Annotated in this window: 56 protein-coding genes and 1 pseudogene (2 of these 57 cut by a window edge); 16 read left to right on the top strand and 41 right to left on the bottom strand. The window is 70.6% G+C overall.

All coding sequences use genetic code 11. The annotated features are described in order from the left end of the window. The 3 genes from OG247_RS23665 to OG247_RS23655 all read right to left on the bottom strand — a co-directional run. Window positions 1–1460, bottom strand: the 5' portion of a protein-coding gene (locus OG247_RS23665; protein WP_327254139.1) for a glycosyltransferase family 2 protein. Its footprint begins 1090 nt before the window's first position; the window shows 1460 of its 2550 coding nt (coding positions 1–1460); its start codon is at window positions 1458–1460; its stop codon lies off the left edge, out of view. After that, window positions 1457–2137 (bottom strand): GntR family transcriptional regulator, encoded by a 681-nt coding sequence (locus OG247_RS23660; RefSeq protein WP_327254138.1) that lies wholly within the window; start codon window positions 2135–2137, stop codon window positions 1457–1459. The genes OG247_RS23665 and OG247_RS23660 overlap by 4 nt, the downstream gene beginning before the upstream one ends. A gap of 297 nt (window positions 2138–2434) precedes the next feature. Continuing rightward, on the bottom strand, window positions 2435–3787 hold the full coding sequence (locus OG247_RS23655; RefSeq protein WP_327254137.1) for an aspartate aminotransferase family protein: 1353 nt from the start codon (window positions 3785–3787) through the stop codon (window positions 2435–2437). A gap of 165 nt (window positions 3788–3952) precedes the next feature. Between OG247_RS23655 and OG247_RS23650 the strand changes: the two genes are divergently transcribed. The 10 genes from OG247_RS23650 to OG247_RS23605 all read left to right on the top strand — a co-directional run bounded on the left by OG247_RS23650 (window position 3953) and on the right by OG247_RS23605 (window position 14753). Next, a complete protein-coding gene (locus tag OG247_RS23650) occupies window positions 3953–4660 on the top strand; it encodes a type 1 glutamine amidotransferase family protein (protein WP_327254136.1) in 708 nt (235 codons plus the stop codon). Window positions 4661–4862: 202 nt separating this feature from the next. Beyond that, window positions 4863–5300 carry a MarR family winged helix-turn-helix transcriptional regulator gene (locus OG247_RS23645; RefSeq protein WP_327257588.1) on the top strand — a complete coding sequence of 146 codons (438 nt, stop codon included), beginning with the start codon at window positions 4863–4865 and terminating at the stop codon, window positions 5298–5300. A 576-nt stretch (window positions 5301–5876) separates the two neighbouring features. Then, window positions 5877–7628, top strand: a complete 1752-nt coding sequence (locus OG247_RS23640; RefSeq protein ID WP_327254135.1) for a protein kinase domain-containing protein — start codon at window positions 5877–5879, stop codon at window positions 7626–7628. 70 nt (window positions 7629–7698) lie between these two features. Continuing rightward, on the top strand, window positions 7699–8136 hold the full coding sequence (locus tag OG247_RS23635; protein WP_327254134.1) for a nuclear transport factor 2 family protein: 438 nt from the start codon (window positions 7699–7701) through the stop codon (window positions 8134–8136). 183 nt (window positions 8137–8319) lie between these two features. After that, window positions 8320–9318 (top strand): alpha/beta hydrolase, encoded by a 999-nt coding sequence (locus OG247_RS23630; protein WP_327254133.1) that lies wholly within the window; start codon window positions 8320–8322, stop codon window positions 9316–9318. Beyond that, window positions 9311–10651, top strand: coding sequence for an acyltransferase family protein (locus tag OG247_RS23625; protein WP_327254132.1), 1341 nt, complete (start codon window positions 9311–9313; stop codon window positions 10649–10651). Before OG247_RS23630 ends, OG247_RS23625 begins: the two co-directional genes overlap by 8 nt. Next, window positions 10644–12002, top strand: coding sequence for a sensor histidine kinase (locus OG247_RS23620; RefSeq protein WP_327254131.1), 1359 nt, complete (start codon window positions 10644–10646; stop codon window positions 12000–12002). Before OG247_RS23625 ends, OG247_RS23620 begins: the two co-directional genes overlap by 8 nt. Beyond that, complete coding sequence (locus tag OG247_RS23615) at window positions 11999–12673, top strand: response regulator transcription factor (protein ID WP_327254130.1); 675 nt, start codon at window positions 11999–12001, stop codon at window positions 12671–12673. The genes OG247_RS23620 and OG247_RS23615 overlap by 4 nt, the downstream gene beginning before the upstream one ends. Before the next feature lie 89 nt (window positions 12674–12762). Beyond that, the gene (locus tag OG247_RS23610) at window positions 12763–14088 is read left to right on the top strand and encodes a sensor histidine kinase (RefSeq protein ID WP_327254129.1); all 1326 of its coding nucleotides are present in this window, start codon (window positions 12763–12765) and stop codon (window positions 14086–14088) included. Next, the gene (locus OG247_RS23605) at window positions 14085–14753 is read left to right on the top strand and encodes a response regulator transcription factor (RefSeq protein ID WP_327254128.1); all 669 of its coding nucleotides are present in this window, start codon (window positions 14085–14087) and stop codon (window positions 14751–14753) included. Before OG247_RS23610 ends, OG247_RS23605 begins: the two co-directional genes overlap by 4 nt. 70 nt (window positions 14754–14823) lie before the next feature. Here the strand turns inward: OG247_RS23605 and OG247_RS23600 are convergent, their stop codons facing one another. Together OG247_RS23600 and OG247_RS23595 are read right to left on the bottom strand one after the other, a co-directional pair. Beyond that, complete coding sequence (locus OG247_RS23600; RefSeq protein WP_327254127.1) at window positions 14824–16410, bottom strand: ABC transporter permease; 1587 nt, start codon at window positions 16408–16410, stop codon at window positions 14824–14826. Next, complete coding sequence (locus OG247_RS23595) at window positions 16407–17321, bottom strand: ABC transporter ATP-binding protein (protein ID WP_327254126.1); 915 nt, start codon at window positions 17319–17321, stop codon at window positions 16407–16409. The genes OG247_RS23600 and OG247_RS23595 overlap by 4 nt, the downstream gene beginning before the upstream one ends. A gap of 63 nt (window positions 17322–17384) precedes the next feature. Here OG247_RS23595 and OG247_RS23590 point away from each other — a divergent pair, with 63 nt between their 5' ends. Continuing rightward, entirely contained in the window at window positions 17385–17912 is a 528-nt protein-coding gene (locus OG247_RS23590; RefSeq protein ID WP_327254125.1) for a GbsR/MarR family transcriptional regulator, read from the top strand. A gap of 106 nt (window positions 17913–18018) precedes the next feature. Here OG247_RS23590 and OG247_RS23585 read toward each other — a convergent pair whose 3' ends face one another. Both OG247_RS23585 and OG247_RS23580 read right to left on the bottom strand, forming a co-directional pair. After that, window positions 18019–18720, bottom strand: coding sequence for a hypothetical protein (locus OG247_RS23585; RefSeq protein WP_327254124.1), 702 nt, complete (start codon window positions 18718–18720; stop codon window positions 18019–18021). Window positions 18721–18743: 23 nt separating this feature from the next. Beyond that, window positions 18744–19745, bottom strand: coding sequence for a diacylglycerol kinase (locus tag OG247_RS23580; protein WP_327257587.1), 1002 nt, complete (start codon window positions 19743–19745; stop codon window positions 18744–18746). Window positions 19746–19929: 184 nt separating this feature from the next. Here OG247_RS23580 and OG247_RS23575 point away from each other — a divergent pair, with 184 nt between their 5' ends. After that, window positions 19930–21213, top strand: coding sequence for an adenylosuccinate synthase (locus OG247_RS23575; RefSeq protein WP_327254123.1), 1284 nt, complete (start codon window positions 19930–19932; stop codon window positions 21211–21213). A gap of 65 nt (window positions 21214–21278) precedes the next feature. On the opposite strand, the gene OG247_RS23570 is transcribed toward OG247_RS23575, so the two are convergent. The 11 genes from OG247_RS23570 to OG247_RS23520 all read right to left on the bottom strand — a co-directional run bounded on the left by OG247_RS23570 (window position 21279) and on the right by OG247_RS23520 (window position 32068). Continuing rightward, window positions 21279–22190 (bottom strand): alpha/beta hydrolase, encoded by a 912-nt coding sequence (locus OG247_RS23570; protein WP_327254122.1) that lies wholly within the window; start codon window positions 22188–22190, stop codon window positions 21279–21281. Window positions 22191–22360: 170 nt separating this feature from the next. Further along, the gene (kynU, locus tag OG247_RS23565; protein ID WP_327254121.1) at window positions 22361–23584 is read right to left on the bottom strand and encodes a kynureninase; all 1224 of its coding nucleotides are present in this window, start codon (window positions 23582–23584) and stop codon (window positions 22361–22363) included. Next, complete coding sequence (locus OG247_RS23560; RefSeq protein WP_327254120.1) at window positions 23577–24425, bottom strand: tryptophan 2,3-dioxygenase family protein; 849 nt, start codon at window positions 24423–24425, stop codon at window positions 23577–23579. The genes kynU and OG247_RS23560 overlap by 8 nt, the downstream gene beginning before the upstream one ends. 266 nt (window positions 24426–24691) lie before the next feature. Further along, entirely contained in the window at window positions 24692–25105 is a 414-nt protein-coding gene (locus OG247_RS23555) for a DUF3151 domain-containing protein (RefSeq protein ID WP_327254119.1), read from the bottom strand. A gap of 105 nt (window positions 25106–25210) precedes the next feature. Then, complete coding sequence (gene fbaA, locus OG247_RS23550; RefSeq protein ID WP_243330679.1) at window positions 25211–26233, bottom strand: class II fructose-bisphosphate aldolase; 1023 nt, start codon at window positions 26231–26233, stop codon at window positions 25211–25213. A 254-nt stretch (window positions 26234–26487) separates the two neighbouring features. Continuing rightward, a complete protein-coding gene (pyrE, locus tag OG247_RS23545) occupies window positions 26488–27027 on the bottom strand; it encodes an orotate phosphoribosyltransferase (protein ID WP_327254118.1) in 540 nt (179 codons plus the stop codon). Window positions 27028–27048: 21 nt separating this feature from the next. Further along, the gene (locus OG247_RS23540; protein WP_327254117.1) at window positions 27049–27837 is read right to left on the bottom strand and encodes an aldose epimerase family protein; all 789 of its coding nucleotides are present in this window, start codon (window positions 27835–27837) and stop codon (window positions 27049–27051) included. A gap of 66 nt (window positions 27838–27903) precedes the next feature. Then, complete coding sequence (locus OG247_RS23535) at window positions 27904–28821, bottom strand: CoxG family protein (protein WP_327254116.1); 918 nt, start codon at window positions 28819–28821, stop codon at window positions 27904–27906. A gap of 87 nt (window positions 28822–28908) precedes the next feature. Next, window positions 28909–30582 carry a polyamine aminopropyltransferase gene (locus OG247_RS23530; protein WP_327254115.1) on the bottom strand — a complete coding sequence of 558 codons (1674 nt, stop codon included), beginning with the start codon at window positions 30580–30582 and terminating at the stop codon, window positions 28909–28911. A gap of 275 nt (window positions 30583–30857) precedes the next feature. Continuing rightward, entirely contained in the window at window positions 30858–31439 is a 582-nt protein-coding gene (locus OG247_RS23525) for a DUF2617 family protein (protein ID WP_327254114.1), read from the bottom strand. A 377-nt stretch (window positions 31440–31816) separates the two neighbouring features. After that, window positions 31817–32068, bottom strand: coding sequence for a hypothetical protein (locus OG247_RS23520; protein WP_327254113.1), 252 nt, complete (start codon window positions 32066–32068; stop codon window positions 31817–31819). A gap of 138 nt (window positions 32069–32206) precedes the next feature. Here OG247_RS23520 and OG247_RS23515 point away from each other — a divergent pair, with 138 nt between their 5' ends. Beyond that, window positions 32207–33397: a pyridoxal phosphate-dependent aminotransferase gene (locus OG247_RS23515; RefSeq protein ID WP_327254112.1), complete on the top strand. Its 1191-nt coding sequence runs from the start codon at window positions 32207–32209 to the stop codon at window positions 33395–33397. A gap of 802 nt (window positions 33398–34199) precedes the next feature. Then, window positions 34200–34463, top strand: coding sequence for a winged helix-turn-helix domain-containing protein (locus tag OG247_RS23510; protein ID WP_327254111.1), 264 nt, complete (start codon window positions 34200–34202; stop codon window positions 34461–34463). A gap of 234 nt (window positions 34464–34697) precedes the next feature. Here OG247_RS23510 and OG247_RS23505 read toward each other — a convergent pair whose 3' ends face one another. Further along, window positions 34698–34907, bottom strand: coding sequence for a DUF397 domain-containing protein (locus tag OG247_RS23505; RefSeq protein ID WP_327254110.1), 210 nt, complete (start codon window positions 34905–34907; stop codon window positions 34698–34700). A gap of 218 nt (window positions 34908–35125) precedes the next feature. Here OG247_RS23505 and OG247_RS23500 point away from each other — a divergent pair, with 218 nt between their 5' ends. After that, complete coding sequence (locus OG247_RS23500; RefSeq protein ID WP_327254109.1) at window positions 35126–35530, top strand: hypothetical protein; 405 nt, start codon at window positions 35126–35128, stop codon at window positions 35528–35530. 3 nt (window positions 35531–35533) lie between these two features. Here the strand turns inward: OG247_RS23500 and OG247_RS23495 are convergent, their stop codons facing one another. The 4 genes from OG247_RS23495 to OG247_RS23480 all read right to left on the bottom strand — a co-directional run bounded on the left by OG247_RS23495 (window position 35534) and on the right by OG247_RS23480 (window position 37388). Further along, window positions 35534–36115 (bottom strand): hypothetical protein, encoded by a 582-nt coding sequence (locus tag OG247_RS23495; RefSeq protein WP_327254108.1) that lies wholly within the window; start codon window positions 36113–36115, stop codon window positions 35534–35536. 187 nt (window positions 36116–36302) lie between these two features. Next, window positions 36303–36593 carry a hypothetical protein gene (locus OG247_RS23490; protein WP_327254107.1) on the bottom strand — a complete coding sequence of 97 codons (291 nt, stop codon included), beginning with the start codon at window positions 36591–36593 and terminating at the stop codon, window positions 36303–36305. 122 nt (window positions 36594–36715) lie between these two features. Then, window positions 36716–37000, bottom strand: coding sequence for a DUF7848 domain-containing protein (locus OG247_RS23485; protein WP_327254106.1), 285 nt, complete (start codon window positions 36998–37000; stop codon window positions 36716–36718). Window positions 37001–37217: 217 nt separating this feature from the next. Continuing rightward, window positions 37218–37388, bottom strand: coding sequence for a hypothetical protein (locus OG247_RS23480; RefSeq protein WP_327254105.1), 171 nt, complete (start codon window positions 37386–37388; stop codon window positions 37218–37220). 136 nt (window positions 37389–37524) lie between these two features. Here OG247_RS23480 and OG247_RS23475 point away from each other — a divergent pair, with 136 nt between their 5' ends. Next, window positions 37525–38865, top strand: a complete 1341-nt coding sequence (locus tag OG247_RS23475) for a tetratricopeptide repeat protein (protein WP_327254104.1) — start codon at window positions 37525–37527, stop codon at window positions 38863–38865. 711 nt (window positions 38866–39576) lie between these two features. On the opposite strand, the gene OG247_RS23470 is transcribed toward OG247_RS23475, so the two are convergent. The 18 genes and pseudogenes from OG247_RS23470 to OG247_RS23385 form a co-directional block, all read right to left on the bottom strand. Next, the gene (locus tag OG247_RS23470; RefSeq protein ID WP_327254103.1) at window positions 39577–39843 is read right to left on the bottom strand and encodes a hypothetical protein; all 267 of its coding nucleotides are present in this window, start codon (window positions 39841–39843) and stop codon (window positions 39577–39579) included. 50 nt (window positions 39844–39893) lie between these two features. Next, window positions 39894–40778 (bottom strand): hypothetical protein, encoded by an 885-nt coding sequence (locus OG247_RS23465; RefSeq protein WP_327254102.1) that lies wholly within the window; start codon window positions 40776–40778, stop codon window positions 39894–39896. Between the two features lie 452 nt (window positions 40779–41230). Continuing rightward, window positions 41231–43078, bottom strand: coding sequence for a DNA polymerase (locus tag OG247_RS23460; RefSeq protein WP_327254101.1), 1848 nt, complete (start codon window positions 43076–43078; stop codon window positions 41231–41233). 72 nt (window positions 43079–43150) lie between these two features. After that, a complete protein-coding gene (locus OG247_RS23455; protein ID WP_327257830.1) occupies window positions 43151–43279 on the bottom strand; it encodes a hypothetical protein in 129 nt (42 codons plus the stop codon). 324 nt (window positions 43280–43603) lie between these two features. Beyond that, a pseudogene (locus OG247_RS23450) lies at window positions 43604–44077 on the bottom strand (DNA cytosine methyltransferase); the annotation flags it as partial. 29 nt (window positions 44078–44106) lie between these two features. Further along, window positions 44107–46581 (bottom strand): phage/plasmid primase, P4 family, encoded by a 2475-nt coding sequence (locus OG247_RS23445; RefSeq protein ID WP_327254100.1) that lies wholly within the window; start codon window positions 46579–46581, stop codon window positions 44107–44109. A 48-nt stretch (window positions 46582–46629) separates the two neighbouring features. Continuing rightward, entirely contained in the window at window positions 46630–47133 is a 504-nt protein-coding gene (locus OG247_RS23440) for a hypothetical protein (protein ID WP_327254099.1), read from the bottom strand. A 174-nt stretch (window positions 47134–47307) separates the two neighbouring features. Then, window positions 47308–47592, bottom strand: a complete 285-nt coding sequence (locus OG247_RS23435; RefSeq protein WP_327254098.1) for a hypothetical protein — start codon at window positions 47590–47592, stop codon at window positions 47308–47310. Window positions 47593–47775: 183 nt separating this feature from the next. Next, a complete protein-coding gene (locus OG247_RS23430) occupies window positions 47776–48480 on the bottom strand; it encodes a hypothetical protein (protein WP_327254097.1) in 705 nt (234 codons plus the stop codon). Window positions 48481–48644: 164 nt separating this feature from the next. Next, window positions 48645–49487 carry a hypothetical protein gene (locus OG247_RS23425; protein WP_327254096.1) on the bottom strand — a complete coding sequence of 281 codons (843 nt, stop codon included), beginning with the start codon at window positions 49485–49487 and terminating at the stop codon, window positions 48645–48647. 249 nt (window positions 49488–49736) lie between these two features. Further along, the gene (locus OG247_RS23420; RefSeq protein ID WP_327254095.1) at window positions 49737–50534 is read right to left on the bottom strand and encodes a hypothetical protein; all 798 of its coding nucleotides are present in this window, start codon (window positions 50532–50534) and stop codon (window positions 49737–49739) included. Between the two features lie 180 nt (window positions 50535–50714). Next, complete coding sequence (locus OG247_RS23415; protein WP_327254094.1) at window positions 50715–51293, bottom strand: deoxynucleotide monophosphate kinase family protein; 579 nt, start codon at window positions 51291–51293, stop codon at window positions 50715–50717. A gap of 52 nt (window positions 51294–51345) precedes the next feature. Next, window positions 51346–51546, bottom strand: coding sequence for a hypothetical protein (locus OG247_RS23410; protein ID WP_327254093.1), 201 nt, complete (start codon window positions 51544–51546; stop codon window positions 51346–51348). Between the two features lie 96 nt (window positions 51547–51642). Continuing rightward, a complete protein-coding gene (locus tag OG247_RS23405) occupies window positions 51643–52413 on the bottom strand; it encodes a peptidoglycan-binding protein (protein WP_327254092.1) in 771 nt (256 codons plus the stop codon). 86 nt (window positions 52414–52499) lie between these two features. Beyond that, a complete protein-coding gene (locus tag OG247_RS23400) occupies window positions 52500–54530 on the bottom strand; it encodes a hypothetical protein (RefSeq protein ID WP_327254091.1) in 2031 nt (676 codons plus the stop codon). A 71-nt stretch (window positions 54531–54601) separates the two neighbouring features. Further along, on the bottom strand, window positions 54602–54847 hold the full coding sequence (locus OG247_RS23395) for a hypothetical protein (RefSeq protein ID WP_327254090.1): 246 nt from the start codon (window positions 54845–54847) through the stop codon (window positions 54602–54604). Window positions 54848–54856: 9 nt separating this feature from the next. Further along, window positions 54857–55645, bottom strand: a complete 789-nt coding sequence (locus tag OG247_RS23390) for a hypothetical protein (RefSeq protein ID WP_327254089.1) — start codon at window positions 55643–55645, stop codon at window positions 54857–54859. Window positions 55646–55664: 19 nt separating this feature from the next. Continuing rightward, on the bottom strand, window positions 55665–55987 hold the final stretch of the coding sequence (locus OG247_RS23385) for a hypothetical protein (RefSeq protein WP_327254088.1). The gene runs 766 nt beyond the window's last position; 323 of the gene's 1089 nt are visible here — the last part of the coding sequence; its start codon lies off the right edge, out of view — the gene reads right to left on this strand; its stop codon occupies window positions 55665–55667.

Below are 55987 nucleotides of genomic sequence, written 5' to 3'. Positions count from 1 at the left end.
AAGACCAGCATGCCGAGCGCGGCGATGAGCAGCGGTTCCTCGCCGATGAAGATCTGGTACGTCGCGAAGAGCCCGAGCAGTACCCCGTCACGCGTCACACCGCGACCTTCACGGGGTCCCTCGCACAGGCGCAGGGCCCGGTCGATGATCAGCGGGATCATGAAGAGGACGACGAAGTTCGGATGGCCGTTGGCGTGCGAGACCATCGGCGGCGCGAAGGCGGCGAGCGCCCCGCCCGCGGCGGCCGCCCAGCGGCTGCGCACGAACCGGCGGCGGATCAGCCAGTACCAGGTCCAGGCGCTGGCGGCCATGCCGAGCGTGAGGACCAGCGCGAAGGTGACCGTCTCGCCGAAGAGCAGCGTGACCGGGATCAGCGGCACGTTCAGGCCGAGCATCGTCGCGTTGGCCATCAGGTTCACGCCGTCGGGCATGCCCTGGGAGAGGGTGAAGAGCGGGTTGCGGAGGTGGGTGATGTTGTCGGTGGTGACGCCGACGAACCACTCCCACTGGTTCTGGTCCTGGAGCGCGTCCGCGAGATAGGCGCCGTCGAGGTCCGTCCACAGGCCCTGGAAGACGTAGAGGGAGAGCGCGATGAAGGCGGCGGCCACGGCGAGGCCGCCGGCGTTGAGGCGGAACAGGTCGCCGAGGGCGCGGCGGCGGTCGGGGCGCGGGGCGCTCGCGCCGGCCGTCCCGGTGTGGCCGCGGCGCACGGGGAGCTCGACCTCCGCCACGTGCCAGCCCTGGCGGCGGACCCAGCGCAGGACCTCGGCGTCGATGGCCGGTCCGTCGAGGGTGGAGGCGCCGAAGGCCGCGCGGGCGCGGTCGCCGTCGAAGAGCGCGAAGGCGCACGTGTCGGCGCGGAATCCCGGTATGCCGGGGATGCCGAGGGTGCGGACCAGGCGGTTCCGGGATCGGCCGAGGACCACGGCGGGGGGTGCGGCGTCCGTGCCCGGGTCGCCGTCCGTGCCCGGGTCCAGGACTTCCTCGAGGCGGGCCAGCTCGTCGAGCGGGGTGCCGAGCGCGGCATCGGTGAGCAGCACCCGGTCGCCCGTGGAGGCGAGCACTCCGGCGCGGAGGGCGGCGCCCTTGCCGCTGGCGGCCCGGCTGTCGCGGGCGCTGTCGCCGCTGTCGTTGGCGTCGTTGTCGTCGCTGTCGCGGTCGTCGGCGTCGCCGTCGCCGAGGCGGATCAGCCGGATCCGGGGTTCCGCGGCGGCTGCCGCGGTCGCGGCCGGGGCGGCCGCGTCGCCGGTGACCACGATGAGTTCCCAGGCGCCGGGGCCCGTGCCGCAGTGGGCGTCGAGGTGTTCGCGCAGGGTGGTGAGGGTCTGCTCCGGGACGGGAGCGGGGATGACGACGGACAGCCCGACGGCGCCGAGCCACCGCGTACCGGCGGGGACCCGCTTGTCCTGGTCGGCGCTCAGGTTCTCCTGGTCGGCGCTCACGGCGCTCTCGCCGCTCACGCGCCCGTCGCCTTCAGGCCCGCGGCCCAGTCGAGACCGTGCTGGTTGTACGCGTGCACGAGGCGTCGTACCTCCTCGGCGTCCGCGCGGGTCACCGCGTCCATCAGTTCGTTGTGGCCGGCCCACAGGTCGGAGCGCAGGTCCGGCTCCGCTTTCAGGTAGGGCACGGCGAAAACCCAGCACTGGACCCGGATCCGGTGCAGGAACTCGGAGATGTAGATGTTGCCGACCAGCCCGCTCAGCTCCCTCCAGAAGCGCAGGTCGTAGCCGATCAGCACGTCGAGCGAGCCGTTCAGCGCCGCCCGCTGCGCCTCCTCCGCCCGGCGGCGCACCGAGACCAGCCGTTCCCCGGAGCCGGGGGCGGTGCCGCGTTCCACGAGCCTGCGGAAGATGCCTTCCACGATCAACGTACGAGCCTCGATCATGCCCCGGAAATCATCCACGGAGAAGACTCGGACGCGGAAGCCGCGGTGCTGGACGGAGTCGAGCAGGCCCTGCGCGGAGAGATCGACGAGGGCCTCGCGGACGGGGGTCGCGGAGACTTCGTACTGCTCCGCGATCTGTTTGACGGTGAATTCGCTCCCTGCCGCCAGACGCCCCGCGAGCACCTCGTCACGCAGCGCGTCCGCGATCTGCTGGCGAAGTGTGTTGCGGGTGACAGGGCCGCTGCCTGGCATAGGGGTCCGTCTCCATCTGTGGGCTTCGGACACCTTAGGCCAGGCGGCACGGCCGAAACCGATCGGTTTGTGGCCGCTATGTGGATTTAGTGCCCGTTATCCGGACGGACCGCGCTTCTCGTCTTGATCATTCACCCCTGCGCGGGGCCCGCTCGGGGCACCCGCGCAGGGTCGCCCTCGCTGCTCCCAGCCTGTTCGGAGGCTGTGCGCGGCCCGTCCGGGCCTCACCCCCGGCCTCGGTCCCGGGGGTGCGCGGCAGGCTCGCTCGCGCCCCGCCGGGCGTCGGCGAGACCTCGGTCAGGCCGAAACGTGCCGGTCGGCGACGGTCAGCGCGTCGTCCAGCAGGGCCAGGCCTTCCTTCGCGTCCGCTTCCGTGATGTTGCACGGCGGGACGACGTGGGTGCGGTTCATGTTGACGAACGGCCACAGCCCGGACGCCTTGCAGGCCGCGGCGAACTCGGCCATCGGCGCGTTGTCGGCGCCCGCGGCGTTGTAGGGAACGAGCGGCTCGCGCGTCTCCTTGTCCCGTACGAGTTCCAGGGCCCAGAAGGTGCCCAGACCCCGCACCTCCCCGACCGAGGGGTGGCGCTCGGCGAGCTCGGCGAGGGCCGGGCCGATCACGTTCTCGCCGAGGTGGGCGGAGTGCTCGACGATGCCCTCCTCCTCCATGGCGTTCATCGTCGCGACGGCGGCGGCGCAGGCGAGGGGGTGACCGGAGTAGGTCAGCCCGCCGGGGTAGGGGCGCGTGGCGAAGGTCTCGGCGATCGCGCCGGAGATCGCGACGCCGCCGAGCGGGACGTAGCCGCTGTTGACGCCCTTGGCGAAGGTGATCAGGTCGGGGGTGACGTCGAAGTGCTCGGCGGCGAACCACTTGCCGGTCCGGCCGAATCCCGACATGACCTCGTCCAGGATGAAGACGATCCCGTAGCGGTCGCAGAGCTCGCGCACGCCGGCCAGGTAGCCGGGGGGCGGGGTCATGATCCCGGCCGTGCCGGGGACCGACTCCAGGATGATCGCGGCGATCGTCGCCGGGCCCTCGAAGGCGATGGTGTCGGCGAGGTGTGTCAGGGCGCGCGCGCACTCCTCGGCCTCGGTGGTCGCGTGGAAGGGCGAGCGGTAGAGGAACGGTCCCCAGAAGTGCACGACGCCGGCGGCGGCCGTGTCCGAGGGCCAGCGGCGCGGGTCGCCGGTCAGGTTGATCGCGGCGGAGGTGGCGCCGTGGTACGAGCGGTAGGTGGACATCACCTTCTGCCGGCCGGTGTGCAGCCGGGCCATGCGGACGGCGTTCTCCACGGCCTCGGCGCCGCCGTTGGTGAAGAAGATCTTGTCGAGGTCGCCGGGGGTCCGCTGCGCGATGAGGCGTGCGGCCTCGGAGCGGACGTCGACGGCGAAGCCCGGGGCCAGGGTGCAGAGCCTGGCGGCCTGCTCCTGGATCGCGGCGACGACCTTGGGGTGCTGGTGGCCGATGTTGGTGTTGACCAGCTGGGAGGAGAAGTCGAGGTAGCGCTTGCCGTCGTAGTCCCAGAAGTGCGACCCCTCGGCTTTGGCCACGGCGAGCGGGTCGATCAGGGCCTGGGCGGACCAGGAGTGGAAGACGTGAGCGCGGTCGGCGGCCTTGACGGTGGCGCCCGGGGTGACGTGAGGGGTCATGGCCGCAACCGTAGAAGTGTGCAGGTGGGGAGGGATATCGGCGGTCTGTATGCGGGTGGGGGGCGGGTCTCGGCAGTCTGTCTGGGGAGGGATTGACAGCAAGCTGTCATGATGGCAGCCTACTGTCATAGGCGCACGGCGACGGCGACACCGGAGGCGAGCACGATGAGCGAGACCCAGGCGCAGACGCACGCGAAGGCGCAGGCGGAGACGCAGGCGGAGAACCGGGCTCAGACAGAGGACCGGACGCGGGCGGAGCCCCGCCCCACGGTCCACGTGGCGGTGTACGACACCTACGCCGACTGGGAGACGGGCCACACCACCGCGCACCTGACCCAGCACGGCTACGAGGTCCGCACGGTCGGCGCCACCGCCGGACGGCCCGTCACCACGATGGGCGGCCTCCGCATCCAGCCCGACCTGGCCCTGGCGGACCTGCGCCCCGAGGAGTCCGCCCTCCTCGTCCTGACCGGCGCCGGACTGTGGGACACGGGCGACGAGCTGGCTCCCTTCGCGGCGAAGGCCGAGGAGTTCCTGGCGGCGGGCGTCCCGGTCGCCGCGATCTGCGGAGCCACGGCGGGCCTGGCCCGCGCCGGAGTCCTGGACGGACGTACGCACACCAGCGCGGCCCCCTTCTACCTCGGCGGCCAGCCCGGCTACGGGGGCGCCGAGCGCTACGTCGAGGCCGACGCGGTCACCGACGGCGACCTGATCACGGCGGGCCCCACGGAGCCGGTGGCGTTCGCCCGCGAGGTCTTCGCCCGCCTCGGGGTGTACGAGCCGCACGTGCTCGACGCCTGGTACCGCCTGTTCCACGACTCGGACGCGAGCGCGTACCCGGTCCTGATGGCGGCGGACCCCGGCAATGCCTGACCACCAGCCCCCGCCCCGCCCCCGGGGTACGGAGCGGCCGGAGCCGCCCACCGAAGAACGGCCGCGAGCCGCCGGGGAACGGCCGCAGGCCGCCGGGGAACATCCGCGAGCCGCCGGAGAACGGCCGCGGGCCGCCGGCGCGGCTCCGGCGGCGCGCGGCAGAGGGCCGCGGGAGAACCCCGTCCGCACCCGGCAGGACCTCCTGAGCCGCACCGCCCTCGGCGTGTTCCGGCTCAACGGCCAGTTCCTCTCCGTATCGGAGGAGCTGGCCCGCCCGGCCGGGCTGACCGCGGCCTCGTGGCAGGTGCTCGGGGCCGTGCTCCGCGAGCCCCTCCCCGTCGCCGGCATCGCCCGGGCCATGGGCATCACCCGGCAGAGCGTGCAGCGCATCGCCGACCTGCTGGCCGCCAAGGGCCTCGCCGAGTACGTGCCGAACCCGGCCCACCGCCGGGCGAAGCTGCTGCGCCCCACGGACGCCGGCCGCGCCGCCGTCGCCAGGATCGGCCCGGGGCACGCGTCCCTGGCCACCCGTCTCGCGGAGGCCCTCGGCGAAGACGGCTTCGCCGAAACGGTGCGGGTCCTGGAACGCCTGTCGGCCGCCCTGGACACCCTGCCACCCGCACCCGGCACCCCGGCGTAGGCGGGATCTTTCGGGTCTCGCCGGTGAGACCCCGCCGGGGGCAGGCCCGGCGGGGGCGGTCCCGGCGGGCGCAGCCCCGGCAGGGGCAGCCCTGCGAACGCAGTTCCACCGGACGCAGCCCCGCCGGGGGCAGTGCTGGCGGGCGCAGTCTTGGCGAGCACGGCCCCGGCAGGCGCAGTCTTGGCGAGCACACCCCCGGCAGGGACAGTCCCTCCGGGCGCAGCCCCGGCGGCGCAGCCTTGCGAACGCAGTTCCGCCGGGCGCCGTTGCCCGGCGCGGGAGACGCGTGCGCGAGCCCCCCACGGCCCTCGCCCCGCGCCTGTGCGAGCAGGATGCGGACGGCCCGATCGGCCGGGTCCGCACCCCTGGTGTTCGGGCAGGACCGTCCAGCCGATCTCCGGCATGCCAACGCACCCCGCCCGTAGGCCTGGTGGAATCCCCGTACCGGGTGGGTCCTGGATTCCGGCAGCTCCGCCCCCACGGCCGGCCCGCGGCAACCCCGCCCCCGCAACCGGCATCGTGCCCGGCCCCACTATGGTCGGGCTCCGGCGAGTCCCAGGGGGAGGACCACCTGTCATGGAACAACTGCACTCGCGCGATGCCGAACACATCGGTCCGTACCGCCTGCTCGCCCGCCTCGGAACCGGCGGAATGGGCCAGGTCTACCTCGGCCGCGCCGCGGAACACGACCCTGGCACCAGCACGGGCACGGGCACCGGCACCCGGACCCGCCCCCGCGCAGGCACCCGTACCGCCGCCGTGAAGCTGATCCACCCCCACCTCGCCGCCCACCCCGACTTCCGCACCCGCTTCCGCCGCGAGGCCGACGCCGCCCGACTCGTCGGCGGGGACTGGACCGTCGCCGTCCTCGACGCCGACCCCGACGCGGAGATCCCCTGGCTGGCCACCGCCTACATCGCCGGGCCGAGCCTGCGCCAAGCCGTGGACCGCGACTTCGGCCCGTTGCCGGCCGGCTCCGTACGGGTCCTGGGCGAGGGGCTCTCGTACGCCCTCCAGGACATCCACCGGGCCGGACTCGTCCACCGGGACCTGAAGCCCGGCAACATCCTGCTCACCGCCGACGGCCCCCGCGTCATCGACTTCGGCATCGCCCGGGCCCTGGGGGCCACCGCCGACCCCGCCCTCACGCAGACCGGCGAACTCCTCGGCTCCCCCGGCTTCCTCGCCCCCGAACAGATCAACGGCACCCCCGTGACCCCGGCCTGCGATGTGTTCGGCCTCGGCTCGGTCCTCGCCTACGCCGCCACCGGCCGGCTGCCCTTCGGGGACCCGGACCAGCCCGGAGGCATCGCCGCGCTCCTGATGCGCGTCACCGAAGCGGAACCGGACCTGGCCGGCGTACCGGCCGACCTCCGGGACGTCGTACGCGATTGCCTGCACAAGGACCCGGCCGCCCGGCCCGCCCCCGCCGAAATCCTCGACCGGCTCGCCGCGGACCGGAAGGACACCCCGGCGTCCTGGCTGCCCGCACCCCTCGTCGCACGGCTCGGGCAGCACGCCATAGCCCTGCTGGACCGCGTGGACGCAGGCCCGGACCGGCCCGAGCGCGCGGCCGTCCCCGCCCAGCGCACCACGGGGGAACCGGGCCGGTCCACGCCGAGCCCCGCGCCCGCCCCGACGCTCACCCCGGTGCCCGGCACGAACCCGGGCTCGGGCACCGACCCCTTCGCCGGCCCCGGGGCCTCCTCCGAACCCGGCCGCAGCACCGGCCCCGGCCCCGGCCTCGCCGCCGGCGCCCGCTCCCGGCCCGCGGCCTTCTCCACGGCCCTGCTCGTCGCCGTCGCCGCGGTCGTCGCCGTCGCGGCGGGCGGCACGGTCTACACCGTCATGAGCGGATCCGGCGACGGTTCGACCCACTCCCGCCCCGGCGGCGCCCCGGCCGGCTCCTCCGGCCCGCGGGGCACGGGGGACGCGACCGGTGCCGGCATCGGCGCCGGCACCGGCGCCGGCACCGGCACCACTCCACCCCCCTCCGTCACTCCGGCCACGCTCCCCGAGGCCTACGCCGGCACCTGGCGGACCACCTACGGCGACCAGAGCTGGCAGCTCACACTCGCCCCCGGAACGACCGGCTCCCCCGTGATGTCCCTGACCCTCCGGGCCCCAGGACTCAGCTGCGCCTGGACCGCGCCGCTGCGCTCCGCCACCACCGACAGCGTCGGGCTCGACCCGTCCACGGTGATCTCCGGTGCGCCGCCGTCGTGTTCGCCGGGCGGGCGGAGCACCCTGCGGCTGCTTCCCAACGGGAACCTGGTGCGGGAGCTCGACGGCAGCACCTCCCTCCCGCTCACGTACCGACGGCGCTGATTATGTCGATGTCAATAAGCCTGTAAGCAAAGCTTGTTGCATTCCGCGGCGCCCCCGCACACTGCGGCACATGGAGCCGTTGAAGGTAGTGGCACGACTGTGGGAGCGGATCGAGGCACGCGACTGGGACGGAGTGGCCCTGCTGATCGCCGAGGACGCGGTGATCGAATGGCCCGTGAGCAGCGAACGCATCGTCGGTCGCGCCAATTTCATCGCCGTCATCAGCGAGGACGACTACGCGGACGAGAGATCCGTCGACGTGCTCCGGATCCTCGCGGACGGCGATCTCGTCGTGACCGAGGTGGAGATACCCCAGGACCACGTCGTCTACCGCGCCGTCTCCCTGTGGACCGTACGGAACGGGCAGGTGGCCGGCGCCCGGGAGTACTGGACCAGCCCCGGCCAGGACCCGGCACCACGCTGGCGCGCCGGTTTCGTCGAACCGCTCGTGGAACCGCTCGCCGAGCCCCTCGCCGAGCCGCTCGCCGCTTTCCTGGCGGTGGACTGAGCGAGCCGCGTCCAACGGGCGGGGCCTGCCTGACCCCTGAGTAAGCCCTGTCATACCTGAGAGCTACTTGGGAAGTGGGCTCTCCAGTGGGACGCCGACGAGGGCTCCCGATTCCTAACTTCGTGACCAGAGAACAACGCGACGCACCAACGCCCCCTCTGGCACGAGTGAAGGACCGGATCCATGAGCCGCCGACCCCGACCCACCGCACGTCCCGACGGCCGCAGCAGCGGCCGTCTGCGCCGCACGCTGCTGGCCGGACTCGTCGCCGCGGCCGTGGTGTTGCCCGTTTCCGCCGCCGCGTCCCCGGACGTCCCCGCGCCTGCCCCGGCGGTCCTCGGCGCGAGCGCCAACCTCCCCGACCGGTACGCAGCCCACCTCGCCAACCTCGCCGAGGCGGCCAGTACCGCGGAGAACGCCGGCCGCGCCGGCCGTGCGGCGAAGCTCCGGGCGATGGAGGCGGGCGGCGATGCCCGGTTCCTCGCCTTCGACGGGCGCGGCAAGGGCCGGGCCATAGAGGTGTTCGGCGATCTGGCGACCGCCGACCGGGTCGCGGTCCTGGTCCCCGGGTCGGACACGACGCTGGACACCTACCAGAGGTTCCGCGCCGGAGCCGTCGCCCTTCAGCAGCGCCTCCGCGCCGAGCACCCCCGTTCCGCCGTGGTCGCCTGGCTCGGGTACGACACCCCCGGTACGGTCAGCCCGGTCGTCCTGACCACCGGCCGCGCCGACGAGGCCGCCGCCGAACTGAGCTCCTTCCTTCCCCGGTTGGCCCGGCTGGCCGCCCCGGAGGCCCGCCTCTCGCTCCTGTGCCACTCCTACGGGTCCGTCGTCTGTGCCCGTACGGGGACGGGCCCCGAGGTCACCGACATCGCGCTGTTCGGCAGTCCGGGCACGGGAGCCGGCTCCGCCGCGGACCTGCCGACCCGGGCCCGGGTCTGGGCCGGCCGGGGCGGCGACGACTGGATCTCGGGTGTCCCGCACGTCCGCGTCGGCGGGATCGGCTTCGGCGCCGATCCCGTGGACCCGGCCTTCGGAGCCCTGCCCTTCGCGGCCGGTTCCGGCGGCCACAGCGACTACCTCAAGCCGGGCAGCGAGTCCCTGAACGGCCTGGCCGGGATCGTGCTCGGCTCCTCCCCGTCCGCCCTCGCTGCTCCGGAGGTCTCCCGTGCGCGTGCGTGAACCACAGACCCGCTGGTCCGTTCTCGCGGACCGCATCGACGCCGGAACCCCCGCCCACCGGGACCGGGCCGTGGACGCGCTCCGGGCCTTCGCCATCCTCGGCGTGGTGCTGGGCCACTGGCTGGTCACCGCACTGACCAGCGCCGACGGCGCCCTCAGCACCACCAGCCCGCTGGCCCACATGAGCGGACTGGCCCCGGTCTCCTGGGTGTTCCAGACCCTGGCCGTCTTCTTCCTGGTCGGCGGCCATGTCGCGGCCCAGGGGTACGAGTCGGCGCGCGGTCGCGGAGTCCCGTACGGGCCGTGGGTCCGCCGGCGTCTCGGCAGGCTGTTCCGGCCGGTCGCCGCCGTCCTGGTCCTCTGGAGCGTCGCCGCCGGTGGCATGCTGCTCGGCGGTGTCGGGACGGACACCGTCCGGACCCTGCTCAAGCTCGTCCTGTCGCCCCTGTGGTTCCTCCTCGTCTTCGCCGCGCTCACCGCCGCGACCCCGCTCGTCGCCCGGCTGAGCCCGCTGTGGCCGCTGGCCGTGGTGGCCTCGGTCGACGTCTGGCGCTTCGGGTTCGGCGGACCCGAATGGATCGGCTGGGTCAATGTGGCCGCCGGCTGGCTGGTGCCCTACACCCTGGGCGCCGCCTGGTCCCGGGGCGCCTTCGCCCGGCGCACCCCGGCCGCCCTCCTGCTGGGCGGCGGGATCGCCGCCACGGCCGCACTGATCCTCTGGGGCGGGTACCCCGCCTCGATGGTCGGTGTCCCGGGAGCCGCGATCTCGAACCTGAACCCGCCGACGCTGGCCGCCGTGGCGTTCGGCCTGGCCCAGTGCGGGCTGGCACTGCTGCTCCGGGGGCCGCTGGCCCGGGTGATGAGCCGGCCGCGGGCCTGGGCGAAGGTGGCGCTGGTGAACCTGTCCGCCATGACGATCTTCCTGTGGCACCAGACCGCGATGATGGCCGTCACCGCGCTGGGACTGCTGGTCTCCACCGATCTGCCCGGCCTGCACACCGTGCCCGCCTCCGCGCAGTGGATAGCCGTCCGGCTGCTGTGGCTCCCCGTGTTCGCGGCCGCGCTGGCGGTCTGCTGGGCCGCCTTCCACACCTACGAGCAGGTCGGCGGCCGCCCCCGTGGCCGGACCCGGCGCGGATCCTCCGGGACTCCGGCCACCCCCTCCCGGATCGTCGCCTCGTCCGCTGCCCGGACCCCGACCCCGGCCCCGGCCCCGGCCCCGGCCCCGGCCCCGGGGAACGCATCCCCCACCGCCCTCACCGACTCAACTCCGGCCGGTGAAAGCACAGTCACCGGCCCGGTGGCTCCCGCCAAGGAGACCCTCCATGCCTAGGCTGGACGACGTGAACGAGCAGAGCGAGCCCCCGGCCCCGGCCCCGGCCCAGAACTCGGCCGCAGCGGTCGTGGCGGGCGTGGCCCGGGGGCTCCTGGACCTGAAGGCCGACCCCCTGCCGAGGATGTCGAAACCGCGCTGGCTGGCCTGGCTCCCGCACGTGGTGCTCCTCTATCTGGCGGCGGCCTTCTTCTCCGTCACCACGGAGCAGCTCAGCAACCACTACGAGGTCCACGGCTCCGTCCGGTCCCTGCTGGCGACCATGGTCGGCGGGGCCATCGTGATCGCGATGCGGTGGCCGATGGCCGGGTACTGGCTCGGCCTGACCGCGGCGGGACTGGTCGCCGGGCAGATCCACGGGCACGTCGGGCAGGGCCAGAGCTGGCCGTGGATGCCCGCCGGGATGTTCGCCTTCGCCCCGGTGCTGCTGCTGGTGTCCCTGCGGGTGCCGCCCCGGGTGACCGTCGGGGCGGTCACCGTCGTCGTCGGCTGCACCGGGCTGGCCGAGGCCTTCCTCAGGCCGGAGAACAGCGGCACCGGCACCCCCGGGGCCGTCCTCCTCTTCGCCTTCACCGGGCTCCTCGGCTACGCCCTGCGCGCGACCCGGCTGGCCCGCACACAGCTCGTCCGGCAGGAGACGCTCACCGAGGAGGAGCGCGCCCGGCGCACCCTGCTGGAGGAGCGCAGCCGGATCGCCCGCGAGCTGCACGACGTCGTCGCCCACCACATGTCGGTGATCTCCATCCAGGCACAGGTGGCCCCCTTTCTCGTGGAGAACCCGTCGGAGGAGCTCAAGGAGAACCTGGCCGGGATCCGTGCGAATGCCGTGGAAGCCCTGACGGAGTTGCGCCGCGTCCTGGGGGTGCTGCGTTCCGAGCACCCCGACGAGGCCGGCGGCCCGCACCATCCGCAGCCCACCCTGGCCGAGTTGGACGGCCTCGTGGACAACGTGCGGGCCGCCGGGCTCGATGTCACCACCGAGATCGCGGGCATCCGCCGCCCGTTGTCCCCGGGGGTGGAGCTCACCGCTTACCGGATCGTTCAGGAGGCCCTGAGCAACTGCCTGCGCCACGCGCCGGGCTCCCGTGTGGAGGTCGGCATCGCCTACGGACCCCGCGATGTGCACCTGTGCGTCGCCAACAGCGTGCCCACCCGCCCGGCCCCGCCGACCATGGGAGCGGGGCACGGGCTGCTGGGGATGCGGGAGCGAGCGGGCATGCTGGGGGGCGAGCTGGCCGCCGGCCCCCGCCCCGACGGAGGGTACGAGGTGAGCGCCGTGCTGCCGATGGATCCCGTGTCCCCGGGCGGCGGGCCTTCCCCCGCCCCCGAGACGATGAAGAAGGACTCATGACTGCTGCCCCGATCAAGGTGATGATCGCCGACGACCAGATGATGGTCCGCCAGGGCTTCACCGTGCTCCTCGACGCCCAGCCCGACATCGAGGTCGTCGGTCAGGCCGTCGACGGCGCCGAGGCCGTGGCCAAGGTCGCCGAACTGGCCCCGGACGTGGTGCTGATGGACATCCGGATGCCCGGCATGGGCGGTATCGAGGCCACCTCCCTCATCACCGCCGCCCCGGGCTCCGCGGTGAAGGTGCTCGTGCTGACCACCTTCGACCTCGACGAGTACGTGTACGAGGCGCTGCGCGCCGGCGCCTCGGGGTTCCTCCTCAAGGACGCATCCGCCGATCAGCTGGCGGAGGCGGTCCGCGTGATCGCGGCCGGGGAGGCGCTCCTCGCGCCGAACATCACGAAGCGGCTGATCACCGAGTTCTCCCGGCTGGGGGCTCCGAGGGCGCCCTCGAAGGCGCGCATCGACGAGCTGACGGAGCGGGAGACGGAGGTCCTGTCGCTGGTCGCCCAGGGCATGTCGAACGCGGAGATCGCCGAACACCTGATCCTGGCCGAGCAGACGGTGAAAACGCACGTGGGCCGGATCCTGGTGAAGCTGGGCCTGCGGGACCGCACACAGGCGGCGGTGTTCGCGTACGAGACGGGCCTGATCCGTCCGACGGGCTACTGAGGCAGCCCCGGTAGTACTTGAGGGGGACCCCGGGAAATCCCCTTCAGCGGCGACGCGGACCAGGCCAGGGCCCACCTACCGTGGGGAGCATGACCGAGACGACCCCCGGGGCGAACCCCCGGACACCAGAGATCCGGCTGGCTTCGGGCTTCATCCAGAGCCTTCGCCAGGCTCTGATCACCGACGCCTTCGCCTACCGCCCACTGCCCCCGATGCGCACGGACGGGCCGCTGACCCGGCGACTCCCGCAGCGGATACGGGTGGAGGCCGCACAGCTGCCGCACGCGGTCGTCTGCCTGATCGCGTTCCTCGTGGTGGTCTTCACCTCGATCACCACCGGTCTGCCCCAGGCCGCTTCCCTGGTGATGGGACTGCTCGCGGCAACCCCGATCGCGATGACCCTGGTGCGGCCGCTGGGAGCGTTCTGGGTCGCCGTGGCGGTCACCATGGTCTTCTCGGTCGTCAACGGCTCCGATCCCAACTGGCCCTGGACCCCCGCCACCTTCTTCTCCTACCTCGTGACGGTGACTCTGGTGGCGATGCGGACCAGTCCCCGCACGGCCGGCTGGATGTGGGTGGTCACGCTGACGATCGGCATCGGGACATCGATCCTGCTCGGCCAAGGCCAGAACATCAACGTCGGGCCGATGGCCTTCGCCTCGGCGATCGCGCTGCTGGCCGTGAGCATCCGCACGATTCGCAAGCAGGCGGAGCAGGAGGTCACCGCGCAGCAGGAGGTCACCGCCGTCGAGCGGGACCGGCGGACCCTGCTGGAGGAGCGGACCACGATCGCGCGGGAGCTCCACGACGTGGTGGCCCACCACATGTCGGTGGTGGCCATCCAGGCGGAGGCCGCGCCCTACCGGGTGAAGAATCCGCCGCCGGAGCTGGAGGCCGCGTTCGTCACCATCCGGGAGAACGCGGTGGCGGCCCTGACCGAGCTGCGCCGGGTACTGGGCGTCGTGCGCTCCGCGGACTACGAGGCACCGGACGCCCCGCAGCCGACGCTGGCCTCGCTCGACGGTCTGCTGGCCAACGTGCGGGAGGCCGGGCTGAGCGTGGACAAGACGGTGACGGGCGCGGTGCGCGAACTGCCTCCGGGGGTGGAGCTTTCGGCCTACCGGATCATCCAGGAGGCCCTGAGCAACACCCTGCGGCACGCGCCGGGTGCCTCCGCCGGGGTCGAGATCTCGTACGTGCTGGGCGGGCTGGGCCTGCGCATCGTCAACGAGGCCGGCACCGGAGACGTGCGGCCCTCGCCGGGGGCCGGGCAGGGGATCACCGGGATGCGCGAGCGGGTGGCCATGCTGGAAGGGGAGATGACCGCCGGGGAGCGGGCCTCCGGAGGGTTCGAGGTGGCGGTGTTCATACCCGTGGCCGGCAGCCGCCCGGAAACGGCGAAGGATCCGGCATGACGATCCGGGTGCTCATCGTCGACGACCAGATGATGGTCCGTGAGGGATTCTCCGTCCTGCTGAACGCGATGGACGGCATCGAAGTGGCCGGGGAGGCGGTGAACGGGCGGGAGGCCATCGCCCAAGTGGCGGCGCTGAAGCCGGATGTGGTGCTGATGGACATCCGGATGCCGGAGATGAACGGCCTGGAGGCGACCCGGGAGATCGTGGCCGCCGACACGGACGCGAAGGTGCTGGTCCTGACGACCTTCGACCTCGACGAGTACGTGTACCAGGCGCTGCGGGCCGGCGCCTCCGGGTTCCTCCTCAAGGACGCCTCCGCCCGTCAACTGGCCGACGGGGTGAGGGTGGTGGCCGCCGGGGAGGCCTTGCTGGCCCCTTCCGTGACCAAGCGGTTGATCACGGAGTTCTCGAAGCTGTCGGACACCCGGCCGCAGGTGGGGTCCGCGGGGGGCACGGAACTGACGGAGCTGACGGAGCGGGAGACCGAGGTGCTGGTGCTGATCGCACAGGGGCTGTCCAACGCGGAGATAGCGGATCGCCTGATCATCGCCGAGTCCACCATCAAGACGCACGTGAGCCGGATCCTGGTGAAGCTGGGACTGCGGGACCGCACACAGGCGGCGGTGTTCGCGTACGAGGCGCGGCTGGTGACCCCCGCTTAGGCTGCTCCGAAAAGTTGTCCACAGCTGTGGACAACTTTTCGGAAGAGAGTGGATCAAGGGGTATCGGGGCTCAGGCCGCCAGGTCCCGGCGACGCAGGGCGGTCAGGGCAGCGGCCAGGAGAGCCGCCGCCAGCGCGGTCAGCATCAGTGGAGGAGCCCAGGTCAGGGCCTCGGAGCCGGGGATCCGGGGCAGGTGGGCGAAGGGGGACAGGTCGAGGACCGCCCGGGGGAGGTTCAGCGCGGGGCCGATCCAGCCGAGGGCCAGCACCGCCCCGGCCACCGCCCAAGCGGCCGACGCGTGGCCGGGGGCCGCGCCGTACAGGAGGGCCGCGACGGCGCCGATCACCCACACCGCGGGGAGCTGCACGAGAGCGCCCCCGACGGTCTGCGCGAGGTCCGCGCCATGGCCGAGGCCCAGGCCGAGCCCACCCAGCACCAGGATCAGCGCCGCGCCGCCGAAGGCCACGGCCAGATGGCCGGCGGCCCAGCGCAGGCGGCCGACGGCGTTCGCGAGCACGGGTTCCGCGCGCTGCCCCGACTCCTCGGCACCCAGGCGCAGTACCGACGACACGATGAAGAGGGCGGCCACCAGTCCGAGCATCCCGGCCATCGTCGCCAGGAAGGCGTCGGTGAGGCCGACCCGGCCGCCCGCGCCGCCCATCCGCTCGATGATCTCCCGGGTCCTGGCGTTGTCGCCGACCAGCTCGATGGCCCCGTCCGCCATTGCCCCGAACACCGCGCCGGCCACCAGGAATCCGAGGCTCCAGCCGAGCAGCCCGCCCCGCTGCAGCCGCCACGCCAGCGCCCCCGCGCCGGCGAGCCGTCCCTCGGCCGGGCCCGGGCGGACCGTCAGGAAGCTCATGCCGAGGTCGCGTCGGCCGGCGAGCGCGTAGGCCGCTGCCGTCTGGAGGGCGAAGGCCGCCGCGAACAGGGCGAGCACCGACCAGCGTTCGGCCGCGAAGGCCCGTAGGTGCTCCAGCCAGCCCAGCGGTGAGATCCAGGTCAGCGCCGACGAACCGTCCGCGGAGCCCGCGTCCCCCGCGGCGCGCAGGACGAAGGCCGCGCCGAGCAGCGCCCCGGCGAGGCCCTTGGCGAGCCGCGCGCTCTCGGTGAGCTGCGCCGTGACGGCGGCCGCCGACGCGAACAGCATCCCGGTGGCGCCGATCCCGAGCCCGAGGGCGAGCGCTCCGCCCGCACCCCGGCCGGCGAGCCCGGCCGTGACGAGGAGAGCGACCAGCGCGTTGGCGGTGAGGGCCGCCAGCAAGGCTGCCGTCAGCGGAGCCCTGCGCCCCACCATCGCTGCCGACAACAGCTCCTGACGGCCCGTCTCCTCCTCCTCTCGGGTGTGCCGGATCACGATGATCAGGCTCATGACCCCCGCGAGCAGCCCGGCGAAGACCCCGCCGCGCCAGGCGGTCAGCGCGCCGACCGAATCGCCGAAGGCGGGGCCGTAGAGGGCGCGGAGCGAGCCGTTCGTGCTCAGGGTGGAGAGCAGCCGGGTCCGTTCGGCCGGGGTCCCGTACACCGATTCGAGTGAGGCGGGCAGGCTGAGCAGCAGGGCGGCCACGGCCAGGATCCAGACCGGCATCATGACGCGGTCGCGGCGCAGGGCGAGGCGCAGCAGGGTGCCGGTCCCGGCCAGTCGGCGGCGATTCATCGCAGCTCTCCCGCCTCGTCGTCCCGGGCGTAGTGGCGCAGGAAGAGCTCTTCGAGGGTCGGCGGGGTCGCGGTCAGGGACCGTACCCCCGAGGCGGCCAGCGACCGCAGTACGGCGTCCAGCTTGTCCGTGTCGGCCTGGAGGCGGATCTTCCGCCCCCGTACTTCCACGTCGTGGACGCCGGGCAGGTGCGCGAGCCCGTTGGGTGGTCCGGCGAGCTCGGCGCTGATCGACGTACGGGTGAGGTGGCGCAGTTCGGCGAGGCTGCCGGTCTCGACCGTCCGGCCCTTGCGGATGATGCTGACCCGGTCGCAGAGGGTCTCGACCTCGCTGAGGATGTGCGAGCTGAGCAGGATGGTGCGGCCGGCGGCCCGGGCCTCGGCGACACAGCTGCGGAAGACCTCCTCCATCAGCGGGTCGAGGCCGGAGGTGGGCTCGTCGAGGATGAGCAGTTCCACGTCGGCGGCGAAGGCGGCGACGAGGGCGACCTTCTGCCGGTTGCCCTTGGAGTACGTACGGCCCTTCTTGGTCGGGTCGAGTTCGAACCGCTCGATCAGCTCGGCTCGGCGCGCCCGGTCGAGGCCTGCGCGGCCGCCGCGCAGGCGCCCGTAGAGGTCGATGACCTCGCAGCCGGAGAGGTTGCGCCAGAGGGTGACGTCGCCGGGTACGTAGGCGATGCGGCGGTGCAGTTCGACGGCGTCGGCCCACGGGTCGCCGCCGAGCAGCCGGGCGAGGCCGGAGTCGGCGCGCAGCAGGCCGAGCAGCACCCGGATCGCGGTGGATTTGCCGGCGCCGTTGGGGCCGAGGAATCCGTGCACCTCTCCGGTGGCGACCGCGAGATCGAGGCCGTCCAGTGCGTGGGTGCGACCGAACTCCTTGTGGAGTCCGGCGACGCTGATTGCCTTCGCCATGACTCCGAACGTACGCTTCTTTCACAATTTTGTGAAGGTCGGAAATCACGTAAAGTCGGGAGGGTGGCTGAAGACGTGAACGACAACGTGAACGACGACGTACAGAGCGATGCGGACACCCGGGACGAGGAAGCGGTCTCCCGCTTCGTCGAGCGGTTCGCCGCGCAGCTGACCGAGGCGGGGATGCAGCGGATGGCGGCGCGCGTCTTCGCCCGGCTGCTCGCGAGCGACGGCGGCGCGATGACCTCGGCGGAACTGGGCGAGGCGCTGCGGATCAGCCCCGCGGCGGTATCGGGAGCCGTCTCCTACCTGTCCCAGGTCAACATGGTCAGCCGTGAGCGCGAGCCGGGCTCACGACGCGACCGCTACGTGCTGCACAACGAGCTCTGGTACGAGACCTTCACCCGCCGGGACCAGATCCTGACCCTCTGGGAGAAGACCCTCCGCGACGGCGCGGCCAGCCTCGGCCCCGACTCCCCCGCGGGCACCCGGATCGCCGAGACGGCGGCGTTCTTCGAGTTCATGCAGGCGGAACTCCTGGGCCTGATGGACCGCTGGCGCACGCACCGCGCGACCCTGAACCTGCCGTGACCCGGACGGGTGTCGGCAGCGGCGCCATGGCGGCAGGCAGACCGTCGAGCTCGACGCGAGCCACGCCTCCCTGGCCTCCCGGCCCGGCCCGGCCCGGTCTGCGACCTCATCGAGGCGGCCGCCTCCGCCTGAGCACACCCGTCCGCCACGGCCTCCGCGCCCGGCCCAGCCCCCGGGCGCACGGCGCCCACACCACGGCCCCGGGCCCCGGATCCCCGGCCAGCCACACGAACCGCTCCGCCGGCGGGCCGGAGGTGTCCGGCTCCGCGCCCGGGGGCGGGACGGCGTCCGGGTCGCTGCGGCGCCAGGCCTGGGGCCCCTGGGGCGCCAGCACCCGCCGCCCCAGGGGCCCCAGGGTCAGCACCCGGCCCGCTCCGTCGCCGCCCAGGGCGAGCAGCGGCGGCAGCCCGCGTCCGCGCAGCACCCGCACCTCGTACGGGGCCCAGCGCAGCCCCGGGGCTCGCAGGAGGCCCCGCACGCGCCGGACCACGTACAGCTCCCGGAGTCCGACGAGCAGCGGCAGGCCCAGCAGCCCGAGCAGCACCACCCGCAACGGCGCGGGGCGGGTGACGAGGGCCCCGACCAGTGCGGGCCAGCAGAGCACCGGCAGCAGACAGATCAGCAGGGCGTCCTGCCGCCAGTCACCGAGCGCATCCCGGACGGCCGCCTCCCCGGGCGGCCCGGCACCGCCCGGATCATCCGCCGAACCCGGGCCGGGCATGGCTACGGTTACGGCTACCGGCTCGGGTACGGGCCCGGGTGCCTCACCCACGCCCACGCCCTCACCCACGCCCACGGTCTCCGCCATGGCCCCGCCCTCCCTCCCCCTCGTCAGCGCTGCAGCGGCAGTGTCAGCCCCCACGCCCCCGGGTGCAAGGTCCACGTACGGCGGCGGACCGGACCGGTGATGCCGACGTCCGACCGGTAGCGGAAATCCTCCCCGGACACCGTCACGGCCGACGCCCGCGCCCGCACCACCCGGCCGGACCCGGACCCGGAACCGTAGCCAGCGCCGAAACCGGCACCGGAGTCCGAGCCGGAACCGGCCCCGGGACCGGAGCCAGGGCCAGAGCCGGAGCCGGAGCCAGAACCGGAGCCGGGGCCCAGCGCCGTGACCGCCCCCATCCGGACCAGTACGTCCGCCAGCCCGTCGCCCTCCCGGGCCGACACGGTGACGTCCTCCACCATCCGGTCCACATCCGCCAGGACCACCCCGTCGGCCTCCACCCGCAGCCGGTGGCCCCCGCCGGATCCGCCCGCGGAGGACGCACCGGCCGGCGGGCGGACGAACGTACGGACCAGCGAGCGGTACGCGTTCCACACCGACGGCCCGGCCGGCCGCGGCACGCCACCGGACCCCGACCGGGACCTGGCCGCGGCCCCCGCGGGCGGCGGTGGGATGCCGATCCCGCCCAGCACCACCCCGTCGCTGTCGTCGACCAGCAGGTCCCGCATGCCGACGGCCCCGTCCAGGACCGCCCGCGCGGCCGACACGGCCGACAGCGGCACGCCGAGCTGCAGCGCCAGTACCAGCGACCCCGCGGGCCCCACCGGAATCAGCGAAACGGCCCCCTCGGACAGCGCCCGCTCCCGGTGCAGCAGCCCGACGGCCCGTACGAGCGCGCGGTCGTCGCCCACGATCACCGGCTGCCGATGACCCCGGCGGGCGAGGGCCCGCGCAAACTCCTCCTGCGAGTCCGGGAGACAAATTTTCGCTGCCGCTCCCGCTGACAACACATCTTTCGCGATTCGCACGGACTCGCCGTCAAGACGGCGGGCGACCGGGTCGACGAGCACGAGCAGGCCGCCTACCGGCGCGCCCGCATGGCTCATGGTGGGCTCTGGAGCCGACACCTCGGTCCTTCCTCGGGTAGCATCTTTGTGCAAGAGGCCCTTGCGCTATTGCGCCAGGGCCTTCGTCTATTCCGGGGTACCGGTCCGACGGCTCAGCCTGCGGTGTACATCGTCGTACGCCCCCTGACCTTGGACATGCCCCATCCGGAAGAGGTGTACGCCTGTGCCCGCTCTTGTGCTGCTCGGAGCTCAGTGGGGTGACGAGGGCAAGGGAAAGGCCACCGACCTGCTCGGTGGATCCGTTGACTATGTAGTGCGTTACCAGGGCGGCAACAACGCCGGCCACACGGTCGTCGTAGGCGACCAGAAGTACGCACTGCACCTTCTCCCTTCCGGCATCCTCTCCCCCGGATGCACCCCGGTCATCGGCAACGGTGTCGTCGTCGACCCGGCCGTCCTGCTCTCCGAGCTGCGCGGCCTGAACGAGCGCGGCATCGACACCTCAAAGCTGCTGCTCAGCGGCAACGCGCACCTGATCACGCCGTACAACGTCACCCTCGACAAGGTCGGCGAGCGCTTCCTCGGCAAGCGCAAGATCGGTACGACCGGCCGCGGCATCGGCCCGACCTACGCGGACAAGATCAACCGCATCGGCATCCGCGTGCAGGACCTCTACGACGAGTCGATCCTCACCCAGAAGGTCGAAGCGGCGCTGGAGGGCAAGAACCAGCTCCTCGCGAAGCTGTACAACCGCCGCGCGATCGACCCGGCCCAGATCGTCGAAGAGATGCTCCAGTACGCGGAGCAGATCAAGCCGTACGTCGCCGACACCACCCTGATCATCAACAACGCGCTCGACGAGGACAAGGTCGTGCTCTTCGAGGGCGGCCAGGGCACGCTGCTCGACGTCGACCACGGCACGTACCCCTTCGTCACCTCCTCGAACCCGACCGCCGGTGGCGCCTGCACCGGTGCGGGCGTCGGCCCGACGAAGATCAGCCGCGTCATCGGCATCCTGAAGGCGTACACGACCCGCGTCGGCTCCGGCCCGTTCCCGACCGAGCTGTTCGACGCGGACGGCGAGGCCCTGCGCCGCATCGGCGGCGAGCGCGGCGTGACCACCGGCCGCGACCGCCGCTGCGGCTGGTTCGACGCCCCGATCGCCCGCTACGCGACCCGCGTCAACGGCCTGACGGACTTCTTCCTCACCAAGCTGGACGTGCTGACCGGCTGGGAAGAGATCCCGGTCTGCGTCGCGTACGAGATCGACGGCAAGCGCGTCGAGGAGCTCCCGTACTCGCAGTCGGACTTCCACCACGCGAAGCCGATCTACGAAAACCTCCCCGGCTGGTCCGAGGACATCACCAAGGCCAAGACCTTCGCGGACCTCCCGAAGAACGCCCAGGCGTACGTCAAGGCCCTCGAGGAGATGTCGGGCGCCCCGATCTCCGCGATCGGCGTCGGCCCCGGCCGCACCGAGACCATCGAGATCAACTCGTTCCTGTAGGCGGTACCCGCACCAAGCCCGAAGGGGCGGCCCGAAGGGGCCGCCCCTTCGGCGTGCCCGAGGACCTACCAGGCCAGCTGCGAGATCTCCTCCGCCACCACCGCGCACGCGTCCGCGGCCGGATCGATGAGCGGGAAGTGGCCGACCGCGTCCAGCAGGGTCAGCCCCACCATCTCCCCCGCCAGCGCGGCCGCCGCCACGTAGGCCTCGGACACCGCCTCCGGGACCACGATGTCGCTCCGCCCCTGGACCACGGCCGTGGCGATGCCCGTCGGGAGCAGCGCCGCCGGGTCGGCGTACGGGCGGCGTGCGGCGAAGCCGGACGCCCCGCCCAGGAGTTGCGCCGAGGCGCCCCCGCACACCCCGAGCTCCTCCGCGACCGTGAAGTCCGCGATCGGGGCCAGCGCCACCACGCCGCGCAGCTGCGGCGCCGAGGGCAGCCGCCAGCCGGCCGGGGCGTCGTACGGGAGCACGTGGCGGGCCGCCGCCCACAGCGCGAGGTGGCCTCCGGCCGAGTGGCCGGTCAGCACCGTGCGGCGCGGGTCCGCCTCCGGCAGGCTGCCGGCGGCCAGGCCGGGCAGGGCGTCCAGGGCGGCGGCCACGTCGTCGAAGGTCTCGGGCCAGCGGCCTGCCACGGGGCCCTCGGCGTCCTGGTGCGGCAGGGGCTGCGATGCCCGGAACTGGCCGCGCCGATACTCGACGTTGGCCACGGCGAAACCCCGGCGGGCCAGGAAGTCCGCGAAGGGGGTGATGTGCTGACGGTCGTACGGGCCGCGCCAGGCCCCGCCGTGCAGGACGACGACCAGCGGCGCGGAACGCGCGACGCCCGGCTGCGCCCGTTCCCCGCGCGGGGCGTAGAAGTCGATGATCTGGTCGGGGTGTTCACCGTAGGCGGCCGTCGCGTCGGGGGCTACGGGCGGATGGGAGAAGGCCGAGGCGGCCTCGGCGGCGTCCCGTTCGACTGCGGGGTCCGTCATCGGCTCAACCTCCGGTAACGCATGGGACAAGGGGGACTGGTGTTCCGGTGTTCCGGCAGAGCGGGACCGTATCAGGCCGGAACGGTCCCCTCCGTGGCGGACGGGGCGGATACCGGCGCGGGCGGGGCCGTAGCCCCGCCCGCGCGGTGATGTGACGTTTCGCTACCGGTTCACCCGAAAATGTGACCCAGTGCGCGCGCCGCACGCTCCGCGTCCGCGAAGCCGACGTACAGCGGGGTGAATCCGAAGCGCAGGACATCGGGGGCGCGGAAGTCCCCGATCACCCCCCGCGAGATGAGCTCGCGCATGACCCCGTCCGCGTTCTCGGTGCGCAGCGACACCTGGCTGGCGCGCTGTTCGTGCCCGGTGGGGGTGACCAGCTCGACCTTGCCCGCCGGGACGTACGCCGCCACGCAGTCGAGGAAGAAGTCGGTCAGCGCGAGGGACTTCGCGCGGACGTCCTCGACCGCGACCCCGTCCCAGGCGTCCAGGGCGGCCTCCAGCGCCAGCATGGACAGGATGTCCGGAGTGCCGACGCGGGCCCGCGCCACGCCCTGCGCGGCCTCGTAGGAGGGGGTCATCGCGAACGGGTCCGCGTGACCGTTCCACCCCGGCAGCGGGGAGTCGAAGGCGGACTGGTGGCGGGCGGCGACGTACAGGTACGCGGGGGCTCCGGGGCCGCCGTTGAGGTACTTGTACGTACAGCCGACCGCGAGGTCCACCGCGTGCGCGTCGAGGCCGACGGGCAGCGCCCCGGCCGTGTGGCACAGGTCCCAGACGACGAGCGCCCCGGCGGCGTGCGCGGCCGCGGTGAGGGCGGGCAGGTCGTGCAGGCGGCCGGTGCGGTAGTCGGCGTGGTTGAGGAGGACCACGGCGGTGTCCGGGCCCATCGCCCCCGCGGCGGCGGCCGGGTCGACCGGGACGACGCGCAGGCCCGTCATCCGGGCCGCCGATTCGGCGATGTAGCCGTCGGTGGGGAAGGTGGCGGCGTCCACGAGCAGCTCGGTCCGGCCGGGCGCGGCCAGCCGGGCGGCGCCGACCAGGGCCTTGAAGAGGTTGACGCTCGTGGAGTCGCCGACGACCACCTGGCCGGCGGCGGCGCCGACCAGCGGGGCTATCCGGTCACCGATGCGCTCGGGGGCGTTCCACCAATTGGCTTCGCCCTCGGTCCAGGAGCGGATCAGGCGGGTGCCCCACTGCTCCGTGACGACCTCGGCGAGCCGGGCGGCCACCCCCGCGGGGAGCGCGCCGAGGCTGTTGCCGTCGAGGTAGACCACGCCCTCGGGAAGGGCGAAGCGGTCGCGGAGCTTGCCGAGGGGGTCGGCCGCGTCCAGGGCTTCGGCGCGGGCCGCCAGGTCGGGGGCCGGGCTCGGGCCGGCGGTCTGCTCAGACATGGCTGCGCGCCGTCCACAGCTCCGGGAAGACGTTCTTCTGGGCGCGCTTCTCCAGCCAGGTCACGCCGGCCGAGCCGCCCGTGCCCGTCTTCGCGCCCATCGCGCGGCGGGTGGCGACCAGGTGGTCGTTGCGCCAGCGCCAGACCAGCTCGGCGACGTCGGTGAGGACCTCGCCGAGGCGGTGCAGGTCCGGGTGGGCGTCCGGGGCGGCGTACAGGGCCGTCCAGACGGCTTCGACCTCGGGCGAGGGCTCGTAGCGCTGCGAGAGGTCGCGGTCGAGGACCGACTGCGGGACCGGGAGGCCGCGGCGGGCGAGGAGGCTCAGCACCTCGTCGTAGAGGCTGGGCTCCTGGAGGGCCTTCTCCAGCTCCGCGTGGACGCGCGGGGCGCCGCGGTGCGGGACCAGCATGGAGGCGGCCTTCTCGCCGAGCAGGAACTCCATCCGGCGGTACATCGCCGACTGGAAGCCCGAGCCCTCGCCGAGGGCGGCGCGGTACGCGTTGAACTGGCCCGGGGTCAGCTGGGCGAGGGGGCGCCAGGAGGCGTTGAGGGCCTCCAGCTCGCGGAGGGATCGTTTCAGCGCGTCCATCGCGACGGGGAGCTCGTCCTCGCGGAGCGCCTGCGCGGCCGTCTCCCACTCGTGGACGATGACCGTGAACCACAGCTCCATGACCTGGGTGGTGACCAGGAAGACCATCTCGCCCGGGTCGTCCGAGCGCAGGTGCTGGAGGTGGGTGAGGACGTCCGCCTGGACGTAGTCCTCGTAGGGGGTCGTGCCGGCGAAGTCGAGGTTCGGAGTGTCCGAACCGCCGTCTCCGGAGGCATCAAGGGCGTGCGACATCGCTGTCTCCTCGATACGTGCTTCCGGGTAGCGGTCCGCTCCTTCCGGTGAGGTGAGTGGAGCTCCGGTCCCCTGTCCGCATCATAAGACCGTCGTGCCGCAGGGCTTCAATAGTCAGTGGCGTACGTCACCTTCCGCGACCGGGCGGGCCCCATGCGGGAACCCGCCCGGGAACGGGCGCCGAAGGCGTCGGTCCGCAGGCGTCGGGCCTGGGACCTCGGGCCTGGAACCTCGGGCCTCAGACCGCGGGCCTCAGACCGCGAGCCTCAGACCGCGAGGACGTCCGCGGCCGTCTCGGAGGAGTCGCGCAGGAAGGTCGAGCAGCGCTCGTACTCCTCCTTCTCCTCGATCGCACCGGCCGCGCGGGCCAGGGCGTTCAGGGCGCGCAGGAAGCCGCGGTTCGGCTCGTGCTCCCACGGCACCGGGCCGTGGCCCTTCCAGCCGGCGCGGCGCAGCGCGTCCAGGCCGCGGTGGTAGCCCGTACGGGCGTACGCGTACGACTCGACCGTGCGGCCGGCCGCGAAGGCCTCGTCGGCGAGGAGGGCCCAGGCGAGGGAGGAGGTCGGGTGCGCGGCGGCCACCTCGACGGCGGGGGTGCCCGCGGCGATGGCCGCGATGCCCGGCTCGTCGGGGAGGTGGGTGGGGGCGGGGCCCCCGAGAAGGTTCTGGTGAAGAGACATGCGCACAGTCTGGGGGATGCGGGCCTACGGGAAGGGCCCGGCCCCGCCGTCCGTGGACGATGGAGCCGGGCCCTCCCGGGAAAGCCGCTGCTGCGTGAGCCGCCGCTACTTGAGCTTGGTGCCCGTGGAACGCAGGTTCGCGCAGGCCTCGGTGACGCGCGCGGCCATGCCGGCCTCGGCGGCCTTGCCCCACGTGCGGGGGTCGTACTTCGACTTGGTGCCGACCTCGCCGTCGACCTTCAGGACCGCGTCGTAGTTGCGGAACATGTGGTCCACGACCGGGCGGGTGAAGGCGTACTGGGTGTCGGTGTCGAGGTTCATCTTCACGACGCCGTTCTCCAGCGCGGTGGCGATCTCCTCGGCCGTGGAGCCCGAGCCGCCGTGGAAGACGAAGTCGAACGGGGAGGACTTGCCGTACTTCTCGCCGACGCCGGCCTGGAGGTCCTTGAGGAGCTCGGGGCGCAGGACGACGTTGCCCGGCTTGTAGACGCCGTGCACGTTGCCGAAGGAGGCGGCCAGTAGGTAGCGGCCCTTCTCGCCCAGGCCCAGGGCCTCGGCGGTGCGCAGCGCGTCGTCGACGGTGGTGTAGAGCTCGTCGTTGATCTCGTGGCTGACGCCGTCTTCCTCGCCACCGGTCGGGGTGATCTCGACCTCGAGGATGATCTTCGCGGCGGCGGCCTTGGCGAGCAGCTCCTGGCCGATGGCCAGGTTGTCGGCCAGGGTCTCGGCGGAGCCGTCCCACATGTGCGACTGGAAGAGCGGGTTGAGGCCGCGGGCCACGCGCTCGGCCGAGATCTCGAGCAGCGGGCGGACGTAGCCGTCCAGCTTGTCCTTGGGGCAGTGGTCCGTGTGCAGCGCGACGGTGATGTCGTACTTGGCGGCCACGATGTGCGCGAACTCGGCCAGGGCGGCGGCGCCGGTGACCATGTCCTTGTTGTACTGGCCACCCAGGAACTCCGCACCACCGGTGGAGATCTGGATGATGCCGTCGCTCTCGGCCTCCGCGAAGCCGCGCAGTGCAGCGTGCAGGGTCTGGGTCGAGGTCACGTTGATCGCCGGGTAGGCAAACTTGCCTGCCTTCGCCCGGTCGAGCATCTCGTTGTAGACCTCGGGGGTTGCGATGGGCATCTGTCCGCTCCTTGGATGTGCGGGGAGTGTGCTTATGGCGGGCCCTGACCTGGGGGCGACGTTGCCGTCGTCCCCATCTTTCCAGACTCACGCCCCCGCTCCACCTCCGCGACGGCTCCGCACGGCCCGATCCGGGTGGAGTGTTTCACGTGAAACACTCCACCCGGCCGGAAAGGCGCAGGTCAGGGACTACTTCCGGACTTCCGGGGACCTAAGTCACCAGTTGTGCGGAAGCACGACCCACTGTCCGAGGGTTAGGACAAACCGAGGTCATCCAGCTGGTACCCCGTGAGGTAGGGCAGTCCGGCAGCCGCGATGGCGCCGGCCGCGCCGCGGTCGACGATCGTCGCGACGGCGACGACCTCGCCGCCGGCCTCGCGGACCGCCTCGACGGCGGTCAGCGGGGAACCGCCGGTCGTCGAGGTGTCCTCGACCACCAGGCAGCGCTTGCCCTTCACGTCGGTGCCCTCGATACGGCGCTGCATGCCGTGCGCCTTCTGCGCCTTGCGGACGACGAAGGCGTCCAGGCGCGCGCCGCGCGCGGCGGAGGCGTGCAGCATCGAGGTGGCCACCGGGTCGGCGCCCAGCGTCAGGCCGCCGACGCAGTCGAACTCCAGGTCGGCGGTGAGGTCGAGCATGACCTGGCCGACCAGCGGGGCGGCTTCGCCGTCCAGGGTGATCCGGCGGAGGTCGATGTAGTAGTCGGCCTCGCGGCCGGAGGAGAGGATCACCTTGCCGTGCACGACGGCCTTGTCCTTGATCTGCTGCAGAAGCGCATCGCGTACGTCACTCATGGCCCCGAGCTTAATTGGGCACTACCCGAGCCGCCGCCACGTCCACGTCGTGGAGATCTCCAGCGGGTCCACGGGGGTGACCAACTGCGGGAGGCTGTTCAGTCCGTTCGGCGGGCCCGACTGCGGTTCCACGCAGACGGCCTCGGGCTGCTCGTCGTAGACGACCACCCATTCGGAGCGGCTGGTGACCTTCAGCTCCAGGGCGTCGGGCCACGTGAGGGTGACGTCGACCCCGTACGGCATGCCGAAGCAGTCGTCCCAGGGGCCCGGCTTGGGGTCGATGCGGTTGCCGGTGGGGAGGTGGTCGGCTCCGCGCTCCTCCTGCCAGGCGGCCTCGAAGTCGATGCGTACGTCGGACCCGCCCCCGCCGAGGTTGCGCAGGAACCAGGGGTGCCAGCCGGCCTGCGCCGGGAAGGAGTCCTGGTAGGTCTCGATGCCCATCGTCAGGGTCAGCGCGTTCTCGCCGAGCTCGAAGATCTGGGTGACCAGGCCCTCGTAGGGCCACGGGTCGGCGAGCGGGTACGTGAAGGCGGCCTCGGTGGCGGTGGCCCGGGCGCGGCGCCAGGCGGCGTCGCGGCCGAAGCCGTGGATGGCGTGCGGCGGGTGGTTGAGCGGCAGCTGGTGCAGGGTCGCCCCGTCCTGGAACTGCCCGTCCCTGGTCCGGCCGCACCACGGGACCATGGGGAAGGACCCGTAGTGGTCCCCCTGCCGCAGCAGTTCCGTCCCGTCGATGCGCAGACTGCTGATCCGGCAGCCGTTCTCCTGGTCGATGGTCACCTCGGCGCCGCCGGCGCGCAGTTGCGTACTCATGCCATGACCTTAGTCAGCCCGACGGGGTGATCCGGTCCGTGCCGGGAAGCGGGCGAGTTCCCCGGGTCAGCGGCGGCGGCGCAGGGCGCGGCCCAGGAGGACCGCCGAGGCCACGGCCACGGCGGCGGCCGGGGCGATCCAGCGGAGGTTGGCGTTCGCGGAGGCGGAGGTGGGCGCCGGGACCGGGGCGTAGCGGCCGCGCGGGGGCGCGTGGTCGACCTCCTCCGCGCTGCGGCCGATCATCGTGCGGCGGGCGTGCGCGGCCTCGGCCGGCGGGCGCGGCGGTCCACCGAGGTCACTGAGGTCGCCGAGGTCGCCGAGGTCGGCCATGCCTTCGAAGGTGCCCTCCAGGAACGGGTCCAGGGACGGGGGCGGGACCTCGGTGTCGAACACGGACGCGGTGACCTCGGTGAACCCCGGGTCCGGGTCCGGGCCTAGGTCGGTGTCGGGGTCGGTATCGGCGTCGGTGTCGAAGTGCTCCGGGGCCGGGTCTCCGTCGGTTGCCGCCGCCGCCGCGTCGGCCGGCCCCGCGGCGTCGGGCCCGGCGGCGCCGTCGACCGCGAGGGCCGCGAGGTGCCCGGCGGCGCGGTCCAGCAGACGGTGTGCGGCCGTGGCGGCCGCGCCGGGGGCGAAGGCGGCGGCCCGGCCGTCGGCGGCGGACTCGGCGGTGAACTCCAGCCGGGTGCCCCCGTCCGCCCCGGTCAGGCGCAGCGCGAGGGAGAGCTTCACGGTCCCGCTCCCCCGCACCTCGGTGCCTTCTCCGGCGAGGGTGAAGTGGTCCGGGTCCTGCTCGGTGACGGAGAGGGTGCCGCGGTAGGTGACGGTGTGCCCGCCGACCCGCACCTTCAGCCGGCCTGACAGCGGCCCGGCCTCGGTATCGGCGTCCTGCTGGAGCCCCGGCACGCATCGCGCCAGCCGGGCGGGGTCGCGCAGCACGGCGCGGACGTCGGCGGAGGGGACCGGTACGAACACCTGATGCTCCATGCGGACGAGCCTACCGACGCGACCGCCCGGCCACGAGTACCCCGGCCACGCGTACCCGGCCACGCGTACCCGGCATGCGTACCCCGGCTACGAGTACCTCGGGTGCGGCAGCGTCGACGGCGGGAGCCCCGCCACCCGGGTGCGCTCCGTGTCCCGGGCCGCGTCGGCCAGGGACCGCGTGGACAGGGAGCGCAGGGCGGGCGTCTCCCGGTCCACCCGCAGCCGGGGCACGTCCTCGCGGGCCGCCAGCACGAAGCCCCAGTCCTGCGGAAGCGTCGCAGCGGAGGCGGAGGCCGCGCCGAGCACCCGATCGGGGCCGGCGGCGAAGCCCGAGAGGCGGCCGCCCGCGCTGTAGGGGGCGGTGCGCAGGCCGGCCGCGCGCAGGGTGGCCTCGACGGTCCAGTAGGTACGGGGCCTGGTGCCGGGCGGCCCCGCGTGGACGGCGAGCCGCCCGCCGGGGCGCAGGGCCCGCGCGGCCAACCCGTAGAACTCCTGCGAGTACAGCTTCGTGCTGGGGGTGATCCCGGGATCCGGCAGGTCGGAGACGATGACGTCGAAGCGGTCCCGGGAGGCGGGTGCGCGCAGCCAGCGGAAGGCGTCCTCGGTGACGACGCCGAGGCGCGGGTCCTCGTACGCCCGCCCGTTCAGCGCGGAGAGCATCGGGTCCGTCCGGGCGAGCCGCACGACTCCGGGGTCGAGCTCGACGACGGTGACGGAGGCGACGTCGCGGTAGCGCAGCACCTCGCGGGCGGCGAGGCCGTCTCCGCCGCCGAGGACCAGGACGCGGGTGTGCGGTCCGGTCATCGCGGGGTGCACGAGGGCCTCGTGGTAGCGGTACTCGTCGTAACCGCTGACCCGCAGGCGGCCGTCGAGGAAGAGCTCGAGGGAGCGCGGGGAGCCGGTCGGGGGGCCGGTGAGGACGAGTTCCTGGACCCCGGTCTGGACGGCGACGCGGACCTCGCCGCCGTAGACGGCGCGGCGGGCGACGCGTTCGAAGTCGTCGGCGAGGACGGTGGCGCAGCCCAGGACGGTGAGGACGGTGACGTTGACACCGATGAGCAGCCAGCGGGCGCGGCGGCTCAGGTCCCTGCGGAACAGCCACAGGACGAGGCCGCCGCCGGCGATGACGTTGACGGTGCCGGTGAACATGGCGCCGGTGAGCTGGCCGAGGACGGGCAGCAGCAGGAAGGGGAAGGCGAGGCCTCCGACGAGGGCGCCGACGTAGTCGGCGGCGAACAGGTCGGCGACGGCGCCGCCCGCGTCCTGTCTGCGGATGCGCTGGATGAGGACCATCAGGAGCGGGATCTCGGCGCCGATGAGCACGCCGATGGCGAAGGAGAAGGCGACGAGCGCGGGCCGGGACTCCCCCAGCCAGGCGAAGCTGGCGTAAAGCGCTATGGCGGAGAGCCCACCGAGCAGGGCGAGGCCCGCTTCCACGAGGGCGAAACCGAAGGCGGGGCGCGCGCGCAGGGCCTTGGCGAGCAGGGACCCGACGCCCATGGCGAAGACCATGACGGACAGCACGACCGAGGCCTGGGTGACGGAATCGCCGATGAGGTACGAGCCGAGGGCGAGCAGCTCCAGTTCGTATACGAGCCCGCAGGCGGCGCAGACGAACACGGTGGCCAGGACGAGGAGTCGGCCGGTCCTGGGCCGTACGGGCAGGACGGCCGGGACGCGGCCCACACCGCGCGGCTCCGGAGCCGGGGGGCGGCGCCACCGGGTGCGAAGCACCCCGCGCGGGGTGGAACGGTCGATCATGAAGCGAACCGTACGTCACCGCCTGCTCGCATCCGGTCACCCACATGGGTGTAAGTGGCGCACTGGTTCGGGCAGTTGGCGTAACCGTCCGGCAACTCCGCTACTCCGCACCACCCGGGCACCCCGAATCGGCGCCGGCGGCCCCGCGCTCCGGGCGCGGGGCGGGGCCGGGCATCCCCGGACCAGCCGGATCAGCCCCACCAGTTGGACCAGCCGGGCCAGCCGGACCTGCCGGACCAGCCGGACGAAGGACCAGCAGGACCAGCGCCAACGGCCTAGATCAGCACCGGCGACTCCACGGCCGCCTCCGCGACGGCGGCCGCCGTGCCCGCCCCCGCACCCGTCGGACCGGCCGTCCGTACGCCGACCCGGGTCCGGGTGGCCACCAACTGCCCTTCCTGCGGGTACGCGTGCCAGGTCCGCCAGCGCACCTGGCCCTCGTAGCGCTGCGCGAGCATGGCGGTGAAGGCGTGCGGGCTGCCGGGGAAGGTCCCGGCGAGCCCGTTCGGGTGGTCCGCGACCAGCGCGAGCAGCTCCTGAGCCCGCCCGGCGAAGGAACCGCGCGAGAGGTTCTCGACCCGCGCGGCGAACTCGTACTCCCAGTCGCCGACGCGCTTGGCCACGCCGAGCGGAAGCGGGGTACTGCTGCCGGGCATACAGGCGACGGTCTCGGAGCAGAGCACGTCGCCCTCCTCCAGGAGTACCTGGTGGGAGGCCCCGAGCAGGCGCAACTCCACTTTCGCGCCACCCAGTTCGAGGTTCAGTACGGCCAGGGCGGGCAGCCGCTCCCGACCCAGGGCCCAGGCGAGATCGGCGGCACGCGTGTCGGTATAGGTGGTCTGGAGGGTCGTGAGCATGAGTCGGCTCCGCAAACGCGCGAGGGAGATGGGCCGGGGCCCGCCAGCGGTAGTCAACGGGTGGGGGGACACCGGCACGGGTCCACAGGAAGTCCAGGGAGGTCCGAGGACTGGTCTACTCAACCGAGGGAATCATGAAAGGCACGGCACTCACAGCGTTTTTACCCAAGTTGCAGGGGTTTACATCCCCTCGGGGGCTACACAGTTCACGTGTTCAACGACATGCCGCCCGTACGCCGTAATGCGCGGCCGTGACGTCCGAACAAGAAGACGCCCGACGGAAGTTGTGCCCGGCGGGCGCCTCACCTATGCGGGAAGCGGTACGAAGGCGGTCCGGAGGCGGAAGCCATCGATCCATGAATCCATGCTGCCCCGTGTCAGCTGGAACCGCATCCTCCGCCACCGCCGCAGGACGAGGAGGAGGAACCACAGCTGGAGGAGGAGGAGCCGCACGAGGAGGAACCTCCCGAGCCACCTCCGGCCCACCAGCCCCCGCCGCCGCTGCTGTCACCGCTGCCGCCACGGCTGCCGCCACCGCCGCCGCCCCCACGGCTGCCCTTGACCGCCAGCGCGCCGATCCCGACGATCCCGCCGACCACCACCACGAAGATCACGATTCCGAGGATCATCCCCCGACCCCTCTCTGCTCCCCCGGTTCCCCGGGGTGCGGGATCCCCTGTCGTCCCGCGTGCTGGGGGGATGCCCGCGGCCCACGCGGCCCAAAGCACACTTGAGCAAGTCCAGAGCTTCCCCGCAGGATTGCGCCCATGAGCGATCCCGAACGCAGCAACGGCCCCGCCCGCCCCTTCCTCAACCGCAAGCTGGCGGCCTTCGGCACGACGATCTTCGCGGAGATGTCCGCCCTGGCCACCGCCACCGGGGCGATCAACCTCGGCCAGGGTTTTCCCGACACCGACGGCCCCGCCGAGATCGCCGAGGCCGCGGCGCGCGCGATCCGTGACGGCCGGGGCAACCAGTACCCGCCGGGCCCCGGCGTCCCGGAGCTGCGTACGGCGATCGCCGCCCACCAGCAGCGCTTCTACGGCCTGGCCCACGACCCCGACACCGAGGTCCTCGTCACCGCCGGAGCCACCGAGGCCATCGCGGCCTCGCTCCTGGCCCTGCTGGAGCCGGGCGACGAGGTCATCGCCCTGGAACCCTTCTACGACTCCTACGCCGCCTGCATCGCGATGGCCGGGGCCGTCCGGGTGCCGCTGACCCTGCGCGCCCCCGATTTCCGCCTCGACGTGGACGCGCTGAGGGCTGCGGTCACCCCCCGCACCCGCCTCCTGCTCCTGAACACCCCGCACAATCCGACGGGCACCGTCCTGACCCCCGCCGAGCTGGCCGCGGTCGCGGAGCTGGCCGTCTCCCGCGACCTGCTGGTCATCACGGACGAGGTGTACGAGCACCTGGTCTTCGAGGGCACCCACACCCCGCTGGCGAGCCTGCCGGGCATGCGCGAGCGCACGGTCACCATCTCCTCCGCCGGCAAGACCTTCTCCTTCACGGGCTGGAAGGTCGGCTGGGTGACGGGGACGCCCGAGCTGGTCACGGCGGTCCGCTCGGCGAAGCAGTTCCTGACGTACGTGTCCTCGGGCCCGTTCCAGTACGCGATCGCCGAGGCCCTCGCCCTCCCCGACGCGTACTACGACTCCTTCCGCGCGGACCTGGCCGCCAAGCGCGACCTCCTCTCCGACGGCCTCGCTGCGGCCGGCTTCGAGGTCTTCCGCCCGGAGGGCACCTACTTCGTCACCACCGACATCACCCCGCTCGGCGAGCGCGACGGCCTCGCCTTCTGCCGGGCCCTGCCGGAACGCTGCGGCGTGGTGGCCATCCCGAACCAGGTCTTCTACGACGACAAAGCCGCCGGGGCCAGCCACGTCCGCTGGGCCTTCTGCAAGCGGACGGTGGTGATAGAAGAAGCAATCGAAAGGTTGTCTAAGCTGCGGAAATGAGCCCCGCCCGACCCGTGGAGCCTGAGCGGCGGACGGGGCCCAGGGTGCTACGGGTGCCCGTCCAGCTCCCCCAGGACTGACCCGGGGCATACATCCGCTACATGCTCGGGGCAGGCGTACAGGGTCGTTCCGGGGCCGCTCGTGCTGGGGATGTCCCGAACGGGCACGGGGGTCTTCGTGACCTTCTTGCAGACCACGCACAGCGCAACATGCCCGAAGCTGGGCCGGAGGGTGAGACCTTTGCGGGTCATGCTCGAATCCCTGTTTCGGTCGGGGCCGCGGGGGCGCCGGGGTAGGTGTAGTGGTACTCGCGGCCGAAGGTCACGGCAGCCGCAGCAAGGGCCCGCTCGCGCCGCTGGGTTTCCTCCCATTGATCCGCCTTAAACCGTTCCGCCAGTTCCACGAAGCGGGGACGGAACGGAGGGATCTCCGGAAGGTCAGGGTCGGTACCGGGGAAGCGCTCAAAGGCCCCCCGAAGTCCCGCCAAGGAGACCCGGACCGGCTCCGGAGCGGGCGGGCCCCAGACGAGCGGTGCGGCGTGCCTGCCTGCCGGGCGCCGAGATTCGACGGGGTGAAGCAAGGCAAGAGCGAACAGTGCCCAGGGCAGGCAGAGGCCCCAGAAGGTAATGTCACGCATTGTCGTCAGCTCCCTTAGAACTGTCGGCCACGCCCCGGGACGGTTGGCGCCGTCGCCGGGGTCTGTCGTGCCTGCACCTTACCTAGACTTGTCTACCTTCGTCTATTGACGTACAGGGTCGTACGCTCAGATGCCCCAACATGGCCAGTTGTCTACTCTTGCTCCATGTCGGAGATTGACCACGAGTCGCCCACGCCGGTCTACCGGCAGATTGCGGCGCTGATCATCGCGGAGATCAAGAGCGGCGCCATTCCGGTGAACCGCAAGATCCCCAGTGAGTCCAACCTGACCCAGCGCTTCGGCGTGGCTCGTGAGACCGCCCGGAACGCGGTGAAGTTCCTCCGTGACGAAGGCTGGGTGTTCACCGTGCCCCAGCGCGGGACTTACGTGACCGATCACTCCGCACGGTCAGGCGACGAAGCCCAGTAGCCCCGTTCGCCGGCTGGTGATTCACAGGCGAACGGGGCCGGGCTCAGCGGTTCAAATGCCGATGATCGGCCAGTACCCGCAACCCGGACATGAGCCGGGGAAGGGTGCCATCACACCGGATTTCCTGCGGCACTGACCACACGGTCCAGCACGACAGACACCACAGCACTTGCCGGTTCTCCGGGTCGCGCTGGGCAGTGCTTCCACACTGTGGGCAGTCCTGCACGCGGGCTCCTACGCCGAGAGGTCGAACTCCCCCAGCTTGGCACCCTTGAGGAAGTCGGACCACTCCGCCGGGGTGAACTGGACGGACGGGCCGCCGGTGGAGTTGCGGACCGCCACCTTGCCCGGGACGTTGGTCGCGACCTCGACACAGCGGGGGTCGTTGTTGTTGTACTGACAGGCGCTGGACGTACGGAACTCGAACTCAGGGGTTCCAGTCATGTCTTCCGTCCTTCAGACGAGTGGGAAAGTCGCTTGGCTTCAGGGCCCGCCCGTCCACAGGAGGGACGCAGACGGACGGGGCCCCGCTTCCTCAAAGGCACGCGCCCAGTGGCTTCCTAAGAGGGTCCTGCAACCCCTTCCGGCCGCTCGACCTGTCCAAAGGTGGGGGCGGTCGGAAGGGGGGCTTTGGGTGACCTGCCAGGGGCTAGGCTCTGCCCATGGCTGAGGCTTTCGTCAATGACGACGTGCACCACATGGCCTGTGGCGTCTGCCCGTCGCGACGGTTTCCGGTCGGGGGCTTCGACGTGTACGAACGCCCTTCGAAGGAGTGCCCGTTCAACCCGGAGGATGGCCACCGGTACGCCGCGGACGGCACACCGGTATGCGTCCACCCGGAGAGGGTTGGTCTCCCGGTCGGGCGGTACAAGAGCGAGAACGCTCCGCTTGCCATGGCTCTGAAGCTGCCGAACACGGAAGCGGAGCTTGTGCCCTACCTTCGTGATCTGCTGTACGGCGCAGCGCCGGTCTTGCTTGACGATCTCATTGAGCAAGCCACCGCTGAGATCCCCCGTGTGTTCCCCGGCGTGGACGTGCTTGCGACGCTGCGCCGTGCGCTCAGCTAGCCACTAGGCAGCGGCGAAGTCGAACGAGTGCTCCTTGCCGGACCGGCGGAAGCCCGCCTCCTCGTACTTGGCCTCCAGGATGGCCAGCCGGCGGTTCACCTCGTTGTGGTCGAGCCAGTAGCGGAGGTTCGGCTCCCCCCACGCGGCCATGTACGCGGCGTGCGTGTAGTCGCCGGCGGCGTACTCGTGGTGCTCCTTGTCCGTCTGGTGGATGACGGAGATCCCGACGCGCTTGGCGATGCGGTCCAGCAACTGGGGCTGGGCGATCATCGCGTGCATCATCTCGTCCACCGGGACGGAGACCGGGATCTCCGTCATGTCCTCGTCGTTGCCGCCCAGCTCGTAGACGGCAGCCTTGAGGGCCAGGGCGCGGAGCCCTTCGGTGAGGAGCGGACGCTTGTCGGTGTCCAAGTTCCACTGCTCGATGACGGGGAAGCCCGTGAAGCAGGTCCACGCCTCGTCGTACTTGAGGGCGGCAGCCGTGAAGGCGTCGAACTCCGGGTCAGCCTCGATGGCAGCCATGATCTGTCGGGCCCGCGCCGCCACGTCCTCAGCGGCGGGAAGGGCCGGGGTCACGTTGCTCACTGTTGCACTCTCCTAGTCGGTTGCGTGCACTGTCTGGTCGTCCCGGCGCCTGTCGTCAGCACACGGGGTGACGCCGGGACGAACCCACCCCGTGAGGAGTGGGGGCTTGCCCGCCCCTGCCGGACGGTTTCCGTTGCTGTGAGGGAGCACATTTCGGGGTTAGGTCTGGCAGGGGCGGAGTCTGTGGTCACGCTGCCGTGGACACGTCCGCGAAGGGGTCCCAGTCGGCGGCGAAGGCGATGGGCACCGGGAGGCCGGAGAGGGTGAAACCGGTGTATCCGTCGTTGGTGTAGAGGTGAAAAGGGTCCCGCCCCGCCAACGTGGCTATCACGGCGTCATGCAATGACGCGTTGTCGGCCCAGTCCCTGAGCGTCTGGGCCACGTCCGGGCTGTTGGGGTCGGGCTGGACGAGCACGGCATTGCTCGGGGAGGCTCCAAGCCACTTGGTGTCCGGGCCCGGGTCAACGAGCCCGGCCACGTGAAGTGCTTCGCTGCGAAGCCACTGCACGGCCAGACGGGGGGTTGCAGCCCAGCCTTCCCGGAGAGGGAACCTGTTGCGGCCGGCCCATAAGACCACTTCGCAGACGTAGAAGTCGGGGTTCACGCCGTCACCCGCTGGACCTTCGCCGGTTCCAGTTCCTTTCGCAGTTCCTCCGTGGGCAGCAATTCCGCGAAGTCCTCGAAGGTCCTTCTGAAGCATCGGTGACCGGTCGCCTGCATGTGGTCGCGCATCCAGTCATCTACGTCCGCCGCGGAGTCTTCCGTTTCCGACTTGGCGCCGCACAGCTCGACTTCCCCCGACTCGCACACGGCCCTGTACTCCGGTTTGACCTTCGGGTCCTGTCGGGTCGTGTAGTCCTCGAAGCGGAAGATGGACCGGTTCACCTTGTTCCCTTCCGGCTACGGTCGTTGGCTGCCGCAACCTTGGCGCTGAGCGTCCGGGGCTCGTTGTGCGTTTGAGGCATGTGAAGAGGGCACTGGCACGGCGGAAATTCCATGGACCCCGGCGGGATGCAGTCCGCTCCGGCCGTCTCGACCCGAAGGACTTCGTCCTGCCCAAGCTCCTTCATGAGCTGGGAGATGTGTGTGTGCGCCCGACTGGTCACGTGATCAACCACCCGGTGAGGTCCGGCTCCGGCTCCCGGCGTGCCTCGTGGGCCAGCTCGTTGCCCTCCGGCAGCAATCGCCAGAAGCCGTGAGTGCTGATCAACTTCGTCGGGTCATCGGCTACGTCTGGCGCCCCTTCGGCGTGCGCCACATCTCGCGTACTCACGGTGCCCCAGCTCCGTTCGCGTCGTGATCTCGCTTGTGACTACGCAACCGCGTTACGGGCTGTGGCGGTACCGTTGCAGCGGGACCACGGTTTTAAAGCGTTTAAAGCACCCCGGGGCGAAGGGAGTTGACCGCCCGTGACGAAGATCCCGAACGAAGGTCTTCAGCGCCTGTACGTCGAAACGAACTGGACCTTGAGCCAGTTCGCACGCGCCATCAACTTGCTGGCCAGCGAGAATGGCACGCCGCTCAAGTGCAACCCGTCCACGGTCCACCACTGGTTAGGCGGGACGCTCCCGCAGAAGGAGACCGTCCGTCGCTACGTTGTCGAAGCGTTCTGCCGCCGGCTGCAAAGGCCCGTAACGCACCTCGAAGCCGGCTTCCCCCCTCCCGCAGATTCATCCCCAGCTTCCACGGATACCGTGGAAGGGATGATCGAGCTGGGGAGGCAAGACATGGACCCGTCACGGAGGGCCGTTCTCGGCGCGGGCCTCTTCTCCGTGGCGCTGACCATTCCCGGTTGGCAAGACGTGATCGGCCGGGCGGAAGCGGTGCACGCCGGACGCATGTCGCGCATAGGGATGAACGAAGTTGAAATGGTCATTGCCATGACCGAACGGATTTCGGACCTTGATGATCAGTTCGGGGGGCGCCACGCCCGTCCCATGGCCGCAAGTTTCATGGTCAACACCGTGGCTCCGTATCTCCGCGCCGATGCGACGGACGAAGTTCGGAAGGCGATGCTCTCAGCCGCTTCGGACCTTGCCTACCTGACCGGCTACATGGCCGTGGACGAAGGTGTTCACGGTCTCGCCCAGCGGTATTACGTGAAGGCGCTTGAGCTTGCCGGCGCCGCAGATGATCACTTGACGTATTGCACCACTCTGCGAGGCATGAGCGTTCAGGCTGTGGATCTTCGACACGGCACGAAGGCCATGGAACTGGCGGATGCCGCCGCTGCCGCTTCTCCGAAAGCCGGGCCCCGGATGTTCGCCTTCCTTGCAGGGCAGCAAGCCCACGCTGCTGCCCAGACAGGTGACCGGGTGACCGCCCTCCGGAAGATCCGGGAGGCGGAATCTTCGATGGAACGGGCGGAGTCCCGAAGCCGGGCCTTCGGCTCGTACGACCCATCTTCGCTGAACTACCACGTCAGTCAGGTGCGGTACGAACTGGGTGACGTGGCCGGGTCCATCGAAGCGATGCGGCAGTCTGATCAATTGCGCTATGGCGTGTACCGGCGGGCTCGTGTCCGCCATCGGGCAACTCTGGCGGAGCGTCAGCTTGAGCTTGGCCACCTTGAAGCGGCGTGCGCCACCTGGCATACGGCCCTGGATGACTTCCCCATGGTCCAGTCAGGCCGGGCCGATGATCGGATCAAGGCCATGTTCGGACTCATCCGGCCGCATATCAAGAACGCTACAGCTCGGGACCTGTACGAGCGCGCCCGGACCGTGGCCCCGGCTTCACTGGTCGCCTGAACGCAAGAAGCCCCGCCACCCAGAGCAAGGGTGGCGGGGCTCTTCGTCTTCGTCAGGCGGGGGTGCCGCGGGTAAGGAGCTGTGCCTCCTCCGCTTGCACAGCTACCACTAAGCGACTGCCCGACCGTCACCTTCAGCCCAGGTGACCCAGGGCTCTTCGGCCGGTCGAAGCCTGCCGGTCTCCGGGGAGATAACCCACTCATGGATGCCTACCACTCCTCCCGTGGTCAGCCGGTAGGCCACGAGCCGAAACCGGCGGGCCCCCCTTGCTTCGTGCATGACGCGGGCCACCGTGGACCCGTAGACCGCGAGCGCGCGCCCCAGCTCGCTTGCGCTGCGAATGTCGTCCGGCATGGGCGGGAACTCCTGACCGATGGGCAACCACTTCCATCGGTCAGGACCCACACACACGGGACCTTCGGTGATGAACTGTACGGACGGGACTCCTTCTACGTAGGACATGCGAAAACCAACCCCCTGATGGTTCGCTATGCGACGACTCGCACAACCATTCGACCCTACAGCGAGCCACTGACATATGCCCCTGTGTTATGCCACAAGATCATCTTGGTTCCGTAACAGGGTGAACCGGGGCAAAAAGAAAGCCCCGCCGAAGCGGGGCTATACCGGGTCACCCTACTCACGTGAGTAGGGCAACGTCCGGAAGTCGGGCCGGTGTTCCCACCTATCGGAGGTCCCGGAAGGTGAGACTCACCAGCGCGACGGAGGGTTGTACGCCGGGCGCGGACGGGCCGTGGCTGCCGTGCGGAAAGCCCCCAGCTCAGGGGCCGTGACGCGCTCGCTCGCTTCCACGAGCCAGAGACCCAGCTCCCGGGCCTGGGCCGGGGTGAGCTTGGCCCGGTCACCCGGCACAGCAAGGGAGACGGAGCCCTTCTCCTTGTCGTTGTGCCAGACGAGTACGCGGCCGGCTTCGGCGGTCATGGTGGCCTTCGTCTCGCGAACGGTCTGCATGGTCATGCGGTCCTCTTCCTGGGGTCGGTGGTACTGGGTGAAGGGGGAGCGTCCGGTCAGGCCGGGCACAGGGCGCCCTTGCGGGTGAGCCGGGCAGCCATGGCGGCAGTCAGCTCGTCCGCCTCTTCCGGGGTCTGGGCGGTGGCCTTGATCCAGCGCTTGCCGAAGCTCTTCAGGCCCTTGGAGCGGGCTTCCCGTACGGCCTTCGCGGTGGTGTCCATGTCCGCGGCAAGCTCTTCGTCCGCGCCGTTGCCGTAGAACGGGGCCGGGTGAATGCCGAAGGTGGCGCGCAGTACGTACGCCTGCCGTTCGCCCATCACGTCCAGCACGCCATGCACGAGCGCCTTCTTCACCCGGGCCTCTTCGCGGGCCACGTCGCTCGCCGTGATCAAGTCCTCCGGCACTCCGTAGGTGGACGTTCCCGGCTCCCAGGGCTCGTCATCCGTGGAGCCCGGCGCCGGGGCGTCCAGCGAGTCAGCGCCCTGATAGGCGAGACGGGCAGCGTGGGCCCGGTCCGCGCTCAGCCGGCGACCGGCAGGCGGAACGGTCTGGGCCAACTTCTCGGCAAGGAACGGGTCACCGCCCGCGCGGTCCAGCATGGACAGGAACGTTTTTGCAGCGTCTCCGTCCACGCCCTGATTCCGTTCCGTGCGGGTGGCGCCCAGGAGCGTGGTCTCCACGGTGGTGTACGCGAAGCCCAGGAAGTCCGGGTTCATGTTCTCGTCAAAACGAGCGAGCGCTTCCCAGACGGCAATGCGTCCCTGCTGGGTGAACTCGTCAAAGTAGTCATCGTGGCGGGGACCACTCTCCGCCATCCGCCGGGCCGCCTTACGGGCGAGCACGGCTATGCGGGACTCCGTAGCTTCGATGACCGCCGTGGTCGCTTCAAGGTCTGCATTCTGGGCGGCGCGGACGGTCGAAAGTGCAAGTGCGCTGGACACGGGTGGGCTCTCCTTGGCTTGGCTCACCCGTGGTCTGGTGAGCCGATTGCCCGGAGAGGGCCGAACCGTCGTGCAGCGCGTCTGACCTGCGCTTACGCCTGTTTATGGGTGCACGAAGCCCATGGCTGTCTGTAAAAGGGCACGGCGAATCAAGCCCCCTGCCGGGGGTGCTTGACGCGGGGCTTGATCAAGGCCGTACGTCTGTGGTCGGAGCCGGCGAGCGGTGCGGGCCCGCCGGTGGTTTCAAGGAGTTAGAGCCGCGTCACGAACGCAGAGTTGTGGAGTCCGCACGGGCCGTGACCCGGGTTCATCCCGCAGGATGAGCGCGAGACCGGACCGTGATCGGTTCTTAAATGGGTTGCGGGAACAGGGCCCTACTCGCGCGAGTAGGGCGGCACGACGAAGCCCCGCCTGCCGCCGGATGGGGTCCGGGGAGACGGGGCCTGGGTCGGTCAGTAGTCCGCGCCGTACAGGCTGCCCCAGGAGCGTCCGCCGATTTCGGCTTCGGCCACGATGGGCACCCCGAACAGGTCGAAGGTCATTGCCTTCTCTACCGCGCGGGCAACGTCCCGGGCGTCTTCACGCGGTGCGGAAAGGAGCGCTTCGTCATGAATTGGGAGCTTGAGCATGTCCAGGAGCCCGGCTTCTTCGATGTTCAGCAGGGCCTGACCCAGGCAGTCCCGCGCGGCTGACTGGCACTGGTAATTCACCACGGCGTACGTGCGGTCACGGTCCAGCGGGAGCCGGCGACCGGTGGCGGACACGGTGACCATGCCGGACTCGAAGGCTTCGCGCTGCCACCGGGCGGACGCTCGCTTGATCTCCGGGTACAGCCGGTCATACTCCGCGAAGGCCCGGCGCATGGCCTCTTCGCTCGCGCCTGTCTGCCGTGCTGCCGTGCGGACGCCTCCGCCGTAGACCTTCGAGAAGCCCGCACCCTTGAAGACCTTGCGGTCCTTCTCCGTGGCGCCTTCGCCCTTGACGAGCCGGGCCGTGAACCAGTGGATGTCTTCCCCGCGGAGGAAGCCTTCTGTCATGCGGGTGACCCCGGCGAGACCGGCAAGGACCCGCATCTCAATGGCGCTGAAGTCCACGCTGATCATGACGTGACCGGGGTCCGCGAGCAGGGCCCGGCGGATCATCTGGTCTGAGCTGGGCAGGGTCTGAAGCGCCGGCCGGGTCACAGACATGCGGCCCGTCCGGGCCTGCATGGAGTTGATGAACGGGTGCACGCGGCCCCCGGCGTCCATCACTTCAAGGAAGGTGTCCGCGTAGGTACTCCGCCACTTGCCCGCCCTCTTCGATCGGATCACGGCTTCCGCGAGCGGGTTGGGAGTCCGGACGTGAAGGCGCTCCCCTTGAAGGGACAGGTCCGCGAGCGCGGAGAGAACGGCCTTGTCCACCTTCACGGCGCCGGATGCGGTGCGCTCGCCCAGGTGCTCACCCATGCCCGTGAGGGCTTCGGCTATCTGCCGGGGTGCGTTGACGTTCTCGACTCCGTACCGGCGGGCCACACCCGCGAAGTGGTGCTCTTCGGCAGTCAGGGACGCACTCAGTTCCCGTACGTAGTCCTGATCAAGGACCATGCCCGCCCGCTGCATGGTCGTGGTGATGCGGGCTAGCTCGTGCTCGTACTGGACGAGCGTGGGCCGTACGCCCAGGCGGGCAAGCTCCCGGCTGAGTACCGGGTCCAGCCGGGCCGTGTAGATCACGTCCAGTCCGGCGTACAACGCGAAGGTGGGGTTGCTGAGCGGAATGGCTGCCCAGCCGGTGGCCTTCGTCAGGCCCAGGCTTCGGAAGACCTGGGTCAAGTCGCCCTGGGTGTCCGGGGCGGAGGGGTCCACCCAGTACGCGGACAGGGGCTTGAGCCCGGTCCCGATGCCACCTTCCTGGGGTTGCCGCGGGTCCAGAAGCCCGGCCTTCAAGCGGGTGTCCGTAGTGCGCGGGGCGAGCGATTCGAGCGGCACCCCGGCGTGCCTGTCCAGTACGGCCCAGTCGAACGGGGCGTTGTGGATCAGGAAGCGGGGCACCCGGCGGAGGGCAGCGCGAGCGGCGGACTGGAATGCGGGCCCGCGCTCCCAGGGAATCACCCAGGCTGTGAAAGCGTCCCCGAACTGGACCGTGCGGAGCCGGTAGCCGGGGCTGTAGATGTTCAATCCGGTCGTCTCAGTGTCCAGAGCGATCGGGCCGCGCCGTTCGGCTTCGGTGAGCCACGCCCGGAAGGCGTCAAGGTCTGCGCGGGTCTGCGGTACGTGGACGGTCACCGGGTCGCCGGCGACTTCGTGGCGGTAGGTCTCCACGGTCGGTCTCCCCCCAGATACGACGAAGAGCCCGCCCAGACATGCCGGGCAGGCTCTTCGGGTGTGCGGTTGTCAGTGCTGAAGTAGGTGCTGGAACGCAGCAAGCGCCTGGGCGGGAAGGACCCCGTTGCCGATGGCGCGGAGCTGGGCCTTGCGGTTCAGGCCGGGTACGTCGGTGACCCAGCCGGACGGAAGGCCCATCAGCCACTCAGTCCATGCCGGGGTGAGCCGGATGCCTCCGCGCGGTCCCCGCTCCGTGGGAGCCGGGGCCGGTCGTCCGGTCAGGACTTCCCATCGGCGGACGGTGGGAAGGAACTCTCCCCACCATGCGGCAGGCGAGTAACGAGCGTCCGAAGGTTCGGACCGCCCTGGGTGCTCTTCGAGCCTCCCGGCCCCCCGGCTCCGTCCGATGCTGTGGGAGTAGGGAAGAAGACGAGCACCACCGGCAGGACCGGCGTCCCGGTGTTCACCTCCTCCGCGGGCTTCGAAGGCCACTTCTTCTCGTGCGCCTGCCCCTTCAGGTGTGGCGACGCAGAACCAGCGGTCGCGGTGGTGCGGGGCTCCAATTTCTGAAGCGCGGAAGCTGCACCATTTCGCGTCGTACCCGCTCGCGGCCAATCCCCCGAGAACTTCCGGGAGTCCGCGGCGCCGGATTGCCGCGACGTTTTCCAGGTAGACGACTCGTGGTCGAAGTGTGCGAATGGATTTGAGGACGTCGAACCAGATTCCTGATCGTTCGTCGGCTAGCCCCCTCCTTCTACCGGCGTTGGATATCCCCTGGCAGGGGAACCCGGCCGTGATGATGTCTACTTCTCCTTGCAGTGCCTCCCAGTTGATTTCCGTGATGTCCCCGAGGTTCGGGGCGTCCGGGTAGCGGGCGGCAAGAATCAGTGAGGCGTGCGGGTCGCTCTCCGCCACGTAGCGGATGCGCTCTCCAGTCAGGGCTTCCACGGCTAGGCCCAGGCCCCCGTACCCGGCGCACAACTCCAAAATGGGCATGACGAGCGCGCCCCCTGTCGGTCGTGAGGTCAGCCCGCGAAGATGCCGGGGCCGGTCGGTGCCGGAGCGTCGCCGGCTGGACGGACGCCTACGAGCGCCACGCCCCGGTTGGTCTTCTTGCGGATCACTCCGCGCTCTTCCATGGCTCCGAAGAAGGCGCGTCGGGTCCAGCGCTCCTTGAGCGGCAGGTTCTCCGCTTCGCACCAGTCGAGATACGCCGTGAAGGCGTCCGCGCCGGGCATCTGGGCCGTGTCGTCCCGGTCAAGGACGCCAGGGAAGAACCCGGCCAACGCGTCGCTCGTCTCGCGGTACTCCCGGGTGGCATCCGCGATGACGGGCGGGTCCTGAAGGCCGGAGGCGTGCCACTCCATGGCGCCCTTGACCGCCCAGGCGGCAATGCCCTCCGCCTCCGCGGTGAGCTTCTGGTCTAGGTAGGGGTCACGCTCGTGCGGAGCGAAGTACCGCGTGAAGGGGATCATGCGAACCCGTCGCCAGAGACCTTCGTCCTGGCCCCTGAAGCGGGGCTTGTGATTCGTGGAAAGGACGATAAGGAAGCTGGGCTTGAATTCGAAAAACTCTTGCCGCATGAACCGGGCGGTCATCACGTCCTTGCCGGACGCACGCTTGAGGATCGCCTCCGACATGGGCTTGCCGCTCTCGCCTTCGCTCGCCATGACGAGCCGGCTCCCGCGGAGCTGGGCAATGTCGTTGGGGATTCCGCCGCTGGGCTTCTCCTCGAAGGTGCTGAAGGCCGTGGTTCGCGTGATGCTGCGGAACACCGTGGTCAACGTGTCCGTGGCAACGCTCTTCCCGTTGGCGCCCTTGCCCCACAGGACAACGAAGCACTGTTCTTGAACGCTGCCGGTGATGCCGTAGCCCACGAGCCGGCGGAAGTAGTCCGCCAACTCCGGGCTCCCTGGGAATACTTCGAGAAGGAAGGACAGCCACCGCGGGCACTCGGCTTCGGGCCGGTAGTCGATGTCCAGCCCGTACGTCAGCAAGTCCCCCTTGCTGTGCGGCTTCAGATCCCCGGACCGTAGGTCCACGGTGCCGTTGGCGAAGGTCAGAAGGTGCGGGTGCGCGTCGAAGGCGGAGGCGTCCACGTGGACGGACGGGACCGCGCGAAGCTCCCGTATCAGGGAGTCGATGTGTCGTGTCTGGGTGAAGCCCAGGGCCACCTTCTTGAGGGCGGCACCGGGGTCTTCCTTCGGGTCTCCGCCCGCTTCCGCGTGCTCCGCGCTGATCTCCGCGGCTGCCACGGTGAGGGCGGCCCCCATGTAGTGGATGGCCTGACGAACGCGGGTGTCGCTCCGCTCCCAGACCTTCCCGTTCCACATGTAGAAACCCAGCCCCGGCGCGTGCTTGATCGTTCCCCGCAGGAAGGCGACCAATGCGTGTGCGTTGAGCACGTCGGACGAGCCGTAGCGCTCCGCGAAGTCCCGCATGAGCTGGACGGCACGGGCGCCTTCGTCGGAGTCCGGTACGAGTGCCCCGGTCTCTCCGTCCACGAGCGCGCTGCCGGCGGGTCGGACTGGGCGGGCCGCCTTGACCGCGCGGTGAAGGGCTGTGGGGAAGGCGTTCGGGTCATCCTCGCGCCACCGGGTCAGGTCGTGCCCGGCCGTGGGGATGTCGAGTGCGAACACGTCCACGCCGTGGGCGGCAAGGCCCTCCGCCAGACGCTGGGTGAAGCCCAGCCCGGCCGGGTCGTGGTCACCGGCAACGATGACCTGCGAGCCCCGAAGTCCCTCCGCCAACTCCCGGATCAGGTCCGGGTTCCCGGCCAGACTCGCGCCCCGCACGGCCACAGTGTCGTAGCCCACGGCCACGGCAGTGAGCGCGTCGCCGGGGCCCTCCGTGACGATGGCGACTCCGTACCCGCCTCCGCCGCGAAACACGCCGTACTGAGCCCAGCGGGCCCCTTCGGGGTTCATCAAGGACAGCCACCGCCCGGGGCACTGCCCGGTGAGGTCCCGGCCCTGAAGCCCGCGGGCCACGCCGGTGAAGTCGCGGAGCGGGACGGTAAGCCGCGGGAACGCGAGGAAGGACCGGGAGCGGTAGGGGAAGCCGGTGATGAACTCCCCGTTGTCCACTCCAAGCCCGTACTCCTGGGCGCCGGCAAGGTCGATGCCGAAGCGCCCCGCGGCGTACTGGGCAGCGCGAGCGGCGGCTTCGTCGTCCCGCTTCTGGAGTAGGAAAGCGGACTCGTCCACGTACCGGGCGAGCGCTGCCGTGTACTCCGGGCCCACGAGCTGGGGGCGCGCGGACGAGACGGTCAGGCCCTCCCCGGCAGCGTCGAACAGGTCCACCCAACGGAGACCGGCAGCCGTGATCACCTCTTCTGTGCGGCAGCCGGCGCGGCACGTGATGCGGACCTTGTGGTCATCGCCCCGCCAGATCCGAAGGGACGGGCGGGAGTCGCCGTGCCCGGGGCACAGGGCGAGATAGCCCCCGTCCGCCTCTTCGGTCACCTGGGAGAAGCGCGAGAGAACGTCAGAGAAAAGCATGAGGGAACCTCCTTCTTCTCTCGGCTTCTAGTGCGTGGATTGCCTGCCCTACGGGGCCGTGCGGAGGTCTGCCACGAGCCGGGTGAAGTGCTCAAGGTCCGTGGTCAGGTACCACCGGGCGGAGGCGAGACCGCGCACCGCCGGGACGAAGGCGTACCGCTCGCGCATCTGGGTCGTGGTTACGCCCAGGGCAAGGCGGGCCCGTGTCCAGGTGCGCACGCCGAAGTGGACCTTGCCCTTGCCGACTCCCGCCCGGCGGAGCTTGTGCACCACCACGCCGTACGGGAACCCGGCGTGATCGGCTTCAACGTGGGCCTGACGAAGCCACGCAGGAACGGCCAGCGCCTTCACGTCCTTGCACTCCAGAACGAAGGGTGCGGCGTGCACATCACCCACGTCCCGCGCGCCTTCCTGGGCGGCCCGGCGAACGTTGAGAGCAGAGAAGATGTCAACGAACTTCCCCGTCTCGTCCACGAGCCCCAGGGCCTTGTTCATGTAGTCGCGAACCGCAGACTCCCAGGCGGTCCCCTTGGCCTTCGACGGGTTAGCCACGGCGGCCCCCGAAGCAAGCCCCGACGAAGAAGCCCGCGTTGAACACGAGCCACCCGACAAGCACGGCCGTTGCTGTATCCATTGGTCCCCCCGTGTCCCTACTCGCGCGAGTAGGGCGTATGACGAAGGGCCGGACAGCATCCCAGCGGATACCGTCCGGCCCTTCTCGTGCTGTTACTGGTCTCGCTCGCCCGTCACGTCCGGCAGGCACAGCCGCGCGTGCTCCGTGGAGATCCACTCCTTCCGGAGCCGCTTCCGCGGTACGAACCCGGATTCGGTCCCGGTCGGCTGGACGCGGAGCATCGGGCGAAGGATGCCGTCCACCTTGCGGACCGTGACCCGGTCAATGATCGCGTCGGCCATCCTGACGCGGTTCCCCTGCCGGGCGCCGTAGGTGATCAGGTCCCCGCGGTACAGCGGGTTTCCCGCATAGTCGGAGACCGTCCCGCGCTTACCCATAGACGTGCTCCTCTTCGTCCACGCCGAACCGTCGCCGGCGCTCACTGATCACGTGCCGAATCTCGCCCGGCTTCCACTCCCACAGCGGCGCCTTCAGGGCCGGGTCCGGCAGGGAACGAAGGAGCGTCAGGAACTCCCCGCTCCCTGCCGGTGCTGCAAGGAATGAGCCGGGCAGAAAGCCGGTCAACGGTCTTCCGCCACAGCGTCGTTGTACGAGCCGATCACCTCAATGACCGGCTTACGGAAGTCCACCTTGACCCCCGCCTTGTTCACGTAGCTGACGTGCTCAAGGGTGAACTTGCACAGGGCCTCACCCTCCACGTCGTCAAGGGCGTCCTTGACTTCGTGGATCACCTCCGCGAGCGACCACGCGGACGCGATGAACCGGCCCTTGCCAAGCTCGTAGTCATGGGCCAGACGGAAGGTGATGTTGATGGCCGGTGCCGGACCGATGCCCTGACGCGCGAGCTCCTTGCGCTCCGTCATGAGCTTCGGGCAGCCGCACGGCTCCCCCTTGCGCTCCGGCGGGGACAGGAAGGCCACCCCGTCGCACTCGTGGATGGGACCGGTACGGCCCCAGAGAATGAGCTTGTCCTCAATGGCGCGGCTGCCGTCGATGACGACTTCCACCGTGTCCGCATCGGTGAGGACGTGAAGGTTCTGTTCCTTCGTCGGGTCGTACTCCTCCGCGCTGCCGCCCAGGAGCTGGGCCACCGCGTCAGCAACGGTCGGATCGCCGGTGGTGACCCGCCACTTCGCGAGGCTGACCGGCTTCTTGTTCACGACCATGCCGGACCGGAACGAGAAGGTGTGATCGTTGCTGAAGTCGTTCTCCGGCTTCGGCTTCGGCTTCGCGTCCGGGTCGGTAGCGAAAATCTGAAGTCCCACGTTGTCCCCCTGGGGTTGGTTGATCAGGGGGAAGGGCGGGGCTCGTGGCCAGCCGCTCCGTCCCCCTTCACCCGGGGTCTGGGGCGTCGATTGCCCACAGGCTGGGGACAACAGAAAGCCCCCGGCAGCCGAAGCCACCGGGGGCGGTACTGCAAGGGCCTGGGCTACTTGGCCCGGCGCTGGGTGCCCGTGACGAGCTGCCCGGCCGCCTTCGCAATGGCGCGGCCCAGCACGGTCTTCGAGACCTCCCGGTCCCAGGTGAAGACCTCACGGAGACGGAGGAAGGTGGCGAACACGTCGGCGGAGTCGATGCGGACGGGCTTGAACTCCCACGTCTCGTCCGTGATGTGCAGGACACAGGCCCCGTCGAAGTCGGGCATGGGCTCACTCGTTCCGTCCGGCCCGATGATGCGGTCTGCGTGCGCGTACGCGGACATCTGAAGGGCCACGTCCGGGTAGGTGGCCTTCGATGTCTTCCAGTCCGCAATGACCGTGTGCCGCTCGCCGGAGCGGTCCGGAGTGGGCTTCCCCTCTTCGTCCAGCCACACGTTCAAGATGGCGTCGAAGCTGCCGGCGTAGCCGTGCTCGTCCGACCACGCGATGTCTTCGGCGCGGACGAGTTCGGGGTTGACCGCCTCAAGGAACTCAAGGAAGTGCTTGCGGTAGGGCTCAAGGTCCGGGTGGACCCTGCCCACGTGCTCACCGCGGATCAGCCGCTCAAAGAGGTCATGGGCGTCACTGCCCAGGTCAGCGCGCGCCTTCGTGTACCTGCGGGCCGCCCCCTTGAGGTAGTCAACGGCTCCCTGCCGGTCCCGCTCCGCCATCTGCTGGACGAAGGGCAGGGAGTCAACGGCAAGCTCCGCCACCATCCGGGCGTTCCAGAACGCGAGGAAGGGCTTCGGCAACATGCTGATGACGGAGGTGACGCCGGGGACCTTCAGGTCAGGCTTGTCCGGGTCGAAGTAGAAGCGGGTGCCGCTTCGGGTGATGGTGCGAATCTGGGCCATGGGCCGGGCCCCCCTGGGCTCGTGGTGGATGGTTCACCACGGGTCTGGGGAGTGGATTGCCTCGGCAGTGACGAAGTGGCGAAGTGACGCCCGGTGCCGGTTGAAGCCCTATGTACTGGTGTTGGTTGCTCCATGGGTGGAACAGAGAAAGAACCCTGTTCCGTCACTTCGTCACCACCGCCGGCCACGACGAAGCCCCGCCGGTCCGCTGGGGTCCGACGGGGCTTCGCGTAGGGGTGGAGCGGGGCGTCAGAGGCTGTCCGCGAGCCTCTGCGCTTCCTCTGCAATCTCCCCCAGCCGGGCCTTCGCCTTGCGCTTCTGGGCAGCCGTGAGGGCTCCCACGTTCTTCTCTGTCTTCGTCAGCTCGTGACTCATGGAGTCGAAGTAGCTCGTCACCCGGGCCAACGGCGTGAGCCGGGCTTCCTGTTCGTCGCTCAGCTTGTTGCCCGCAGCCTGAAGGACCTTGCGCTCCCGGTACTCCCGGTCAAGCTCCGTCTTGCCCTTCCGCGGGAGGGTCACTCCGGCCTTCGTGTACTCCTTGTAAATCTCCTCCGTCAGGCTGGGGGCCTGACCGTCCTTCGCCTTCGCCTTCGCCTTCTCGTAGCGGGTGGCCACGCCGGGGAACACGTCACGGGCCAGTTCAAGGGCGTCGTCCCCCTCCGACGTGTCGAAGGCCCGCAGCCACTCCACAAGCACGTCAGAGTTCCGGTTGTAGGCCGCCTTCTTCAGGCTGTCCAGCGACGCGAAGCGCTCTTCGTCCTCCGGGGAAATCTTCTTCTCCACCCGGTCGTAAATCTCCCGCGCCTGCCGCTGAGCCGGGCCGCCGGAGGCGAGAAGATCCGGGAGACCGGTCTTCGGGTGAGGCGTGCGAATCCGCATCTTCAATTGAGCGTGCGACACCTCCCGCCCCAGGTTGCGGAGTTCGATGCCCAGGACCAAACCCTTCTCGACCTGGGCGGCACTCTCGGCAATCAGGGCTTCCGTCTCCGCGTCCCACAGCGCCGGGGTCTGGTCGGGGTCGGTGGCCTTCTCAGGGGTGCTTGCCACGGGGTCCTTCTTCCTTCAGCTCGTGCCGACGCTGGGCATCAGGCGCCCCCTCCGCTCGGCTTTTCGAGAAGGAAGGTACACCCAACCGGCCCAGCGAAAAGGCCAGTTCTCCCTACTCGCGCGAGTAGGGCCAGAAAATGACTGAAGCCCCCCACCCGGTGAAGGGTGAGGGGCTGAAAGTCAGCGGTACTGAACGAGTGTGTCCGCGGAACAGTGCAGATCAGCAAGGGTGCCGACGTTGGCAACGGTGAGATCCGCCGGGTAGTCGTCAAGCGCGGTCTCGCTTACGTGAGCCGCGTTGGCTCCCAGCGCCGGCGCCTGGGGCCTGATCACCCGGACGAGCGTGAAGCCCCGGCTCTTCAGGGCCTCACACTCGTTGACGTGCCGCACGTCGGTGACGACAACCGGCAGGTTCCACACGTCGGCAACGGCAACCTTGTCCATGGCGAGCGCCACCCAGAAATTCGGGTCGTGCTTGCGCACGGCCTGACCCATGCGCTGAAGCGTGCGCCGGATCTCCGGGCTTCGGCGCTTGGCCTCTTCCCAGCCCCAGCGGTTTACCACGTCGGTAAGGCGGACCGGGACCGGGCCGAACCCGGCGGGCTCGTACTTGACCACGGGGTCAATGCGGAGCGCCATCTCCTTGAGCGGGTCCGCGAAGGCCACCCGCGTGTAGGCCCACGAGCGGACGAGCCGGCGGCCCACGGCGTCCTTGCCCGACCCGGCCCGGCCCATGAGTGCGATGTGTCGGTACGTCATCCCAGTCCCCTTCGGCGAAGTGTTCTCGCCGGGGGTCTGGGGTGCCGATTGCCTACGGTCGGTACTGGCCCGTGTAGGCGCCCAGGGTCTTGCCATTCTCCACCCGCTGGACTGCCTCACCGGTACCGAGCACGGCCGCGACCACACCCAGGATGAGCGCGGACGGCAGCGACGGTACGAAGTGCGCGGTGAGCGCGAGTGCAGCGACCACTACGGCGTAGATGCGGGCCGGGTGCGTCTTAACGAACTCCATGATGTTCCCCCTGTTGGTTGCTGTGTGTGATGGTGTGCGCCGCGTCGTGGGCCAGCTCGTCCACGCGCGAGCGCTGAGCGGTACGGGCGGTGACGGTCAGACCTTCGGGACGCGGAGCTTGTCCCAGCTCGTCTTGCCGGGCCACCCGTCCGCGTCGGAGCCGGAGTAGCCCAACTTGCGCTGCCACTTCGCGTAGGACCGGCGGTCAGCATCCGTCCAGCGCGGGCCCGGTCCCTCCGCATAGGCGGAGCACCCCTCAGCCACGAGCCGGCGGCCCATGGCGGTGACGAGCGCGCTGTTCGGGTTGCTCTTGAACCACGCGGCTCCCGGGAACTGGGCAAAGCCCTGGGGCTCCGGGTCCGGCTTCGAGCCTCCGGGCTCAAGGGCTCCGGACTTCACGAGCGCGTACAGGGCCGGGCCGGGACAGTCGGTGGCGTACCCGTCGCGGTGACCGCGGATCTCGTCTCCGGCGCCGTGGGCCCGCAGGTAGGCAATCGCGTCCTTGATCCCCTGAACCTGTGCGTCGGTCGGCTTCGTGTGGCCGGAGCTACCGACGAACGCGACCACGGCGAAGTGGTCCCTGTTCAAAGCCGTGTTGCCGTTGGCCGCGTTCTGCGCGTTCAGGCCCCGGCCCTCGAAGACAACGCCGTGTTCGCAGACGCCGAAGTTGTAGGCGAAGTCGGCCCAACCATTGCCGTCCATGTGGTCGCGCTGGATCTTGCGCATGTACGGCGCACAGGTGCTGTGGTCGCCGGCCGTGTACGGGCTGCCCAGGTAGTGAACCTTGACGCCCCGGTTCCGGGCTACCGCCGTGTGCCCGTTGTCGGGCGTGCGTGCACCCCACTGGGCGCGCGTCACGAGCTGCATTCATCCCCCTCAGATGCGAAGCCCCCGCCCGAAGCCGGACGGGGGCTGTGTTCTCACCTGGGGTCTGGGGAGTGCATTGCCTGGGCTCAGGCCAACCCTGCCCAGAAGCGGTTGGCCCCGTTGTCGATGCTCGCCGTGTCGATGTTGGCCGGTGCCGTGTTGGCAACGGTCCCACCGGCCCATACGCCGAAGCGCTTGACCGCGTTGAGCCCGAAGACGTTCGGCGGTGCACCAAAGCCGTTCTCAAGCTGAAGGAGCATCGGCCCATCGGAAGCGGCGTAGCGGAAGACGAACCCGACGTAGTACACGCCGGGGGTCAGGCTCACGCTGGCCGTCAGGGGTGCCCCAACTGTGGCGCCTCCCGCGTTGTGGACTCCGGGCACCACAGCCACCCCGGCCATGTCTGCTGTGGTCGCCCTTCGCACGCCGGCCGTGGTGTAGATGGCAGCCCAGGACCCAGCGGTCAACTTCTCCGAGTAGCCCCCGAAGTGGAAGGCGATCTTGCTGACCGTGACCGTCTCCCGGATCACCACCGCAGCGAAGCGCAGCGTGCCGTTGCCGGTGAAGGCCGGGGTAGAGATGGCCGTTGCCGGGTCGAACGCCCAGGCGACTAGTCCCAGGTCCGAAGGAAGCCACCGGTCCGGATTTGCCAAGTCGGGCAGGTTGGCAACCGGCAACTTGGACGAGCCGTCCAGCGAAGCCACCCCGTTGGCAGCGCCCCGGGTTGTGGTCGCGAGCGCGGACACGTCGGCAGCCGTGAGCGTGACCGCCGGGCCGGACTTCGTATTGACGGAGGTGACCGTTCCAGCCGGTACAGAGCCGACCGTGACAACCGTGCCGTCAGCCTGCCGGACCTTGAGAACACCGGCTTCCGCGTAGACGATTGCGCCGTCCGTCACGGACGCGTTGGGGGCGGTGCCATCCTGCACGACCAGGACCCCGGCCCCGTTGCCGGTCGCTGCTGACGCTCCGCCAACCCTCAGATTCTTGTCTATGTAGACGTTGCCCGGCTGAAAGCGGACGCTGCCCGTGGAACGGACCTCCATGGAGTTCGTAGCGTTGTCGGCAGACTTCACCGCGAGCGCGAGCGCGCTTGAGCCGGCGGGCAGCGTGATCGTTGCCGGACCGGCCGCAGGAACGGCGCCGATGTCGGCAGGCACTAGAACCACGTCCGGCCCCAGCTTGCCGTTCACCGTGTTCACGTTGCCGGTGCCCGGGTCGCCCTTCGGGCCCTGGGGACCGGCCGGGCCTGTTGCCCCGGTCGGGCCCTTGATGCTGCCCTTGTTCGTCCAACCTGTCCCGGCCACGTACAGGTACAGGTTGCCTGTGTCGGTCCGAATGGCGAAGTCGTCAGGCACTCCCACGCCGGTTGCCTCAGTGCCGTTGGCAAAGGCGTAGACCTTGCTGCCCGGCGTTCCCACGTCACCCTTCGGGCCCTTCAGGTTGCCGATGGACGAGCCCCAGCCGGAGCCGGTCCGCTGCCAGAAGTCGCCCGTATCCGAGCGAAGAAGAAGGTCTCCCGGCTTCGCGTCCGTGCTGGGCGTGGTGCCGGTGTTCACGTACCACTGAGAGCCCCGGATGTCCCCGCCCACCTTGGCCCAGGTGCCGCCGCTCTTCTTCCACACAGTCACGGTGGTATGCGTGACGCCCAGCAAGGTCCGAACGTCGTACTGGGTGTAGAAGTCACTGTTGGCGCCCAGGGATGCCGCCGGGACCGTGCTGCCGCTCAGGATCTGGGAACCCGGTACGGGGACGTAGTTGGGTGTGGTCGGGTCGGCCGGCGCCACGTCGGCAAGGTCCACGTCCGGTACGGCCTTCGGCAGCAACAGAGCGAAGTTCCGGCTCCCCACGATCCCGGCAAGGTTCTCCTTGACCGCCCAGGCCCAGCCGCTGGGGTTCATCTGGGGCGCGTCGGTGGCGGGCAGGGTGACGGAGAAGGCGCCGGTCTCGTCCAGCGTTGCCACGACGGGTCCGCCGATGAACAGGTCTGAAGCCGGGAAGGTCAAGAGCCCCGGCGCGGTGAAGGTGATGGTCCCGGCGAGCGCTCGCCCGTCCGGCCCCCGGTACTGGCCATGGACGCGGACGGTCGGAATCTCCGCGGGCAGTGGTGTGGTCATGCGTGTCCCCCCAGACATGCAAAGGGGGCGCCTCCCCACTCACACGAGTAGGGGGCGCCCTCCGGTTGGTTCTACGGGCGTGCCAGGAGTTCAGCCACCTGGGCGCGAAGCTCCTGGTTCTCCCGCCTCAGCTCCTTCACCTCACGGCGAAGTTCAACAATCTCGTCCGCCTGCCGCTGGGCCTTGCTCGCGAAGGCTTCCGCCTCCGTCCGCCACGCTTCGCGCATACCGGTCTTCCACCGGCTGAGCGAGAACGCAATGAACACCAGGAGCGGGGCGACGATCTCAGCGGACCCGTAAAGTCGGGCCAGATCCATGCAGCCCCCTTAGACGAAGAAGTACGGCTCCGTGATATCGGCGTTGCGGCCCCACGAAGCTCCGGAATTGCGCACCCAGGCCCAGCCCTTGGCGGAGGCTTCCGGGATTCGTTCGGCCGGCAGCCCCACGCAGTAGTGCATGGCGGAAATGCTGTATGAGCCGTACAGGTCACTGTCCCCGACGATTTCCGGAATGGTGACCCAGCCCGCCCCGACGTTGGCACGGGACTTCGGCAGAACCATCGTTTCGTAGCTAGTGTTATTGGGCATTTCCAGCGGGCCGCCGGTACTGGGCGCGCTCTTGTTCGTCGGCTTGTAGAACGCGAACACATCGACCGTGCCCGGCGTGTGCGTCTCCGGGCCGACCTTGTACCGATGCTGAAGTTCGATCGTGTAAATCGTGGTGTCATTGGCATAGTCCCAGCCGTACGGGATGCCGTGGACCCAGCGCATGACCACGGAGCCGATCAGACGTTCCGTGTCCCCAGTGAGGTTCAGGACAGCGGAGGCACTGACGATCTCCCGTTCACCCTTGCCGGTGTGGCGGAATGCGGCTAGGCGAACCTCCGCTTCCCGCTTCCCCGTGGAAAGGAAGTCGGTGATGAATTTGCATTCGACCCGATCGAAGGTCAGCCCCGTGACGTTCGCGATGCTGACCGATGACCAGATGTTTCCGCCCACGGCGGGGCGCCCCTGGGCCGCCCATTCGACTTGCGGATACCGGTCAAACTTGTTTATGGGTGCGGGGGCCCGCTCAACGGCGGACAGCCGGCGCTTGACCTCCGCAAGCTCGTTCACCAGAGACGGAGGCAGGGCATTAGCTTGCGTTGGCATTGATGAACAACTCCTTGTTCGCGAGAGCGAGACGAATGGATTCGGTGCCGTTCACGTCCACGCTCGTGGCGCATTCGGTTACGGCGAACTCGTCCAGGAAGGCGACGTATCCGGCGTCCGCGTCCACGGCCACGTAGTCGCCGGGTACGAAGTCCAGCGGTCCGTACTGGCCCGGGTAGAGGGTGAGTTCTGGAATGGCTGCCGGTGCTGACCCGGCGTTGATGAGCGCCTGGGCCTTGCCCACGAGCGTGGCGGTCTCCTTCACGTCCTGATACGCGCCGATGGCGACGCGCTCAGGCATCCGGG

It is taken from the genome of Streptomyces sp. NBC_01244 (assembly GCF_035987325.1).
In the GTDB taxonomy this organism is placed as follows: Bacteria; Actinomycetota; Actinomycetes; order Streptomycetales; family Streptomycetaceae; genus Streptomyces.
Note: the sequence above shows the minus strand (reverse complement) of the source record. Positions and strands in the feature narration are given on the sequence as shown.

What these genes read in the sequence shown, in the direction of transcription:
- OG247_RS23660 (WP_327254138.1), bottom strand. Translation starts at nt 2,137, where the DNA reads ATGCCAGGCAGCGGCCCTGTCACCCGCAACACACTTCGCCAGCAGATC.
- OG247_RS23655 (WP_327254137.1), bottom strand. Translation starts at nt 3,787, where the DNA reads ATGACCCCTCACGTCACCCCGGGCGCCACCGTCAAGGCCGCCGACCGC.
- OG247_RS23650 (WP_327254136.1), top strand. Translation starts at nt 3,953, where the DNA reads ATGAGCGAGACCCAGGCGCAGACGCACGCGAAGGCGCAGGCGGAGACG.
- OG247_RS23640 (WP_327254135.1), top strand. Translation starts at nt 5,877, where the DNA reads ATGGAACAACTGCACTCGCGCGATGCCGAACACATCGGTCCGTACCGC.
- OG247_RS23635 (WP_327254134.1), top strand. Translation starts at nt 7,699, where the DNA reads ATGGAGCCGTTGAAGGTAGTGGCACGACTGTGGGAGCGGATCGAGGCA.
- OG247_RS23630 (WP_327254133.1), top strand. Translation starts at nt 8,320, where the DNA reads ATGAGCCGCCGACCCCGACCCACCGCACGTCCCGACGGCCGCAGCAGC.
- OG247_RS23620 (WP_327254131.1), top strand. Translation starts at nt 10,644, where the DNA reads ATGCCTAGGCTGGACGACGTGAACGAGCAGAGCGAGCCCCCGGCCCCG.
- OG247_RS23615 (WP_327254130.1), top strand. Translation starts at nt 11,999, where the DNA reads ATGACTGCTGCCCCGATCAAGGTGATGATCGCCGACGACCAGATGATG.
- OG247_RS23610 (WP_327254129.1), top strand. Translation starts at nt 12,763, where the DNA reads ATGACCGAGACGACCCCCGGGGCGAACCCCCGGACACCAGAGATCCGG.
- OG247_RS23605 (WP_327254128.1), top strand. Translation starts at nt 14,085, where the DNA reads ATGACGATCCGGGTGCTCATCGTCGACGACCAGATGATGGTCCGTGAG.
- OG247_RS23600 (WP_327254127.1), bottom strand. Translation starts at nt 16,410, where the DNA reads ATGAATCGCCGCCGACTGGCCGGGACCGGCACCCTGCTGCGCCTCGCC.
- OG247_RS23595 (WP_327254126.1), bottom strand. Translation starts at nt 17,321, where the DNA reads ATGGCGAAGGCAATCAGCGTCGCCGGACTCCACAAGGAGTTCGGTCGC.
- OG247_RS23585 (WP_327254124.1), bottom strand. Translation starts at nt 18,720, where the DNA reads ATGGCGGAGACCGTGGGCGTGGGTGAGGGCGTGGGCGTGGGTGAGGCA.
- OG247_RS23580 (WP_327257587.1), bottom strand. Translation starts at nt 19,745, where the DNA reads ATGAGCCATGCGGGCGCGCCGGTAGGCGGCCTGCTCGTGCTCGTCGAC.
- OG247_RS23570 (WP_327254122.1), bottom strand. Translation starts at nt 22,190, where the DNA reads ATGACGGACCCCGCAGTCGAACGGGACGCCGCCGAGGCCGCCTCGGCC.
- kynU (WP_327254121.1), bottom strand. Translation starts at nt 23,584, where the DNA reads ATGTCTGAGCAGACCGCCGGCCCGAGCCCGGCCCCCGACCTGGCGGCC.
- OG247_RS23560 (WP_327254120.1), bottom strand. Translation starts at nt 24,425, where the DNA reads ATGTCGCACGCCCTTGATGCCTCCGGAGACGGCGGTTCGGACACTCCG.
- OG247_RS23555 (WP_327254119.1), bottom strand. Translation starts at nt 25,105, where the DNA reads ATGTCTCTTCACCAGAACCTTCTCGGGGGCCCCGCCCCCACCCACCTC.
- fbaA (WP_243330679.1), bottom strand. Translation starts at nt 26,233, where the DNA reads ATGCCCATCGCAACCCCCGAGGTCTACAACGAGATGCTCGACCGGGCG.
- pyrE (WP_327254118.1), bottom strand. Translation starts at nt 27,027, where the DNA reads ATGAGTGACGTACGCGATGCGCTTCTGCAGCAGATCAAGGACAAGGCC.
- OG247_RS23540 (WP_327254117.1), bottom strand. Translation starts at nt 27,837, where the DNA reads ATGAGTACGCAACTGCGCGCCGGCGGCGCCGAGGTGACCATCGACCAG.
- OG247_RS23535 (WP_327254116.1), bottom strand. Translation starts at nt 28,821, where the DNA reads ATGGAGCATCAGGTGTTCGTACCGGTCCCCTCCGCCGACGTCCGCGCC.
- OG247_RS23530 (WP_327254115.1), bottom strand. Translation starts at nt 30,582, where the DNA reads ATGATCGACCGTTCCACCCCGCGCGGGGTGCTTCGCACCCGGTGGCGC.
- OG247_RS23525 (WP_327254114.1), bottom strand. Translation starts at nt 31,439, where the DNA reads ATGCTCACGACCCTCCAGACCACCTATACCGACACGCGTGCCGCCGAT.
- OG247_RS23520 (WP_327254113.1), bottom strand. Translation starts at nt 32,068, where the DNA reads ATGATCCTCGGAATCGTGATCTTCGTGGTGGTGGTCGGCGGGATCGTC.
- OG247_RS23515 (WP_327254112.1), top strand. Translation starts at nt 32,207, where the DNA reads ATGAGCGATCCCGAACGCAGCAACGGCCCCGCCCGCCCCTTCCTCAAC.
- OG247_RS23510 (WP_327254111.1), top strand. Translation starts at nt 34,200, where the DNA reads ATGTCGGAGATTGACCACGAGTCGCCCACGCCGGTCTACCGGCAGATT.
- OG247_RS23505 (WP_327254110.1), bottom strand. Translation starts at nt 34,907, where the DNA reads ATGACTGGAACCCCTGAGTTCGAGTTCCGTACGTCCAGCGCCTGTCAG.
- OG247_RS23500 (WP_327254109.1), top strand. Translation starts at nt 35,126, where the DNA reads ATGGCTGAGGCTTTCGTCAATGACGACGTGCACCACATGGCCTGTGGC.
- OG247_RS23470 (WP_327254103.1), bottom strand. Translation starts at nt 39,843, where the DNA reads ATGACCATGCAGACCGTTCGCGAGACGAAGGCCACCATGACCGCCGAA.
- OG247_RS23455 (WP_327257830.1), bottom strand. Translation starts at nt 43,279, where the DNA reads ATGGGCCTTCCGTCCGGCTGGGTCACCGACGTACCCGGCCTGAACCGC.
- OG247_RS23445 (WP_327254100.1), bottom strand. Translation starts at nt 46,581, where the DNA reads ATGCTTTTCTCTGACGTTCTCTCGCGCTTCTCCCAGGTGACCGAAGAG.
- OG247_RS23435 (WP_327254098.1), bottom strand. Translation starts at nt 47,592, where the DNA reads ATGGGTAAGCGCGGGACGGTCTCCGACTATGCGGGAAACCCGCTGTAC.
- OG247_RS23425 (WP_327254096.1), bottom strand. Translation starts at nt 49,487, where the DNA reads ATGGCCCAGATTCGCACCATCACCCGAAGCGGCACCCGCTTCTACTTC.
- OG247_RS23415 (WP_327254094.1), bottom strand. Translation starts at nt 51,293, where the DNA reads ATGACGTACCGACACATCGCACTCATGGGCCGGGCCGGGTCGGGCAAG.
- OG247_RS23410 (WP_327254093.1), bottom strand. Translation starts at nt 51,546, where the DNA reads ATGGAGTTCGTTAAGACGCACCCGGCCCGCATCTACGCCGTAGTGGTC.
- OG247_RS23405 (WP_327254092.1), bottom strand. Translation starts at nt 52,413, where the DNA reads ATGCAGCTCGTGACGCGCGCCCAGTGGGGTGCACGCACGCCCGACAAC.
- OG247_RS23400 (WP_327254091.1), bottom strand. Translation starts at nt 54,530, where the DNA reads ATGACCACACCACTGCCCGCGGAGATTCCGACCGTCCGCGTCCATGGC.
- OG247_RS23395 (WP_327254090.1), bottom strand. Translation starts at nt 54,847, where the DNA reads ATGGATCTGGCCCGACTTTACGGGTCCGCTGAGATCGTCGCCCCGCTC.